Here is a 55,844-nt window from a genome sequence, read left to right on the forward strand (position 1 = left end):
CATGGATGTATGTGTACCAACGTCCGGTCGAAGGGTTAACGCTGATTGAAAGCGGTAACTGGTTAGACAGAGACCAGTGCTGATCAAAAAACACGCCACCTTCGGGTGGCGTTGTTTTATGTGGTGCCAGCCGTCGTCCTGGATTATCAGGACGTACTTATCTTTTTGTTCATTACGCAAAATGCTTATTAAATGAAACACTAATTAGTGTGAATTATTATTCTTCTTAAAATATTATCTTGTATTATTATAAAGTAATATGATCCCGCTAGCGGAAATAATTTTATTTCAGTCGCATTCTCGTTCTACCAAATAATTATCCAGGTAAGGATAGTAATGGATGAGTGATATTGTTTATCTTAAACTCATTGGTGAGCAACAAGGTGATATTTCTGATGGATGTGGCACAACTGATTCAGTCGGTAATCGTTGGCAACGAAACCATGTGAATGAAATATTTGTGTTTTCTTTGAGTTCGGGGGTAACGAATACAGGTAAAGGTGCGAATCTACAGAGCTTAACATTCAGCAAGCAAATAGATAAAAGTTCACCGCTGTTAGCTAATGCGATTAATAACAATGAAAACCTGTTTCTGGCGTTTTGGTTTTACCGCATCAATAGATATGGTCAATGGGAGAAGTATTATTATATTCAGCTCAGAGGCGCTTCAATATCAAGGATTCAGCTTCGCATTATAAAAGACGAGATAGATACAGAAATAATATCTGTTAATTATGATTATATTCTCAGTAAACATCTGATAAGCAATACCGAGTGTAGTTATCTTGCCCTGCCTGCGGAATACAATAAGCTGTTTGTTCCAACGCCGAAAGCCCAGACTCATACCCATACCCTTAACAGCGCTGGCGTAGGGCGACTGCTGGCGGCCGGGGGGATTTATAATGGTAATGTCGGGGGATTCAGGGACACCGCTGAGAAACTGGGTGGCGATGCTGTTGAGGGTTACGATCAGATTCTTAACGAGAAAACAGTCGGTGTTGCCATAACGGCAGCCTCAATTGCCGCAGTGTATGGGTTGGGGAGGGTGGGGTTAGAATCAGAGGTTCGAGCACTTGAGGAATCGAGGCGAATTGAAACCAGGACCGCTGTAAGATTTAATGATTTTAAATTTTCTACAAAGCAGTTACAGAAAAAATTTAAACATGCTATAGACTTTGGCATTTCTGGTACAACTAATAAGCAAAATCTGGTGTCGTTTAAAAATGCGGTGAGGAAACATATGGATATGGTTGATACTATTAAAATAAAGGGGAAGTATCGATGGGATTCTGATGTCTGTCACTATTTTAATCCATCAACTAATCTTAATGTTATGACAGATTTTGATGGAAATTTTATCTCAGGTTGGAAGCTGTCTGAAAGACAACGGCATGATTTACTGGCGTTAGAGAATGTGTTCTAAGGGGGATGTTATGAATTTACTCAGGTTAATAGATAAATTCCTTTCTGGAGACTTATCAGCATTAGCATTTGAGATTGAATATATGGATGCCTGGAGAAGTTACAGGGACTCCAGTGATATCATCAAAGTTGATGAAAAAACGCAATTGTATATCGATCGTGTATTTACAGCTTTAGATACTTATTGCGCTGATCCTGAGTTAAGGGATGATGGCGATCTGGATGAGAATGAACTATTGAGTGAAGTCATTCGTTTGAACAAGCAGTGGCGAGACGTCGATTGACTTATTTTTCTGGTTACAAGTTTAGACATGCAGAAACATTTTCTGGTGCAGAAAATAAAGATATTACATTTTACTGAAAGAAAAACTCGACGTTCCTGCAAACAAGGTTTGTCGATAATCTCTCTTAGGCCGTTTTACCCGGCATAAAAAAGCCCTCGCAAATACGAGGGCTTTTAAAAAATTACGTTGAGCTTAAGCGAAAACGAACTTATTTCTTCGCTGCGCGCTCGAAGGAAGCAACGATCTCAGCTTTAGCCGCTTCAGCGTTGTCCCAGCCGTCAACTTTCACCCATTTGCCTTTTTCGAGGTCTTTGTAGTGCTCGAAGAAGTGCGTGATCTGCGCTTTCAGCAGTTCCGGCAGGTCGTTCACGTCGTTGATGTGATCGTATTCTTTGCTCAGTTTGGTGTGCGGTACGGCAACCAGCTTCGCATCTTCACCGGATTCGTCGGTCATTTTCAGAACGCCAACTGGACGGCAACGGATCACCGCACCCGGTTGCAGCGGATACGGCGTCGGGACCAGAACGTCTACTGGATCGCCATCCAGAGACAGGGTGTTGTTGATGTAGCCGTAGTTGCACGGATAGAACATCGCGGTGGACATGAAGCGGTCAACGAACAGTGCGCCGCTCTCTTTGTCAACTTCGTATTTGATCGGATCTGCGTTAGCCGGGATCTCAATAACAACGTAGATATCTTCCGGCAGATCTTTACCCGCAGGGACGTTGAGTAAGCTCATGTCTGTTTCCTTTAAATATATATGGTAAACAAGTGGCGAGTATTATAGCCAACTCGCGCTGAAAGTCTCCGCTTGTTTTCGTCTTCTTTCCCCTCCGGCTGCGATTTTCAGACGGTTTACGTGACAGGAAAATCCATAACAACAGCTGCTTTTTTCATAGGCGAATGAAAGCGATTACAAAGTTGTGATTAACCTTTTATTTACTTTTTTGAAGTGTGATGTAACGCAATCCGTTACATCACCTATTGTCTATAGTTTTCCTCGCGAATGCTTTTCACCCAACAATAACCTGGGCTACGAGGACATCATTATGTGGAAGCGCTTACTTTTAGTCACAGCAGTTTCGGCAGCCATGTCGTCTATGGCAATGGCCGCCCCCTTAACCGTAGGATTTTCGCAGGTCGGCTCTGAGTCCGGCTGGCGCGCCGCCGAAACCAACGTGGCGAAGAGCGAGGCCGAGAAACGCGGCATCACGCTGAAAATTGCCGACGGTCAGCAAAAACAGGAAAACCAGATTAAAGCCGTACGCTCATTTGTCGCTCAGGGCGTGGACGCCATCTTTATTGCACCAGTGGTCGCGACAGGCTGGGAACCGGTCTTAAAAGAAGCCAAAGATGCGGAAATTCCGGTCTTTCTGCTCGACCGCTCCATTGATGTTAAAGACAAATCGCTCTATATGACCACCGTCACCGCCGACAACGTGCTGGAAGGCAGATTGATCGGCGACTGGCTGGTAAAAGAGGTGGATGGCAAGCCGTGTAACGTTGTTGAGCTGCAAGGCACCGTTGGGGCCAGCGTGGCGATCGACCGTAAGAAAGGGTTTGCCGAAGCCATCGCCAAAGCGCCAAACATCAAAATCATCCGCTCTCAGTCTGGCGACTTTACCCGTAGTAAAGGGAAAGAGGTGATGGAGAGCTTTATCAAAGCGGAAAACAACGGCAAAAACATCTGCATGGTTTACGCCCATAACGACGACATGGTGATCGGCGCGATCCAGGCGATTAAAGAAGCGGGCCTGAAGCCGGGCAAAGATATTCTGACGGGCTCTATCGACGGCGTGCCGGATATCTATAAAGCGATGATTGATGGCGAAGCCAATGCCAGCGTTGAACTGACGCCGAACATGGCCGGGCCCGCTTTCGATGCGCTGGAGAAATACAAAAAAGACGGCACGATGCCTGAGAAGCTGACCATCACCAAATCGACGCTGTACCTGCCTGACACCGCAAAAGAAGAGTTAGAGAAAAAGAAAAACATGGGCTACTGATTTTGCTGTTGGTCTTCTGTAGGCCGGATAAGGCGTTACGCCGCCATCCGGCATTTATTGCCTGATGGCGCTGCGCTTATCGGGCCTACGGAAAGGCCGCGCTTTCGAACCGGAGGAATGCCATGACCATCGACCAAAATCAGGAAATCCTCCGTACCGAGGGACTCAGTAAATTTTTTCCCGGCGTTAAGGCGCTGGATAACGTCGATTTTAGTCTGCGCCGGGGCGAAATCATGGCGCTGCTCGGGGAAAACGGGGCGGGAAAATCAACGCTGATTAAAGCATTAACCGGCGTATACCATGCCGATCGCGGCACAATCTGGCTGGAAGGCCAGGCGATTTCACCGAAGAATACCGCGCATGCCCAGCAACTGGGGATCGGAACCGTCTACCAGGAGGTTAACCTTCTGCCCAATATGTCGGTGGCGGATAACCTGTTTATCGGTCGTGAGCCCCGGCGTTTTGGCCTGCTGCGGCGCAAAGAAATGGAGAAACGCGCCACTGAATTGATGGCCTCTTACGGTTTTTCGCTGGATGTGCGTGAGCCGCTCAACCGCTTTTCCGTTGCAATGCAGCAGATTGTCGCTATCTGCCGGGCCATCGATCTCTCTGCGAAAGTCCTGATTCTCGACGAACCCACCGCCAGCCTCGACACCCAGGAAGTTGAGATGCTGTTTGGCCTGATGCGCCATCTGCGCGATCGCGGCGTCAGCCTGATCTTTGTTACGCACTTTCTCGATCAGGTTTATCAGGTGAGCGATCGGATCACCGTGTTACGCAACGGCAGCTTTGTCGGCTGCCGCGAAACCCGTGAGCTTCCACAGATCGAACTGGTGAAAATGATGCTGGGGCGCGAACTGGAGACCCATGCGCTACAGCGGGCGGGGCGCACCTTGCTGAGCGATAAACCGGTGGCTGCCTTTAAAGATTACGGCAGGAAAGGCACCATCTCGCCGTTCAGCCTGGAAGTCCGCCCCGGCGAGATCGTCGGTCTGGCAGGGCTGTTGGGATCGGGGCGTACCGAAACCGCAGAGGTGATCTTTGGCATTAAACCGGCCGACAGCGGCAGTGCGACGATCAAAGGTAAACCGCAAACCCTGCGATCGCCGCATCAGGCTTCATGCCTTGGGATCGGCTTTTGCCCGGAAGACAGGAAAACGGACGGCATTATTGCCGCCGCATCGGTACGGGAAAATATCATTCTGGCGCTACAGGCGCAGCGAGGCTGGCTGCGGCCGATTTCCCGCAGAGAACAGCAGGAGATTGCCGAGCGTTTTATCCGCCAGTTGGGCATTCGTACCCCCAGTGCGGAACAGCCGATTGAATTTCTCTCCGGCGGCAATCAGCAAAAAGTGTTGCTGTCGCGCTGGTTGCTGACCAAACCGCAGTTCCTGATCCTGGATGAGCCGACACGCGGCATCGACGTTGGGGCGCATGCGGAGATCATCCGCCTGATCGAAACGCTGTGTGCGGACGGGCTGGCGCTGCTGGTCATCTCCTCTGAACTGGAGGAACTGGTGGGCTATGCCGATCGGGTGATCATCATGCGCGATCGTAAACAGGTGGCGGAGATCCCGCTGGCGGAACTGTCCGTTCCGGCGATCATGAACGCCATTGCGGCGTAAGGAGAATAGTGTGATGCCTCAGTCTCTCCCGCAAACCACACCGCCGAAGCGACGTTTTCGCTGGCCGACAGGTATGCCGCAGATCGTGGCATTGCTGCTGGTGCTGTTGGTGGACAGCCTGGTGGCGCCGCATTTCTGGCAGGTGATTTTGCAGGACGGTCGCCTGTTCGGCAGCCCGATTGACATTCTTAACCGAGCGGCTCCCGTTGCGCTGCTGGCGATTGGGATGACGCTGGTGATCGCCACTGGCGGTATCGATCTCTCCGTCGGGGCGGTAATGGCGATTGCCGGAGCGACCACTGCCGCCATGACGGTGGCCGGGCACAGTTTACCGGTGGTGCTGCTCGCGGCGCTGGGAACCGGCGTACTGGCGGGCTTGTGGAATGGCATTCTGGTGGCGATCCTTAAAATTCAGCCGTTTGTCGCCACGCTCATTCTGATGGTGGCCGGACGTGGCGTGGCGCAACTCATCACCTCCGGGCAGATCGTCACCTTTAACTCACCCAACTTATCGTGGTTCGGCAGCGGTTCGCTGTTGCTGTTTCCGACGCCTGTGATTATCGCGCTGCTTACCCTGGTGGTGTTCTGGCTGCTGACCCGTAAAACGGCGCTGGGGATGTTCATTGAAGCGGTGGGAATCAACATTCGGGCGGCGAAAAATGCCGGGGTGAACACCCGCATTATCGTCATGCTCACCTATGTTCTGAGTGGCCTGTGCGCGGCGATTGCGGGCATCATCATCACGGCGGATATTCGCGGCGCGGACGCCAACAACGCCGGACTCTGGCTGGAACTGGACGCCATTCTGGCCGTGGTTATTGGCGGCGGCTCGCTGATGGGGGGGCGCTTTAACCTGCTGCTGTCGGTCGTGGGCGCATTGATTATCCAGGGGATGAATACCGGCATCCTGCTGTCAGGCTTTCCGCCGGAGATGAACCAGGTCGTCAAAGCCATCGTGGTGTTATGCGTGCTGATTGTGCAGTCGCAGCGCTTTATCAGTCTGATAAAAGGAGTGCGTGGTCGTGATAAAACGTAACTTACCGTTGATGATCACCCTCGGGGTTTTTGTGCTGGGCTACCTCTATTGCCTGACGCAGTTCCCCGGTTTCGCCTCAACCCGGGTTATCTGCAACATCCTGACCGATAACGCTTTCCTCGGGATTATCGCGGTTGGCATGACCTTCGTGATCCTCTCCGGCGGCATCGATCTGTCCGTGGGATCGGTGATCGCGTTTACCGGCGTTTTTCTGGCGAAGGCCATTGGCTACTGGGGGATCTCGCCGCTGCTGGCCTTCCCGCTGGTACTGGCGATGGGCTGTGCGTTCGGGGCATTTATGGGGCTGCTGATTGATGCGCTGAAGATTCCGGCGTTTATCATTACGCTGGCGGGGATGTTCTTCCTGCGTGGCGTCAGTTATCTGGTGTCTGAGGAGTCGATCCCGATTAACCACCCGATTTACGATACGCTCTCCAGCCTGGCGTGGAAAATCCCCGGCGGCGGGCGTCTGAGCGCAATGGGGCTGCTGATGCTGGCGGTGGTGGTGATCGGTATTTTCCTCGCCCACCGTACGCGGTTTGGTAATCAGGTTTACGCCATTGGCGGAAATGCGGCGTCGGCGAACCTGATGGGGATTTCGACGCGCAGCACCACCATCCGTATTTATATGCTCTCCACCGGGCTTGCGACGCTGGCGGGTATTGTTTTCTCCATTTATACCCAGGCCGGTTATGCGCTGGCGGGCGTTGGCGTTGAGCTGGATGCCATCGCATCGGTGGTGATTGGCGGTACGTTGCTGAGCGGGGGCGTGGGGACGGTGTTAGGTACGCTGTTCGGCGTGGCGATCCAGGGGCTGATCCAGACCTATATTAACTTCGATGGCACGCTGAGTTCCTGGTGGACGAAGATCGCTATCGGGATTTTGTTGTTTATTTTTATTGCCTTGCAGCGTGGTCTGACGGTGCTGTGGGAGAATCGCCAGAGCTCTCCGGTTACGCGTGTCAACACAGCCGCAACACCGAAGTAACATATTGAATTTCCTGAAACGTATAAACTTTTTCCGGTTGTAGTCGATAGATTCTATATCCCTACAACCGGAAAGATAACGATGCCAAAATCCCTCTCTATTCGTACAAGTTTACTGGTTTTACTGTCTTTACTTACCCTGCTCCTGTTGCTGACGGGCGGTATGGGGCTCTACGCCTCCACCCGTATTATCACTTCCTGGGTCTATTATGGGGTGATGACGGGGGCGACGCTGGCCGCCATCGGCCTGCTGGCGCTGGTATGGCTGATGTTGCGTAATAAGCTCCTGAAACCTCTTGATAATGTTGTTGAGCAACTGGAGCGTCTGGCGACAGGGGATTTATCGCCGACGGTAAGCCATTTTGCCAGTTCTGAATTTAACCGTCTGAATACCGCCCTTGAAGAGATGCGTGCGGCGCTGAGTGAATCCGTGGTACGCGTTCGTGACGCCAGCACGCAAATTGATACCGGCAGCCGTGAACTGACGGCGGGCAACCTGCATCTGGCGCAACGCACGGAGTCTACGGCCACCTCGCTGGAACAGACAGCCGCCAGCATGGAAGAGCTGACTGCGACGGTGAAACTGAACGCTGAAAATGCCGATCAGGCGCACCAACTGGCGAAATCAGTCTCGGACACCGCCGATCGCGGCAGTGAGATGGTGTGCTATGTCATTGAGAAAATGCGTGATATTTCCGGCAGCTCTGACCGTATCGCCGATATTCTCGGCGTAATTGACGGCATCGCTTTCCAGACCAACATTCTGGCGCTGAATGCCTCCGTTGAAGCGGCGCGCGCCGGTGAACAAGGGCGCGGTTTTGCGGTGGTTGCCGGTGAGGTGCGTAATCTCGCCAGCCGCAGCGCCGATGCCGCGAAAGAGATCCGCGCGCTCATCAGCGACTCGCAAACGCATGTCGGAGAGGGCAGCGATCTGGCGATGCAGGCCGGTGAAACGATGGATGAGATTGCGACAGAAGTGATGCGCATGACCAAACTGATGCGTGAGATTGCCAGTGCTTCTCAGGAACAGAGCCGGGGCATTGAGCAGGTGAATATCGCGGTCAGTCAGATGGATGAAACCGCACAGCAGAATGCGGCGCTGGTACAGCAATCTTCCGCAGCTACCCGTTCGCTGGAAGAGCAGTCTCATGCGCTGCTGGAGGCGATGGCCGTATTTAAGCTACAGGCAGCGTAACCGAACGTAGGCCGGATAAGGCGAAGCCGCCATCAGGCAATAAATTGCCGGATGGCAACGCTGCGCGTTTTATCCGGCCTACATCCGTGCGATTAATGATAATTATGCGTCCGGGAACTCGCGGATGAAGCGTTCTACGTCTTCCACCATATGATCGGTGCCGACGAAGAACGGACGGCGCTGGTGCAGACTTTCCGGCGTAATATCCAGAATGCGCTCTTTACCGTCGCTCGCTTTGCCGCCCGCCTGCTCAGCCAGGAAGGCCATCGGATTGCATTCGTACAGCAGACGCAGTTTCCCTTCCGGGTGGCTGGCGGTGCTCGGGTAGAGGTAGATCCCGCCTTTCAGCAGGTTGCGGTGGAAATCCGCCACCAGGGAGCCAATATAGCGCGAGGTGTACGGGCGATTCGTGGACTTGTCCTCTTCCTGGCAGAACTTAATGTACTTCTTCACGCCATTCGGGAATTTGATGTAGTTGCCTTCGTTAATGGAGTAGGTGTTGCCCTTCTCCGGGAAGCGCATACGCTCCTGGCACAGGCAGAAAACGCCCAGCGACGGATCGTAGGTGAAGGCGTGTACGCCGCAGCCGGTGGTGTAAACCAGCATGGTTGAAGAGCCGTAGACCACATAACCCGCAGCTACCTGCTTATTGCCCGGTTGCAGGAAATCTTCTTCCGTCACCGGCGTGCCGACAGGCGTTACGCGGCGGTAGATAGAGAAAATAGTACCGACAGAGACGTTAACATCGATGTTGGACGAGCCATCCAGTGGGTCCATCAGCACCACGTATTTCGCGTGTTCGCAGCCTTCAAAGACGACAATTTCATCTTCTTCTTCAGAGGCGATGCCCGCCACAATATCGCGCGCCTTCAGTGCAGCTTTCAGTTTTTCGTTCGCGAACAGGTCGAGTTTCTGCTGAACCTCGCCCTGCACGTTCTCAGCACCGCTGGCACCCAGGATATCGACCAGACCGGCCTTGTTGATATCACGGTGGATGATCTTGGCGCCCAGCTTTATTGCCGACAACAAAGCAGTGAGCTCACCGGTAGCATGAGAGAACTCGTGCTGCTTTTCGACAATAAATTCACCTAACGTTTTCATAACACTTTCCCTGCAATTGATATGGAGTAAAGCGACCGTAACAATCTTAACAAATATTTCAGCGGCCGCGCTCAGGTGAATCGCGCCAGCAAAGTACGGAATATCCTGAAATGCGTTTCTCACTTGCCTGACATGTGCGTAAAATGGCCCCCAGATTAAAAAAGGGTAGTGACGTATGCGCATTCATATTTTGGGAATTTGTGGCACTTTCATGGGCGGTCTGGCGATGCTGGCGCGCTCGCTCGGTCATGAAGTAACGGGTTCGGACGCCAATGTGTATCCGCCGATGAGCACCCTGCTTGAGAAGCAGGGCATTGATTTAATTCAGGGTTACGACGCCAGCCAGCTCGACCCACAGCCAGACCTGGTGATCATCGGCAACGCTATGACCCGTGGAAATCCGTGTGTTGAAGCGGTGCTGGAAAAGAACATTCCGTATATGTCCGGCCCGCAGTGGCTGCATGACTTTGTTCTGCGCGATCGCTGGGTGCTGGCCGTAGCCGGTACGCACGGTAAAACCACCACGGCAGGCATGGCGACCTGGATTCTGGAAGCCTGCGGTTATCAGCCGGGCTTCGTGATTGGCGGCGTTCCGGGTAATTTCGACGTTTCTGCCCGTCTGGGTGAAAGTCACTTCTTCGTCATTGAGGCGGATGAGTACGACTGCGCGTTCTTCGATAAGCGTTCCAAGTTTGTGCATTACTGCCCGCGCACGCTGATCCTCAACAACCTTGAGTTCGACCATGCGGACATCTTTGACGATCTGAAAGCGATTCAGAAGCAGTTCCACCACCTGGTGCGCATCGTGCCGGGGCAAGGGCGCATTATTTTCCCGGAACACGACATCAACCTGAAGCAGACGATCGCGATGGGCTGCTGGAGCGAGCAGGAGCTGGTGGGCGAGCAGGGGCACTGGCAGGCGAAGAAACTGAACGCGGATGCATCCGTTTGGGAAGTGTGGCTGGACGGTGAAAAAGCCGGTGAAGTGAAGTGGTCGCTGGTCGGTGAACACAATATGAATAACGGGCTGATGGCGATTGCCGCCGCTCGTCATGTTGGCGTGATGCCTGCGGATGCGGCTAACGCGTTGGGATCGTTCATCAACGCCCGTCGTCGTCTGGAGCTGCGCGGTGAAGCCAACGGTGTGACGGTGTATGACGATTTCGCTCACCACCCGACGGCGATCCTGGCGACGCTTGCGGCGTTGCGCAGTAAAGTGGGCGGTACGGCGCGTATTCTTGCGGTGCTGGAACCGCGCTCCAACACCATGAAGATGGGTCTTTGCAAAGACGATCTGGCTCCGTCGTTAGGGCGTGCGGATGAAGTGTTCTTGCTGCAACCGCAGCATATTCCGTGGCAGGTGGCGGAAGTCGCGGATGCCTGTGTTCAGCCTGCGCACTGGAGCGGAGATGTGGACGCGCTGGCCGATATGGTGGTGAAAACCGCGCAGCCTGGCGATCATATTCTGGTGATGAGCAACGGCGGGTTCGGCGGCATCCATCAAAAACTGTTGGATGGCCTGGCGAAAAAGGCGGAGTAATCATATGCCCGGTGGCGCTGCGCTTACCGGGCCTACAATCTGTAGGCCGGATAAGACGCATTGCGTCGCCATCCGGCAATACCAAATGCACCAGGCTGTAGGCCGGATAAGACGCGTTGCGTCGCCATCCGGCAAATACCAAATACACCAGGCTGTAGGCCGGATAAGACGTTTTGCGTCGCCATCCGGCACACTTAACTTACGTACGCATTACTCTTCGTTTTCCGCCAGCTCACGCAGATACTGGAAGATCTGCCGCGCCGACTTCGGCGGCTTATTGCCTTCTTTCTCTTTCTTCGCGTTGCGGATCAGCGAGCGAAGCTGCTGACGGTCGGCATTCGGCCACAGGCTCAGCACTTCTTCCACCGCATCATCACCTTCAACGATCAGGCGATCGCGCAGTTGCTCAAGCTTATGGAACAGCACCACCTGCTGGTTGTGGCGGTTTTTCAGCTTATCCAGCGCCTGACGAATAGGTTCAACGTCGCGTTGACGCAGCATCTTACCGATCAGCTGCAACTGACGGCGGCGGCCTTCCATCTTAATACGCTGGGCCAGCTCAATGGCGGCGCGCAGATCCGCATCAAGCGGGATCTTATCCAGCGCGTTTTTCCCCAGATCCACAATTTCCGCGCCCAGGCGTTTTAACTCCTCGGCATCGCGTTTAATTTCACTTTTGCTGACCCAGATAATTTCATCGTCTTCGTCTTCGATGTCATCACCGGGAACGTCGTCGAGCCAGTCTTCGGGCTGCTTTGTCATGTCAGGCTCCTTAAAAAAAGAGGCTAATGTTACCAGTTAAGATGCGCACTGAAAAACGGTTCTCTGTTAGACTTCAGAGAAACTCTCTCTACAGTATGGCATTTGCGATGAAAGTAATCTCACAAGTTGAAGCGCAGCGTAAGATTCTGGAAGAAGCGGTCTCGACAGCCCTGGAGCTCGCCTCAGGCAAATCAGATGGCGCGGAAGTCTCTGTCAGCAAGACCACCGGCATCAGCGTCAGCACCCGTTATGGTGAAGTGGAGAACGTAGAATTTAATAGTGACGGCGCGCTGGGGATCACCGTTTATCACCAGAACCGTAAAGGCAGCGCGTCATCCACCGATTTAAGCCCGCAGGCGATTGCCCGTACCGTACAGGCGGCGCTGGATATTGCTCGCTATACCTCGCCGGACCCGTGCGCGGGCGTGGCAGATAAAGATCTGCTGGCCTTTGAGGCGCCGGATCTCGACCTGTTCCACCCGGCGGAAGTGACCCCGGATGAGGCCATTGATCTGGCTGCTCGCGCGGAGCAGGCGTCGTTGCAGGCGGATAAACGTATTACCAACACCGAAGGCGGCAGCTTTAACAGCCATTACGGCATCAAAGTGTTCGGCAACAGCCACGGCATGTTGCAGGGGTACTGCTCCACGCGCCATTCGCTCTCAAGCTGTGTCATCGCCGAAGAAAAGGGCGACATGGAGCGTGATTACGCCTACACCATTGGCCGCGCGTTAGGCGATCTGCAAACGCCGGAATGGGTGGGCGCCGAGTGCGCGCGCCGCACGTTATCTCGCCTGGCGCCGCGCAAACTCTCGACCATGAAAGCGCCGGTGATTTTCGCGAATGAAGTGGCGACCGGGTTGTTTGGCCATCTGGTCGGCGCGATTGCGGGCGGCTCGGTATACCGTAAATCGACCTTCCTGCTCGACTCGCTGGGTAAACAAATTCTGCCGGAATGGCTGACCATCGAAGAACACCCGCATCTGCTGAAAGGGCTGGCCTCTTCGCCGTTCGACAGCGAAGGTGTGCGCACAGAGCGTCGCGACATTGTGAAAGGCGGCGTGCTGACCCAGTGGCTGCTGACCAACTATTCCGCGCGCAAACTGGGGCTGAAAAGCACCGGGCACGCGGGCGGCATCCATAACTGGCGCATTGCCGGGCAGGGGCTGAGCTTTGAACAACTGCTCAAAGAGATGGGCACTGGTCTGGTCGTCACCGAACTCATGGGCCAGGGGGTGAGCGGCATTACTGGCGACTACTCCCGTGGCGCGGCCGGTTTCTGGGTTGAGAATGGTGAGATCCAGTATCCGGTCAGCGAGATCACCATCGCCGGGAATTTAAAAGAGATGTGGCGCAATATCGTCACCGTGGGTAACGATATTGAAACGCGTAGCAATATACAGTGTGGTTCCGTGCTGTTACCGGAGATGAAAATCGCCGGGCAGTAGCACTCGTTTGTTTTCTTTTCATAATAAAAATGAGGAAGTGAGCAATGCGTAAAAACCTGTTAGCTGTTCTTGCCATATCATCCCTGGCGTTCAGTTCGGCGGTGTTTTCTGCCGATCTTGAAGACAATATGGACACGCTTAACGACAATCTGAAGGTGGTGGAAAAAACGGATAACGCGACCGAACTGAAAGACGCGTTAAGCAAAATGCGCGCCGCTGCGCTGGATGCGCAAAAAGGCACGCCGCCTAAGCTGGAAGATAAAGCCCCGGATAGCCCGGAGATGAAGGATTTTCGCCACGGTTTAGATACGCTGGTCGGTCAGATTGACGGCGCATTAAAACTGGCGAATGAAGGAAAAATCAAAGAGGCGCAAGCGGCGGCGGAAGCGTTTAAAACCACTCGCAACGCGTACCATAAGAAGTATCGTTAATAACGTGATGTAGGCCGGATAAGACGCATCGCGTCGTCATCCGGCATTTCCCCTGGGCCATAAGTAATCCCTATTCCCGTCACACTTTTTCACATTCGGCGATCGCGCGAATGTGCTTTTTCTCATCGGTTTTTCCGCCTTTCCTTGCGATGTATGTCACAGTTTTTCAGCGATAAATCGCCAAATCCCCCTTTTCTGTGGAACAGATCACTGTCGCCACTCGCCTTTCCACTTCGAAGTGGAAAACAACTCGCTACAAACTTTTAACCCCTGCCGTTAGTTTTAACCCAGAGCCATTAACGGGGTAAGACGAGTGAATAACGGAGCAGTAATGAACGACATGGGGGAGCAGGTGGCGGAGATCGGTGAACTGGCCGATCGCATGCTGGCGCAGGTGTATGCCTTACTCAGCGAACATCACATCATTCCTAACGCCGTACAGGAACAAATGCTGACGTCTCATGTTCGCGCCATGGCGCACCGGTCAGTGACCGGCGAGCCTTTGCCGGAAGTGGATGCCAGTTTATTTGATGAAATTTCAGCCGAATCAATGGCGCTTGCCCGCGACATCGTGGCGGCGTTTGGCAACCTTCCAGAGGAAGAAGCCTGGCTGCTGTCAGTACATTTCGAAGTCGCGAAAGACAACCTTTAAGGAGCAAAAAATGGAACAGATTACAGTCGTAATTGGCGATCGTCTGGGTAAGGGCCAGAAAGTGGCGGCAGGTGTGGAAAAAGCCGGTGGTCGTGCGGTGGTGGTGCCGGGCGTGGCGGCGGATATGAAGCTGGGCGACGTGATGAAAGCGGAAAACGCTACCTTTGGCATCTCTTTTTGCGGTAGCGGCGGCGCGGGTGCCATCACGGCGCAAAACAAGTATGGCTACAAAGCCAAATACGGGATGCGCTCTGTGGATGAAGGCGTCACGGCTATCAACGAAGGCTGCAACGTGCTGGGGTTCGGCTTTATGGATAAAGAAGAACTTGGCGAGCGTCTGGTTCAGGCGTGGCAGAAGAAATACGGCGCTTAAGTATGAAAGAACAATTCACCACTACGGTGAGAGTCACCGGTAAAGGCGAAGCCAAAGCGCGCGCCTTTGCCGATGCCCTGAACCACGTTCAGGGCGCGGTGATGAAAGCATCGCCGCATATTTTATTGCGTATTGAGCCACAGGATGTGCAGGTTGTTCAAGCGCGTGAAACGGTGCGCAAAGAAGCGTTTTTATTTGTCTTTTTGCGCCGGGAAAGACGCACCTACAGCGTGGAGCTGGAAGTGACCGTCAACGTGACTGCCATCAATCTCGACAAGGTGGACTTCGTCGCGCAACGCTGATTCTTTATTAAAAGGCATAAATATGTTCCTGATAATATTAATAAAATCGCTCATCATTGGTGGCCTGGTCGGCGTCGGTGTGGGCGCCGGGGCTGCACGCATGTTTCATGCGCCGACTACACAGGGTATGGGCGCGTTTCGTACATTGGGGGAACTGAACTCCTGTGAAGGGGACCCGGCTTCTCACTTCTCCTTCGGTCTGGGCTTCTTCTTCAACGCCTGGGCTTCATCCGTTGCGGCGGGTTCATTCACGCAGGATGTCGATCACCGCATCATCCCGAACTGGGGCGCGGCAGCGCTGATGATCAAAAACCGCAATGTCGGCGAGACGCTGCACGATCCGAAGAAAATGGCGATTGCCTGCGGCATCATCGGCATGATCGTCGTGACCTTCCTCAACCTTACCGCCTCTTCCGTACCGGAAGCGTTGCAGGTCACCGCCGTTAAGGTATTGGTGCCTGCGGCTAACCTGCTGGTGAATACCGTGATGCCGGTTATCTTCTGGCTGGCGGCGATCGACGCCGGGAAAAAATCAGGCTTCTGGGCCACCGTGTTTGGCGGCGCGGCGCAACTGATCATGGGTAACGCCGTTCCGGGTCTGGTGCTGGGTATTCTGATCGGCAAAGGCGTTGAAGAGAGCGGCTGGAACCACGTCACCAAAGTGATGATGGTCGCCATTGTGGCGCTGTTTGTCCTGAGCGGCTTCTTCCGCGGCTTCGACATGAAGATGATCGAATCCTTCAATATGACCGTGCCGAACTGGCTCGAACTGATCCACGGCTCGCTCAGCGGCAAATAACGGAGGCCATCATAATGGAACAGAATAAAGGTTTTTGGTATGCCGACTGGTCGTTCCCGATCTTTGTAGGCTTGCTCTCATCCGGCGTTTTTGCCGGGACGCATATGTACTACCTGTACGGTATCGGCGCGTTTAACGAAGTGGCCTTTGTGGCAATGCTGAAAGCGGGGATGGACACCGGCGTTTACGGCGCGGTGGCTGCGTTTGGCGCAAGCTTCCTGTTTGCCCGCATTATCGAAGGGTCGCTGGTGGGGATTCTGGACATCGGCGGGGCGATCCAGACCGGCGTCGGTCTTGGGGTTCCGGCGCTGCTGCTGGGCGCAGGGATCGTTTTCCCGGTCGCTAACTTTGTCGCCTCGTTAATCACCGGTCTGGTGATTGGTCTGGCAATTGGCTACGTCATCATTCTGGCGCGTAAGTTCACCATCAATCAGAGCGACTCCACCTACGGGGCGGACGTGATGATGGGGGCGGGTAATGCGTCAGGCCGCTTCCTGGGGCCGCTGATCATCCTCAGCGCGATGACCGCCTCGATTCCAATCGGCGTGGGTTCTTTGCTGGGGGCGTTGCTGTTCTATCTCTGGCAGAAGCCGATCACCGGCGGCGCGATCCTCGGCGCCATGATTTTAGGTTCGATCTTCCCGATTGCCATTAGCTAACTGTTGATTTGTAGGCCGGATAAGGCGGTTACGCCGCCATCCGGCAAAGGAGAGAGCGATGTATGATTTACTCCTGCGCCGTGCGCGTCTGGTTGACGATACGGTGAGCGATATCGCCCTGAAGGACGGCAAAATTGCCGCGCTGGGCAATATCCAGCAACCGGCGGCGAAAACCGTCGATCTGCGCGGCGAGTATTACGTTAGCGCAGGGTGGATTGATTCCCACGTCCACTGCTATCCGAAATCCCCGATTTATCACGATGAGCCGGACAGCGTCGGTATTGCGACAGGCGTCACCACCGTTGTTGATGCGGGCAGTACCGGCGCAGACGACATTGATGATTTCTACACGCTGACCCGTGAAGCGGCCACTGAAGTTTATGCGTTGCTGAATATCTCCCGCGTAGGGCTGATCGCACAAAACGAACTGGCGAATATGGCCAATGTCGATGCGGATGCCGTGAAACAGGCGGTGAAGCGCCATCCGAATTTCATTGTGGGTCTGAAGGCGCGAATGAGCAGCAGCGTGGTGGGTGAAAACGGCATTACGCCGCTGGAATGCGCCAAAGCGATGCAGAAAGAAAACGGCGATCTGCCGTTGATGGTACACATCGGCAACAATCCGCCGGATCTGGATGAGATCGCTGAGCGTCTGACGGCGGGCGATATCATCACTCACTGCTATAACGGCAAACCTAATCGCATTCTGACGCCGGGCGGCGAGCTGCGCGCGTCAATCACCCGGGCGCTACAGCGCGGTGTGCGCCTGGACGTTGGTCACGGCACTGCCAGCCTGAGCTTTGCGGTCGCGCAGCGCGCGATTAGCTTAGGCATTTTGCCGCACACCATCAGCTCAGATATTTACTGTCGTAACCGCATCAATGGCCCGGTTTATTCGCTTGCCAACGTGATGTCGAAATTCCTCGCCATCGGCATGACGCTGCCGCAGGTCATCGACTGTGTGACGGCAAATGCCGCTGATGGCCTGAACCTGAAAAGCAAAGGCCGCCTTGAGCCAGGTCTGGACGCTGACTTGACCCTCTTTACGCTCAGGCGCCAGCCAACCGTGCTGGTGGACGCTGAAAACGACAGCTTACAGGCTGAAAAATTGCTGATGCCGCTTGCCGCCATCCGTGCGGGTAAGGGCTATGTAACCGAACAAGGGAGTGCTGAACGTGACTTCGATTTATGAAAAATACAATCTGAAACAAGTGATTAATACATCAGGGCGCATGACCGCGCTCGGTGTTTCCACCCCGCGCCCGGAAGTGGTGCAGGCGGCAATGGATGGCATGAACCAGTACTTTGAGATGAAAGATCTGGTCAATAAAACCGGGGAGTACATTGCAAAACTGCTGGATGTGGAAGGGGCGACGGTCGTCTCCTGCGCCTCGGCGGGAATTGCCCAGTCGGTAGCGGCGGTACTGGTTCAGGACAGCGACTGGCTGCTGGAAAACCTGCATGTTACTCCGATCGAGAATAACGAAATTGTATTGCCGAAAGGGCACAACGTTAACTTTGGCGCGCCGGTTGGCACGATGGTGGCGCTGGGCGGCGGTAAGCTGGTCGAAGCCGGTTATGCCAACGAATGTTCCGCAGCGCAGCTTGCGGCGGCGATCACTCCGCGCACGGCGGCGATCCTCTATATCAAATCTCACCACTGCGTGCAGAAAAGCATGCTCAGCGTAGAGCAGGCAGCGGTAGTCGCGCGCACGCACAATTTACCGTTGATTGTGGATGCGGCGGCAGAAGAGGATTTGCAGTGTTACTACCGCGTCGGCGCGGATCTGGTGATCTACAGCGGCGCGAAAGCGATTGAAGGGCCGACCAGCGGTCTGGTGATCGGTAAAACTCAGTACGTCGAGTGGGTGAAACGCCAGACGGCGGGCATTGGCCGCGCCATGAAAGTCGGCAAAGAGGGCATCCTCGGGCTGACCTGCGCCATCGAGCTCTACCTGAACGCGCAGAAAGAGAGCGGTGCGGAGATGGTCGAAAAAATGACGCCGTTTATTGATGCGCTGAATGCGCTTAATGGCGTGAGCGCCCGCGTGGTGTGGGACAGCGCTGGACGCGATATCGCGCGAACGGAAATTAAATTCGATGAGGCCGTGACCGGCATTGCCACCGGCGATCTGGTGGAAGCCCTCAAACAGGGTGAGTACGCCATCTATTTCCGTGGCTACAAAGCTAACGAAGGCATTATTGAGGCGGATGTCCGCAGCGTAAATCAGGCGCAACTGGAGATTGTGGCACGCCGTATTCGCGACGTGATTAATCAGGAGAAAAAAGCATGAAACTGACCCCTAACTTTTACCGTGACCGCGTTTGTCTGAACGTTCTGGCGGGTTCCAAAGAGAACGCCCGTGAGATTTATGCGGCGGCGGAAGGCCATGTGCTGGTCGGCGTGCTCTCCAAAAATTACCCGGATGTCGACAGCGCGGTGGCGGATATGCGCGAATACGCGGCGCTTATCGACAATGCCCTCTCCGTTGGCCTGGGGGCTGGCGATCCGAACCAGTCGGCGATGGTGAGCGAAATCTCTCGTCAGGTGCAGCCGCAGCACGTTAATCAGGTCTTTACCGGCGTGGCGACCAGCCGCGCGCTGCTGGGGCAGAGTGAAACGGTCGTTAACGGTCTGGTCTCCCCGACGGGGACGCCGGGCAGGGTGAAAATTTCTACCGGCCCGCTGAGCAGCAAAACGCCGGACGGCATTGTTCCCGTTGAGACGGCGATTGCCCTGCTGAAAGACATGGGCGGCAGCTCGATTAAATACTTCCCGATGGGCGGCCTGAAATGCCGCGATGAGTACAAAGCGGTAGCGGAAGCCTGCGCCCGTCACGACTTCTGGTTGGAGCCGACTGGCGGTATCGATCTGGAAAACTTTGGCGAGATTTTGCAGATTGCGCTTGATGCCGGCGTCAGCAAAATCATTCCTCACATTTATAGTTCGATTATTGATAAGGTGAGTGGCAACACCCGTCCAGACGATGTGCGCCAGCTGTTGGCCATTACCCGGACGTGCGTAGGTTAATAGCAAGAGTGAGGTAAGTGACGTGCGATTCCCCAACCAACGTTTGGCACAGCTGTTTGATATGTTGCAAAACGAGACGCTGCCGCAGGATGAGCTGGCGCAGCGGTTGTCGGTTTCCACGCGCACCGTGCGGGCGGACATTACTGCGTTGAATGCGTTGCTGACGCAGTATGGCGCGCAGTTTGTTCTGAGCCGGGGCAACGGTTATCAGCTCCGAATTGACGATCCGGCCCGCTATCAAACCCTGCGGGAGCAGCAGCCGAGTACGCTGCGCATCCCGCGAACCAGCCAGGAACGGGTGCACTATCTGGTGGTTCGTTTCCTGACGTCCGCTTTCTCGCTCAAACTGGAAGATCTGGCGGATGAGTGGTTCGTTAGCCGCGCGACGCTGCAAAATGATATGGCGGAAGTTCGCGAGTGGCTGCGCCGCTATCATCTGACGCTGGAAACCCGCCCGCGCCACGGCATGAAATTGTTCGGCAGCGAAATGGCGATCCGCGCGTGTCTGACCGATCTCCTGTGGACGCTGGCGCAGCAGGATCCGGCGAACCCGTTGATTGTGGAAGAAGCGCTTAACGCGGGCGTGCCGGAGCAATTGCAGCCGATTTTGCAGGAAATATTTACCCGTTTTCGTATCCGTCTGACAGATGAAGGCGAGCTGTTTTTACGCCTGTATTGCGCCGTCGCGGTACGGCGCATCAGCGAAGGGTATCCGCTGTCGGAATTTACCACGGAAGAGGTGGAGGACAACGTCTGCTTCGCGGCGCGGGATATTGCGGCGGTGCTGCAACACCTGGCGGATAAACCGCTGTCGGCGTCTGAAGAGAACTGGCTGAAGGTACACATTGCCGCACGGCAGGTGCAGGAGATTGCTCCCAGCGCCATCAATGCCGATGACGATGAAGCGCTGGTTAACTATATCCTCCGTTTTATCAACACGCAGTACAACTATAACCTGTTGAATGACAAACAGTTACATGCCGACCTGCTCACCCACATCAAAACGATGATCACGCGGGTGCGCTATCAGATAATGATCCCCAATCCGCTACTGGAAAACATTAAGCAGCACTACCCTATGGCGTGGGATATGACGCTGGCGGCCGTGTCGGGTTGGGGAAAATACACGCCATATACTATCAGCGAAAACGAGATTGGTTTTCTGGTATTGCATATCGGCGTTGGGCTGGAGCGTAGTTACAACATCGGTTACCAACGGCAGCCTAAAATCCTGCTGGTATGTGACGCGGGAAATGCGATGGTACGCATGATCGAAGCGGTGCTGGCGCGGAAATATCCGCAGATTGAGATCGTGAGAACCCTGACTCTGCGTGACTATGAGCAGCGGGACAGCATTGCCGAAGATTTTGTCATCTCTACCGCGCGCGTCAGCGAAAAAGATAAGCCGGTGGTCATGATTGCGCCATTCCCTACCGACTACCAGCTGGAGCAGATCGGCAAGCTGGTGCTGGTGGACAGAACCCGCCCGTGGATGCTGAACAAATACTTCGACGCCGCCCACTTTCGCATTATTGACGGTGCAATGGATCAGCAGACGCTGTTTAAGACATTGTGCGATCAGCTGCAAAGCGAGGGGTTTGTGGATGCGGAGTTTCTCGACTCGGTGGTTGAGCGTGAGGCCATTGTCAGCACGATGTTAGGCGACAGCATCGCCCTGCCGCACGCCCTGGGATTGCTGGCGAAGAAAACGGTGGTCTATACCGTGCTCGCGCCGCAGGGCATCGTCTGGGGAGATGAGACGGCGCACGTCATCTTTTTACTCGCCATCAGTAAAAGCGAGTATGAAGAAGCAATGGCGATCTACGATATTTTTGTCACTTTCCTGCGTGAGCGCGCCATGACGCGACTCTGCGCCAGCCAGAATTTTGCCGAGTTCAAAGCGGTAGCGATGGAGTGCGTGAGCCGTTTTTGAGAGGCGTTTTCCAGAAATGAATGTTAATGCAAATGTAATGCTATAACGCATTACATTTGTTTATCCTGAAGCAGAGAAACGGCGTTAAAGAGTGCGATCAACGTAAATGATGGACGACCTGGTTACTGCTGCCGCGCCAGATCAGCATCGGGTCTTTAAGATCCTGTACGAATTTACCGTCGACCAGCACGTTAATCAGATCCACAACCTGCATTTGCGCGGCGTTGAGTTCATCCAGCTTATAACCCGTCCATACCCAGATGTCTTTGCCGGGGCACTCTTCGCGAATGCGTTGCACCAGTTTCAGAATGTCCGGTACGTTTTGGGGATGCAGCGGATCGCCGCCAGACAGTGAGATCCCCTGGCGTTTAATCCGCGCGTCGTTCAGATCGTTAATGATCTGGTCTTCCATCTCTTTCGTAAACGGTTTACCCGAATTGAGCCGCCAGGTGCTTTTGTTGTAACACCCAGGGCATTCATGCACGCACCCGGAAACAAACAGGGTACAGCGCGTGCCGGGGCCGTTGACGATGTCGACGGGGTAGTACTGGTGAAAGTTCATTGTTTCCTCGTTGCATTTGGCGCTGTAGCGGCGTTGGCCGCTCTCACTTACCCAGGTCACTTACTTATGTAAGCTCCCTGGGATTCGTTCGTTTGCCGCCTTGCTACAACACCAACTGCTTAGAGGAAACTCATGAAATTGGAACTATAGCCAGCGGTTGTAGGCCGGATAAGGTGTTTACACCGCCATCCGGCATTTACGTATTGCAAACGGAGGATTAACCGATCTGCCCATTGCCTAAATGCTTAACGCGGCGCTTCACTTCTTCCTGCTTACCGGCGTTAAACGGACGCGCATCCGGGCTGCCTAAATAACCGCATACGCGGCGGGTGACTGAAACACGCGCGGCGTCGTGGTTACCGCATTTCGGGCAGGTAAACCCTTTGCTGGTGCACTCGAACTCGCCGGTAAAGCCGCACTCGTAACACTCATCGATTGGCGTGTTGGTTCCGTAATACGGCACATGCTGATAGCTGTAATCCCAGACGTCTTCCAGCGCTTTCAGGTTGTGCTGAATGTTCGGGTATTCGCCGTAGCAAATGAAGCCACCGCTCGCCAGCGGCGGATACGGCGCTTCGAAATCGATTTTATCGTACGGGTTCACCTTCTTCTCCACGTCGAGGTGGAAGCTGTTGGTGTAGTAGCCTTTATCGGTTACGCCCGGCACGACGCCAAACTCAGCGGTATCCAGACGGCAGAAACGGTCGCACAGGTTCTCGCTCGGCGTGCTGTACAGGCTGAAGCCATAGCCGGTTTCGTCTTTCCACTGGTCCACTGCCTGACGCAGGCGCTCGACAATGGCGATACCTTTAGCGCGCAGCGCTTCGCTGTCGTACAGATGTTTGTCGCCAAACAGCGCGTTGATGGTTTCGTGAATACCGATATAGCCCAGCGAAATTGACGCGCGGCCATTTTTAAAAATCTCGGAAACGTCATCGTCAGCTTTCAGGCGGACACCACAGGCGCCTTCCATATAAAGGATTGGCGCAACGCGGGCTTTCACGCCTTCCAGACGGGCGATACGGGTCATCAGCGCCTTACGCGCCAGTACCAGGCGATCGTCCAGTAGCTTCCAGAACGTTGCTTCATTGCCACCGGCTTCCAGCGCGATACGCGGCAGGTTGAGGCTGATGACGCCCAGGTTGTTGCGGCCATCGTGAACCTGTTCGCCGTTCTCATTTTCCCAGACGCCGAGGAAGCTGCGACAGCCCATAGGCGTTTTGAACGAACCGGTCACTTTCACCACCTGATCGTAGTTCAGGATGTCTGGATACATGCGTTTGCTTGCGCACTCCAGCGCCAGCTGTTTGATGTCGTAGTTCGGATCGCCAAACTTGTGGTTCAGACCGTCGCGAATCGCAAACACCAGTTTCGGGAACACGGCGGTTTTACGGTTCTTACCCAGACCTGCGATACGGTTACGCAGGATGGATTGCTGAATCAGGCGCGATTCCCAGCTGGTGCCGAGGCCAAAACCAAAGGTGACGAACGGCGTCTGTCCGTTGGCGGTGTGCAGCGTATTCACTTCGTATTCCAGAGACTGGAAAGCGTCGTAGCACTCTTTCTCGGTACGGGCGTGCGCGTAGCCGTCGGCGTCCGGGATCTGCCACTCTTCGGCGGTCTTACGGTGTTTATTGAAGCTGGCGGTAACAAACGGCGCCAGCACTTCATCAATACGGTTGATGGTGGTGCCGCCATAAATATGGCTGGCAACCTGTGCGATGATTTGCGCGGTTACGGCCGTGGCGGTGGAGATGGATTTCGGCGGCTCGATTTCCGCATTCCCCATCTTAAAGCCCTGCGTCAGCATGCCTTTCAGATCGATCAGCATACAGTTGAACATCGGGAAGAACGGAGAATAGTCGAGATCGTGATAGTGAATGTCGCCGCGCTCGTGCGCCTGCACCACATCACGCGGCAGCAGATGCTGACGGGCGTAGTGTTTCGCCACGATACCGGCCAGCAGATCGCGCTGGGTCGGGATCACTTTACTGTCTTTGTTGGCGTTTTCGTTCAGCAGCGCGGAGTTGGTTTGCTCAACCAGACCACGAATTTCCTGGTTCAGACGGCCACGTTTTTCACGTTGAATATCACGGTCATGGCGGTATTCAATGTAAGCGCGAGCGAGTTGTTTGTACGGCCCGGACATCAGCTGGTTCTCAACGGCTGTCTGGATCTCGTTGATATCAACCTGGCTGCGCTCATTCATCTGGTTACTAACGACTTCTGCGACGGTGGCGCAGTAATCTGCGTCATCGACTCCCGCTGCTTTAGCTGCACGCAGAATGGCTTCCTTGATGCGCTCTGATTTAAACGGCACTTTACAGCCATCTCGTTTCATCACATGCGGTGTCATGATCACTCCATATTTATAAGAACAGGTTATCCACAGAGGCTGAGGAAGTCTGCGTGGGTTTATTCATCTCTCTATCCAACGACTTCCCGCAATCCCGACCCACGTTATCCACAACATCACCGTTATGGCGTCGTGTTGTGTTTGTAGCAATTGTAGTCGATTAATACAACATATTGGGTCGGGTTGCATTTTAAGTTCTATATGTAGTGATTTGCATCAAAGATGTTTACGATTTTATTGATTCAGAACAAAGTAAAAATTTAAGAGTACGAATGGCGGGCGCTTGCGCTTAATGTAAATTTTTGGACTTAAAAATTGCGTAAAAATTCAACAAAATTCGGGCGTTAAGCCAGGCGTTCGTCAAACCGGCGCGAAAAGAAACGGCCGGTTTGACGCAGGAGGGGTTATTGCGCTGTTGCGTTCATCCAGTGAATACCCGCATTGATAAATGCAGCAACAGCGACGATCCCCAAAACCAGGGGGACAAGCCGGGTGTTTTTCACCGCAATGGCGGGTTCTGGCGAAACTGAAGGCGCATTTGGCGAGAGCAGCGCAAGCACCTCTTCGGCAGAGGAAGCGTTGATGAGTGATTCACGCACTTTATCGTCCACCAGAGACGAGGTTAGTCGGGTTAATAATTGCATATGCGTACTGCCTGCTTCTTCTGGGGGAATCGCCAGCAGAAATACCAACTGAACCTCCTCGTCACCCTCAAGACCCGGCCACATGACGGGCTGGCGAAACAGGGCGACGCTAAATGCGGCCTGGACAACTGAGCCGCATTTCCCATGTGGGACAGCCAGCGACTCTCCCAACGCCGTGGGCCCTTCGCTTTCACGGCGCAGGACGCTATCAATAAACATCGCCTTGTCGTTGATCAGGCCCTGCCTGAACAGGGCAGCGGACATCTCCCCGATCACCGCTTCAGGAGTGCGGTGCGGCGGATCGATAAAAATCAGTTCAGAATGCGTAAGCGCGGACAACTCCATGTTATGCCTCCGGTTGCGTATCAGTGAGAATCCATACCGTTTGCCAGCCGGAAAGCTCGCAAGCGCCGTTGAATGCTGCGCCCGTCAGCAGATCTGTTCCTGTGACAGGCAGTGAAAGTGATTGTGGTATTCCTGTGACGTTCACGACGCAGTACAGCGTTTCGCCTTCTGTAGGATGCTGGCGAACGACGCCAAAGAGCGCGTCAGGCAATTCAGGAACGCGCTGCGAGGCGAACGGAGAAAATGCGGGATGCTGCTGGCGTATACGCGCTAACTTCGCCAGAGACGCGTAGATTCGGGATTGTCTCGTTTCCGGCGAGAGCAACTGCTCATGGAGCGTGGCAGCGTCCAGTTTTTCCCGGTTAATGCGGCGATTTATGCCCGATTCGAGCAGCCCGGCGTTGTCATTTTCACTGCCGAAGAGGCTGTGATAATAGATCGCAGGCACGCCCCGCAGCATAAAGAGGATGGCGTGCGCGGCGGTGAATCTGGCGAGCTGGTCGTCGGGACTTTCCCCTGGCTCGCTCAATGCGCTCAGAAAGTTGATGTTAAGTTCATACGGCGACTGGCTGCCGTCAGGGTTGGTTTTCCATGAAATACGCCCTTGCTTGCGTTCTACCTCGCTTATCAGAAACTGCCGCTCTTCTGCGCAAAGGAGATTTTCTACGGGACGCAGCCCGATGCCGTCGTGGCTGGCGAGGAAATTAAAAAAGGTCGTCTTGTCGGGAAGCGCATCCTGTTCCAGACGTTGCGCCCACTGGCGTAACCAGCGTGCGTTACCGCGTAAAAAGGCATGGAGCGTCAGCGGCGGCAAGGGGAACTGATATACCATGTGAGCTTCATCGCCGTTGCCGAAGTAGCTGATATTTTCCTGATGCGGGACGTTGGTTTCCGTAATCAACAGGCAGTCAGGCCAGGTCGCATCCAGAATGGCGCGCCAGAGTTTAACGATCAGATGCGTCTGTGGCAGGTGAATACAGGTGCTGTTTCGCTCTTTCCACAAAAAACCGATCGCATCGAGCCTGATTGCGCGCGCGCCGCGCGCTGCGTATTCCAGCAGGATGTCGATACTTTCCAGTAACACGTCAGGTTCACGGAAATTTAGATCGATCTGATCGGCGCTGAATGTCGTCCAGATATGTACGGTTTCCCCCGTTTTGCGCTTGAATGGCGTAAGCAGGGGAAGGGCGCGTGGACGCGTGACAAGATGGTAGTCATCGTCAGGGTCGGCGCTAATAAAGTAGTGCTGATAACGCGGTTCGCCGTGTAAATAGCCCTGGAACCAGCGGCTTTGCTGAGAGATATGGTTAATCACGAAATCAAACATCAGATTAAAATCGCCTGCCAGCGCTGCAATGTCTGACCACTGGCCTAACTCTGGCGCAATGTGGCGATAATCTTTAACGCTGAAGCCATCATCAGATGTCCACGGGAACATGGGCAGCAGGTGAATGTCGCTGATGACGCCCTTAAGCCAGCGTGTCGAAAACTGATGCAGGCAGGCAAGAGCGTTTGCGTCCCCGCTATGGATACTGTCGCCATAAGCAATCATCCACACCCGGCTCTGATCCAAAGGCGCGGTGATTTGCTCTCGTAGCTTCCAGCGTTGACAGAGTTGCTCGATTTTCGCCGCCAGCGCGTACCGATCCGCATGGGGATAAAGCTGAGCTAACGTGTTTTTGATGAAGGTATGATGGGCGTTCTGGCTCATACTTTTTCGTTACGCTCCTGATGAGTAAAAAGAAAATCACACGTACTGCAAGGCAAAATGGTGGTGCAATCTGCGACAGGTTCTTCCAGATAATTGATCTGCGGAATATTTCTTAGCGAAGGCGGGAGCGGCACCGGGTGCTCTCCGGCATTGAAAATACGAATGATTGTTCCGTCTACCGTATGGGCATGGGGTATTGCGGAAAGCATCAGCGGTTCGGGAAGCGTCAGAAGGCTGAATGTTTCCGGCAGCGAGCGCGAAACAAAATTGAGCGTAAAACGCTCCAGGCGGTTGTCCAGCGTGTTCAACGTCTGATTTTGCCAGGTGAATGGCTGGCGCGTCACGCGGGTTTCAAGATGCCTTAACGTCACAGGGTCGGCCCGATCGGCAAGCGCCAACGTCAGGCTGAAATGCAGCGGTTTAAGCAGCTGCGCGTCGGGCGTGTTGACGACGGTATTATTAATGCCGGAAGCGCGTCCGGGTCGCCAGTCAAGATCGTCACGTCCCAGGACTCCCGTTGATTTAAACAACGTTAACGCTATCTGCGCCGTCCCGTTCTGGCATATCTGAAACTCTTTCATGCCCAGGCTATTGATGATGAGCGAGCGGTTGTTTTCCTCGATGGCGATAATGCCCTCGCTGGTTTCAATATCGACCGGCTTTTCCCGATAGTGCTGACGCCAGTCGGCTGGCGCATCGGCAACAGGACGCCGGATGACGGCAAAGGGCTGAGAGGCGATGGATTCCGTGGTGCGAATATCGCTGTTGATGAGTAAGCGCAGGCGGTGATCGCAGACGGTGTTTTCCAGCGAAACGTCGATAAAAAGCTGAGTGTCATGCTGGCGAAGCTCGCAGACAAGGCGTACAGGGTAGGGCTGAACATCCTGCGCCGCTCGCGCCGTCAGCGAAGGGGGCAGCATCAGCGTGGCGCTTAGCGTCATCCGTTCAATGTGCGGGCCTTTCTCGCAGTCAATAAGCGTAAATGTGTGGCAGTGCTGCGGAACATCGCCCTCCAGCGGCGAAAAGTCATAGCTATCGCCCGCATCCGCACAGTCTTCAAAGGTCAGCAGGTCGGATATTACCCGGCCGTTGCGCCTATCATGAAGCGACAGCGAACCGGCATGCAGCGCCAGCCGGTAATCGTTGTTTTCAATGGCGCTTTCAGCGCAGTTGCGCATTGCAGGCGCGGTGCGTGACGATTCCTGCACCTGAATGTGGGTATAACCCAGCGGCGGTAACACTGGCGCGTCAATAGCGACCTGCCAGCGGTAATAAGGCGGAAGTTCGACCTCTTTTTCGCCCTGCACAGTGACCTGAACCGTGCGTCCGCCGGAGACCTGCGTGCGTTCGAGAACGCTGAACGGAAGAGGACGCGCATGATGGCTGAGTTCAATACCGGCCGTACGGCTATATAATGTGGCTTTGATAATGCCCGACCAGGCGGTGGCGCTGGGGTTGATGACGAAAAGATCGCCCTCTTCACAACTGGCGGTCGCCAGTTCTTTTACGACCAGATTCCACAGGCTATGGCTAAGTTGTTCCGTTTGCTCAAGGCGATGGAGAATATCGCGATTGGTGGCATCGCTGTTACACCCGCCGATGGAGTCATGCGCATGATTACGCAGAAGGTTTTTCCATATCTGGTCAACCCACTGCACGTTGACCTCAATGCCCTGATAACGCGCCAGCGCAATGGTGGGTTCGAGCTTGCCTAACAGGAACTGTTCAACATCATAATTCTTCTTTTTGATGTCGTAACGTACTGAACCGATTGTTTTATGAATGCGGGTATAGCGGGGAGATTTTAATTCTCCTTGCCAGCGATCATATCCCGATGCCTGTTGTCGAAGGCGGTCAATGTACGCTTCCAGAGAGGAGATCTGAAAACGATCGCCTTCAGGGGAACATGCGCTGGCGATACGTAGTATCTCCGGCAGATGGGGATCAATATTGACCTGGTCGCCGCCGCAGGGCAGGAGCAGATCGTTCAGGCCGGAGCGTTGGCGGATGTGGTTAACGATTGGGAATATTTTGTCGTGCAGATGCGCGTCGTCTGCACGAATATTTTTTGCCGCGCCATAGCCGAAGGGCATGGCGCAAGCGATAACCTGCGCGCCGGACGGCGCTTGCCAGATGAACTGACTCTTTTCAACCTGCGTATCATGGTTGATGCCCCGCCAGAAAACGATGTTATCAAGGTTACACCCGCGAAGCAGAGTCGGGAGCTGGCTGTTGTGGCCGAACGTATCGGGTAAATAGCCGACCATCATGGCATGGCCCAGTTTACGCGCGGAAAGTATCCCGTATTTCAGGTTGCGAATGATGGATTCGCCATGAACATTATACGTATCCGTCTGGGTGTACCACGGGCCGATAAAAAGCCGTCTGTCGGTGACCAGCTGTTTCAGCCGCTCGCAGTATTGAGGGTTGACGGCCAGGAAATCTTCCACGACAGCGGTTTGGCCGTCGAAGTGGTAACAGGTATACGCAGGGTTCTGTTCCAGGGTTCGGATCACATCCGCAAAATTCCAGGACGCGAGAATATTGCTATCCTGCAAGGTGAAATACCATTCCTGATCCCAGTGCGTATGGGCGATGACGTGAATGTTGCTCATTTCTACTTCCTGAATTATTTGGCGATCTTAGGGCTGGCGAAGAGCACGCCCAGCGCGCATACAAGAGAACCGGCAAACACGCTGATCAGATACCCTGTGACATTTGTCGCCAGCGGCCATCCCCAGATGGCAGGCAACGGCAGCGATTGCTTCACGCCGAGTGCGATAGCAATAAGCGCGCCGGACATCGCGCCGACCATAAAGACCGGAATCAGGCGTGGATTTTTCAGGATGAAAGGAATAGCGCCTTCTGAAATGCCAATGAATCCCAGCAGTAAAGACGTACCGCCGACGGTTTTTTCTTCGCTGCTAAACACGTTGGGCAGGCCAAAACGGTTATTCAGCAACGCCGCCAGGCCGACGCCGATAGATGGAATGACGATCGCCAGCTCTCTGGCGGTTAAATCGAAGGTTTCGCTGACGCCGTTAAGCCCCAGCGCCACCGAACCAGCGGCTTTATTGATGGGGCCGCCGAGGTCGAAGGCCGTTCCTGCGGCGATCATCATGGCGTAAAAACCGCGCCCGGTGTCGCCAGCGGAGGTGAAAAACTCGACCATCGCCTGGTTGATTGCGCCAAAGAAGGGGTTGATCAGGTACTGCATAACGATGACGAGCGTAATGCCGGTACACAGCGGCACGATAAGCATCGTTTTAATGGTGGTAAGTTGGGCGCGAACGTTAATGGTATTGTTGAGCCACTGCACCAGATGACCGACAAAAAAGCCGATGGCGATGGCGCCGAAGAAGCCTGAGGGCATGAAACCGTCGAGATCAAAAAAGCGTTTATAGACCTCGTCGGACATAATGCCGCCGATAAGTCCGGGGATCAGCGCAGGTTTACCGGCAATAGAGAACGCGAGGTACATGGCAAAAACCGGGTACATGAACTTGATCACCATAAAGCCCAGTTTATCCAGCACCTCGAACGGCGTACCGGCAATTGGAATAAACTGCCCGGTTATTTTGGCGACCGCCATCAGTAATCCGCCGAGGACGACGACCGGGAGCATATAGCTGATCGCCGCCATAATATGGCCGATGAAGGTCTGCCAGGCGGAGCGAGCTTCTTCCTGTTCTTCACACGCTGCCGTTACGGTTTTATCCATCGCCAGCGCCTGACGCAGGTAACGATCGGTATTTTTGATCAGTTCCTGAGTGCGTATTTTGAGATGAGGAACGTTATCGAATCGTTCAGCGTCCTGGATGGGAACATCGATTGCCAGAATGACGGCATCTGCGCTGGCAATATCTTGCCGGGAAAGCTTGTTTTTGACGCCATCGCTTCCTTGTGTTTCCACTTTGACGATGACGTTATTTTCTTCTCCCCACGCTGCAATTTTGTTGGCAGCCATAAAGGTATGAGCGATGCCGGTCGGGCATGCCGTTATCGCGACGACTTTTTGCCTTGTCATTGTAAAACCCCTAACAATAGAATTGCAGAAATTATAAAGAGAAATAAAAAAGGCAATAAAAGGTTTGATGGTACTAATTGCGTATCGCCATACCTGTTGAATAGAGTGTGATTCGCATTCCAGTGTTATAAATACGATATTGATAGAATATATTATATTCGTAGGTTAAGGGTGGGTTTTATGAATTCCTTTCAGGGTAGTGAAAGATTAATATTTGAGTATATTCAGTGTCATGCTCATGAAATATCGGGTATTTCAGCTAAGGTGATTGCGAGCGAAACATTCACCACTACAACATCCGTTAATCGGGTGTGTAAAAAAATGGGATACCGGAGCTATACCGAGCTACGGTATCAGTTTTCTCGCGACAGGTTAATAGCCGAACCCGTAAGATATGTTGTTGGTGATGAAAAAGAAGAGACCATTACACAACTGTGCAACATACTGGTTAATTCCAGCCATATCTTCTTATATGCGCGCGGCGCGTCATTGACCAGCCTGAATTATTTGTCGCGTTTTTTGTCGCTGGCGAGCTTGCCGCACCTCATTCTCAATGATGTTCATCAGCTGACGCGTGTCTCTAAAGGTACGCTGGTGTTGATCAGCAAATCGGGTGAAACGGCGTCGTTAGTCGAAATGGCGCGAAACGCGTTACGTAAGGGATTAAAAATCATTGCGATTACAAAACGAGAATCCACGTTAGCGACGATTTCAACATTATGCTGGCCTCTGGATATTGATATTGACGCAATCTCGTTATATCAACGAGAAGGCCAGCTGGAACTGCTGACGGTAGTAGACCGCATCGGATGTTATCTGCTGCAATACGATGCGGCATAGCGCGTTAAAGCTGTTTTACGATACCAAGACGTACGGCGTAATCATTTTCATGATGACCGTCGTCATTGATATAGGTTTTATCAAGAGAGACCAGCTCGACGTACGGCGTCCAGCCATCGTCCAGTTTGTAGTTGAATGCGAGGGTATGTTCCCAGTAAGTATCGTCGCCCGTCCCCTGATCGACGCCATCCTGATAGCGGAAACGGGGGTTATAAGACATGCCAAAGTTACCAATATTGTAGGCAAACCATATATCGAACTGATGAGATTCACGACGTGTATAACCGCTGCCGTCTAACTCTCTGTCGCTGTGCGCATCGTTCACCGTGTTGTAACGATAACGGGCAGAAAGGTTAAGGCCATTATCGAAGGATTTCCAGCCCTGAATAAAAGGGCGATAATGGGTATTACTGGACGTAAATACGGTGACCATCCCCGGTGCGACCGAGTAACCGTCACCTAAATCAAAGCGCCAGCGAGTTTCTATTTCCTGGGCCGCTTCGGTCACGCCTTTATCATCGGAACTGTAGCGATCGGTATCGCCAAAAAACGTATCGTTATGGTTTTGCGCAGCTTCAACGGAGAAATAAAAACCATTGTCGGCCTGGTGCATGACTTTAATTCTGGAATCATTAGCTTCTGAATTGGTATTATGACCAAAACGCAAATCAACAGAGGTATTACCGCACCATCCCTGGCTGCTAATGAGTAAAGCTGAAAGTAAACTTAACTTAATAAGAGGTTTATTCATGATATCCTGCCGGTTATATGATAAGTGTCAGTGGCAGGTCTATTTTTGTTTTATTCTTTAGCGCGTGTAAATTTTATGATGGTACATTCTAAGTATCACTATACGCGGCATTTTTTTACGCTGTCAGAAAGACGGAGAAAATATCTGTGGGCTGAATAATCCGGGATACAGACAGGTCTGTCCGTATCCCGTTGTGATTACTTTTGCAACCACCAGACGGCCTCAAACGGGCGTAACGTCATGGCGGCAGGGCGGGTGGCAACCTCGTCGTAGTTGTGCATCAGTGCCTGCCAGTTTCCTTCGTGATGCTCTGGCAACCAGGCCTGACAGGCGTTGCTCAGGTTGGCGACCACCAGTAGCCGCTGCCCCTGCCATTCGCGGCGATAGCACCATACATGCGGGCTGTCCGGTAGCAGATCCTGATAATTCCCCCAGGTTAAGACCGGCTCTGTTTTGCGCAAGGCAATCAGTCTTTGATAGGTGTAGAACACCGAGTCTTCATCATTTAGCGCCGCCGCCACGTTGATGTCCGCATAGTTATCGCAGAGGTTGATCCACGGCTCGCCTTGCGTAAACCCTGCATTCGCGCTGCTATCCCACTGCATGGGCGTGCGGCTGTTATCGCGGGATTTGCTGGCAAGAATAGCCAGTAAATCATTGGCTTCCCGGCCCTGGGCGCGCAGCCCGGCAAACATGTTGTGGCTTTCCACGTCACGGTAATCGGTGATGTGGGAGAAATGCGGGTTTGTCATGCCAATTTCTTCGCCCTGGTAGATATAGGGCGTACCCTGCATACCGTGCAGCACCATCGCCAGCATCTTCGCCGCCGGAACCCGCAGTTCGCCTTCGTCGCCAAAGCGCGACACGATACGCGGCTGATCGTGGTTACACCAGAACAGGGCATTCCAGGCAACGTTATGCATCCCCTGCTGCCAGTGGCGAAACAACGCTTTTAGCGCCACGTAATCCGGCTTTGCCAGCGTCCATTTCTCGCCGCCGGGATAATCGACTTTCAGATGATGGAAGTTAAAGGTCATCGACAGCTCGCTGCCATCGAGAGCGGCATACCGCTGACAGTTTTCCAGGGTGGTGGATGACATTTCGCCCACCGTCATCAGGTTACGCGGAGTAAAAACGTCACGGTTCATCTCGTGCAAGAACTCATGCGCGCGCGGCCCGTCGGTGTAAAAGCGGCGACCATCGCCGTCCAGATCGTTCGGGAAACGCTGATCTTTGGAGATGAGGTTCACGACATCCAGGCGCAGCCCGTCCACGCCGCGATCGGCCCAGAATTCACACACTTTTTTCAGCTCAGCGCGTACCGCCGGATTTTCCCAGTTCAGGTCGGCCTGCTCCGGGGCGAAAAGGTGCAGGTAATACTGTTCGCTCTGGGCATGCCAGCGCCAGGCGCTGCCGCCAAATTTGGAGCGCCAGTTATTGGGCGGCACATCCGGCGTACCGTCGCGCCAGATATAAAACTCCCGGTGCGGACTCTCTTTATTCAGCGCGTTATGGAACCAGGCATGCTGTGTGGAGGTGTGGTTAAACACCATATCCAGAATAATGCGGATGCCGCGCGCTTTGGCCTGCGCCGCCAGTTCGTCAAAATCATCCAGCGTGCCGTAGGCCGGGTCGATGGCGGTGTAGTTCGCGACGTCGTAGCCGTTATCAATCTGCGGTGAAACATAGAATGGCGTCAGCCAGATAGCATCCACCCCCAGTTTTTGCAGGTAATCAAGACGCTGCGTAACGCCGCGTAAATCGCCGGTTCCGCTGCCGGTCGTGTCCTGAAAACTTTTGGGATAGATCTGGTAAATAACGCCGTTTTGCCACCAGTGGGGAAGGGTATTCATGCTTGTAACCTACATATGCGATGGGGCGCAACTGCGCCCCGAAGAAGAATCAGACAATCTGCAACGTGCCCTGACGGTACTTACGCTGATAGATAACGGAAGTCAGCACGATTGGGATGACGACCGCGATCGCCATTGCCATGCTAAACACCTGCCAGTAGCTCGGCTGAATGGAAAGGATGCCCGGCAAGCCGCCGACGCCGATCCCGTTCGCCATGACGCCGTTCAGGCCGCATAACAACCCGGCGAGGCCAGAGCCGATCATGGCGCACAGCATCGGGAAGCGGTATTTCAGGTTGATGCCGTACATCGCCGGTTCGGTCACGCCGAGGTAGGCGGAGATGGCGGCCGGAACGGAAATTTCGCGTTCGTTGTGCTTACGGCTGGAGATAATAATGCCCACCACAGCGGAAGCCTGGGCGATATTCGACAGCGCAATCAACGGCCATACCGGCGTACCGCCCATGCTCTGAATCATCTGCATATCGATAGCCAGCGTAGTCTGATGTACGCCGGTAATGACCAACGGGGCGTACAGGAAGCCGAACAGCGCCGCGCCGACAGGGGCGAAACTCCCGGTCATCAGATGGCGCACCGCAAAGGCCACGCCATCGCCAATCATGCGACCAAACGGGCCGATAAAGGCGTGTGCGAGAAAGACCGCGAGGATCAACGAGCATACCGGCACCACCACCAGATAGAGGTAATCCGGCACGATACGCTTCATGCGCGTTTCAATAAAGCCGAGCGCCAGACCCGCCAGCAATGCCGGGATGACCTGCGCCTGATAGCCGACTTTCGCAATGCTGAACATGCCGAAGTCCCACACTTCAGGAGCCTGCTGGCCCAGCAGATAGGCGTTCATCAACTGCGGCGACACCAGCGTTACGCCGAGTACGATACCGAGGATCGGCGTGCCGCCCATTTTCTTCACCGCAGACCAGCAGATCCCGACCGGCAGGTAGAAGAAGATCGCTTCGCCGATCAGCCACAGGAAGTCGTAGATCGTTTTCAGCGCGGGATGCATCTGCGCCAGCGTCTGGCCGTTGCTCATCGGCAGATCGCCGATCACGTTGCGAAAACCTAAGATCAGACCGCCGCTGATCAGCGCAGGCAGCAGCGGGAAGAAGATCTCAGCGAAGTGGGAGATCAACTGCTCGTGCCATTTCATATTCTGCCGCGCGGCTTTTTTAGCCTGCTCTTTGTCGGCGTGCGCCTGACCGGTGGTCGCCAGCAGCGCGTTGTAGTAGTCGCCAACGTCAGTGCCAATCACCACCTGGAACTGCCCGGCGTTGGTGAAGCAGCCTTTAACCATCGGTAATTGTTCAATTTCTTTCGGTCTGGCATTTGCTGGCTGGTTCAGCACAAAGCGCAGGCGAGTAATGCAGTGGCTCACCGTGGCGATATTGTCTCGCCCGCCGACCAGTTCAATCAGCTGGTCTATATCAGCTTGTTTTACTTTGCTCATCATAAAGCCCCGTGGCAGATGAAATGTGTCCCTGTAAGCCGGATGATAAGACGCTTTAGCGTCGCCATCCGGCAGCTCTTACGTTGTTGGCGCAAGAGTATATCTTCGGTGAATATTAAAAAATGGGAACGTTCCCGAAACGCAGCGAAGATCACAAATTACCGTTCAGAAAAGAATCAGGAGAGGGTAGACGGAATGACGATCTGGCGGGGATCGCTGCGGCCGTTGATTTGCTCGATCAGCTGTAAGGCCGCTTGTTTCCCGGCTTCAGCGTAACCGGGATCAACCGTGATAATCTCCGGGTGGAGAAATTTCATCAGCGGCGTGTTCCCGACGCTCGCCAGTTGCAGAGAATCGATACGCTGTTCCTGCAAATATTTACTGGCGCCCAGCGCCAGCGTATCGGTCGCGCAGACCAGCGCGCTGGTGTCTGGCGTAATGACATCCGCTGCGTGCTCATAGCCTTGTTTCATTGCCAGGCCAGGCAGAGCGGCGACAGGGTGCAGTTTATTTTTTTTGCAGAAACTCAGATAGGCTTCGTGACGGCGCTTACCGGTCGTGACGTCGCTGTGAGGCACGCCGAGAAAGCTGATCGCCCGATGTCCCTGGTCATACAGACGCTGCATTAAGGTATGGATAGCGCCTTCGTCGTCATAGCACACCGACGCAAAACCGCTGGCATCCCTTGCCAGCAGCACCAGCGAGGCCTGCCAGGGCGCAAGCATCTCCTCGCAAATACCGGTAAAACCGAACAGCACCACGCCGTCAATGTTACGCCGTCTGAGCATCCCCAGGTGCTCTTCTACCAGTTCTGGCGAGAACTGACTCTCCATCATGATGGGATCGTAACCCTGCTCGTAAAACGCGGGCAGCATGGTCTGGACGGCGAGGTTTTCTGACAGGGAATCCAGACGGGTAACAATAATGGCGACCACTTTATCACTTTGCCCGCGCATGGCGCGTGCGGAACGGGAAGGGGAAAAACCATGTTGATTCATTACGGCTTCCACACGTTCACGAGTCCGTTCACTTACCCCGCTTTCGTTGTTGAGCACGCGGGAAACGGTGGATTTCCCTACGCCGCTTAAGCGGGCAATGTCTTTAATGGTCAGCCGATTCTGCATCCTGTTTTCCCGTGGTGCGCATCAAGTTGTGTCAAAAAGAGTAACTTTACTCAAGCCAGGGGCAATGGGTAAAGTCTGGTTTATACGCTTCATCCTTCAAGCTAAATGTTTTTGTGTATACGTTTGGTTTAATTACACGGCGGTATCATACCGCCATAATTGCCACAAACCTTATGGTTTTCTGCGTATAATGCGCGGCGCCAATCATTCACTTACCGGAGGCTGCATGGATCCCGAACCCACCCCTCTCCCGCGATGGAGAAATAGCCCTTTCCGGTAAGCCTGTTTTTCACTGTCTTACCGGATACGTAAGGCAGTGACGTTCCCGACGTCCCTGTTATCGCTTTAAATTATCGTCAGGTAAGGCTTTGCCGCGCCTGAGAGATGTTTCTGCGCCGCTTTTTCGGCGCGGAGGGACTGCTTATGCTGAAAAATATCACCCGCGAGCTGTTTGCCCGCCTTAACCGTCATTTACCTCATCGCCTGGTGCATCGCGACCCCTTGCCCAGTGCGCAGAGCGTTGCGAATACTCCGATTCCCCCGTCATTGAGCGATCGCTGCCTGAAAATGGCGGTGATGGAAGAAGCGGCGCTCTGGCGCGCATTCGATGCGCATCCTGAGGGGCTGAATGTCGCAGAGGTGGAGGATGCGCGCGAGAAATACGGTGAAAATCAGCTACCCACACAGAAGCCGACTCCGTGGTGGAGACACCTGTGGATCTGCTATCGCAACCCTTTCAATATTTTGCTGACTATTCTCGGCGTCATCTCCTATGCCACGGAAGATCTGTTTGCCGCAGGCGTTATTGCGCTGATGGTCGGGATTTCGACGCTGCTGAATTTTGTGCAGGAAGCGCGTTCGACCAAAGCGGCAGATGCGTTGAAGGCGATGGTCAGCAATACCGCTACGGTGCTGCGCGTTATCAATGAAAAAGGCGAGAACCGCTGGGTTGAGCTGCCCATCGACCAACTGGTGCCGGGCGATATTATCAAGCTGGCGGCGGGCGATATGATCCCGGCGGATTTACGCGTTATTCAGGCGCGCGATCTGTTTGTTGCGCAGGCTTCGCTCACGGGCGAATCTCTGCCGGTAGAAAAAGTGGCGACGACCCGCGACCCTAAGCAAAGCAATCCGCTGGAATGCGACACGCTGTGCTTTATGGGCACCAACGTGGTGAGCGGAACGGCGCAGGCGATCGTCATCGCGACGGGCGGCGAGACCTGGTTTGGTCAACTGGCGGGCCGCGTGAGCGAGCAGGAAAGCGAGCAAAACGCGTTTCAGAAAGGCATCAGCCGCGTCAGTATGCTGTTGATTCGCTTTATGCTGGTCATGGCGCCTATCGTGTTGATCATTAACGGCTATACCAAAGGCGACTGGTGGGAAGCGGCGCTGTTTGCGCTCTCGGTCGCGGTAGGGCTGACGCCGGAAATGCTGCCGATGATTGTCACCTCCACGCTGGCGCGCGGGGCGGTGAAACTGTCGAAGCAAAAAGTTATTGTTAAGCACCTGGACGCCATTCAGAACTTCGGCGCGATGGATATTCTCTGCACCGACAAAACCGGCACGCTGACTCAGGATAAAATTGTGCTGGGGAACCATACGGATGTCTCCGGCAAGCCCAGCGAACGCGTGCTGCATTCCGCCTGGCTGAACAGCCACTACCAGACCGGGTTGAAAAATCTGCTGGATACCGCAGTGCTGGAAGGCGTGGATGAAGAGTCTGCGCGTCAGCTCTCCGGGCGCTGGCAGAAAATCGATGAGATCCCGTTTGATTTTGAGCGTCGCCGGATGTCCGTAGTGGTGGCGGAAGAAGCCGATGTGCATCAACTGGTGTGCAAAGGCGCGTTGCAGGAGATCCTCAGCGTCTGCACCCAGGTGCGCCACAATGGCGACATTGTGCCGATGGATGACAATATGCTGCGCCGGGTGAAGCGCGTAACGGATACGCTGAATCGCCAGGGGCTGCGCGTGGTGGCCGTTGCCACGAAGTATCTGCCTGCGCGGGAAGGGGATTATCAACGCATTGATGAGTCTGACCTGATCCTCGAAGGCTACATTGCGTTTCTCGATCCGCCGAAAGAGACGACCGCTCCGGCGCTGAAGGCGCTGAAAGAGAGCGGCATCACCGTGAAGATCCTCACTGGCGACAGCGAACTGGTGGCGGCGAAAGTATGCCATGAAGTCGGGCTTGATGCGGGCGATGTGGTGACTGGCAGTGATATCGAAGGGCTGAGCGATGATGAACTGGCGGAACTTGCCGCGCGCACCACGCTGTTTGCCCGCCTGACGCCGATGCACAAAGAGCGCATCGTCACGCTGCTGAAACGCGAAGGGCATGTGGTTGGCTTTATGGGCGATGGCATCAATGATGCTCCGGCATTGCGTGCGGCGGATATCGGCATTTCCGTTGATGGCGCCGTGGATATTGCCCGCGAAGCTGCGGATATCATCCTGTTGGAAAAGAGCCTGATGGTGCTGGAAGAGGGCGTTATCGAAGGGCGTCGCACGTTCTCCAACATGCTGAAATACATCAAAATGACCGCGAGTTCTAACTTTGGTAACGTCTTTAGTGTGCTGGTGGCGAGCGCATTCTTGCCCTTCCTGCCAATGCTGCCGCTGCACTTACTGATTCAGAACCTGCTGTACGATGTATCCCAGGTGGCGATCCCGTTTGATAACGTGGATGACGAGCAGATCCAGAAGCCGCAACGCTGGAATCCCGCCGATCTGGGGCGTTTTATGATCTTCTTCGGGCCAATCAGTTCGATTTTCGACATCCTGACCTTCTGCCTGATGTGGTGGGTATTCCATGCGAATGTGCCGGAAGCGCAAACCCTGTTCCAGTCGGGTTGGTTTGTCGTCGGGCTGTTATCGCAAACATTGATTGTGCATATGATTCGCACGCGCCGCGTACCGTTTATTCAGAGCCGCGCCGCATGGCCGCTGATGCTGATGACGCTGGTGGTGATGGTGGTGGGTATCGCGCTGCCGTTCTCGCCGTTGGCGGGCTATCTGCAATTACAGGCGCTGCCGCTGAGCTACTTCCCGTGGCTGATCGCTATTCTCGCGGGTTATATGACATTGACACAATTAGTGAAAGGTTTTTATAGCCGTCGTTACGGCTGGCAATAATCCAGAATAATGGCTGCTGCGGCAGCCATTACGCTTTTCTATACTCCGTAAATATATCCTCACGAAAGTTCCTGTTTTATTTTTTTTGAAATACTAAAGAGTGTGACGGATCACAATTTTACTCCTCTTTCAGACATCTTTTTATCAGGAAAAAGACCTTCATTGCAAAAATGAAACAGCGTGCTAAAAATATTTCCATTCAGTCATATTTTATGAACATAATTATCGTAATACTTTCTTACATGCGTTGGCCTGCGCAGGCTACGCTGTAAAAGGTCATATATAACTGTAAGTTAAGCCCGGCACTCTTTTATCCTGTCAGTTAGCGCTATTCATGGCATTTTTTAAACTGCCAGCGAACCCTATAAAGATCGCCAGGATTTGATTAAACGGATTCAGGATATGAAGTAATACCTCTGGCGGGGTAAGGACTTTATCCGCCTGAACCTAAAGATTAATTCAAGGGGACGACCATGGGTGAATTTTATTCGTCGGTAATGGATTTGTTTTACCGAATCTCAATGTGGGTTGCCGGATTGGCGCTGTTGATTATGGTGGCCGTTATTCCCGTCGGGATATTTGCGCGCTATGTGATGAACAGCGCGCTGTCATGGCCGGAACCGGTCGCCATTCTTTGCATGGTGACATTCACCTTTGTTGGCGCCGCGGTGAGCTATCGCGCGGGTTCCCATATTGCCGTCAGCATGGTGACCGACCGCCTGAGCGAGGGCGCGCAGCGAATCTGTTTCATTGTGGCGGATCTGATGCTGATGGCCGTCAGCCTGTTTATCCTCTGGTACGGCTCCCTGCTGTGCTACGACCTGTGGGAACAGCCGGTGGCGGAATTTCCTCTGTTATCAGCGGGTGAGAACTACCTGCCGTTGCCTGTCGGTTCTGCCATCACGCTGCTTTTCATTATCGAGAAAATTTTCCGTGGTTCGCAGTATCAACGTCCTGTCGTCATGCTGGGCTCAACCCATTAATGCGCGACCCCATTTCATAAAGGAAAGCAGATGGATGCATTTATTCTCGTCTTTACGCTCGGCATTATGCTGGCGATTGGGGTGCCGGTAGCATACGCGGTGGGCATTAGCGCGATCATTGGCGCCTGGTATATCGACATTCCCCTGGAAGCGGTCATGATCCAGCTCACCAGCGGCGTGAACAAATTTTCGCTGCTGGCGATCCCATTTTTTATTCTGGCGGGGGCGATTATGGCGGAGGGCGGTATTGCGCGTCGCCTGGTGAACTTCGCCTACATCTTTGTCGGCTTTATACGCGGCGGGCTGTCGCTGGTGAACATTGTGGCGTCTACCTTTTTTGGCGCGATTTCCGGCTCGTCCGTCGCGGATACGGCGTCTATCGGCTCGGTGATGATCCCGGAGATGGATAAAAAAGGCTATCCGCGTGACTTCGCGGCGGCGGTCACCGCCAGCGGCTCCGTACAGGCGATCCTGACGCCGCCCAGCCACAACTCGGTGATTTATTCGCTGGCGACGGGCGGTACGGTGTCGATTGCCGCGCTGTTTATCGCCGGCATTCTGCCGGGGCTGCTGTTAAGTTTTACCCTGATGGTGATGTGCGTCGGTTTTGCCCATAAGCGCGGCTATCCGAAAGGCGAGCGGGTGCCGTTTCGCCAGGCGTTGAAGATTTTTGTCGATACGCTGTGGGGGCTGATGACGGTTGTCATCATCATGGGCGGGATTCTCTCTGGCATCTTCACCGCGACGGAATCGGCGGCGATCGCCTGTCTGTGGGCCTTCTTCGTCACTATGTTTATCTACCGCGACTACAAATGGTCTGAACTGCCGAAGCTGATGTACCGCACGGTAAAAACGGTCACCATTGTGATGATCCTGATCGGGTTCGCCGCCGCATTCGGCGCCATCATGACCTACATGCAGCTGCCGATGCGCATTACCGAGGCGTTCACCAGTATTTCAGATAACAAATACGTCATCCTGATGTGCATTAACATTATGCTGCTGCTGATCGGGACACTGATGGACATGGCGCCGCTGATCCTGATCCTGACGCCTGTTCTGCTGCCGGTCACTACGGCATTGGGTATTGATCCGGTGCATTTCGGCATGATCATGCTGGTGAATCTTGGGATCGGCCTGATTACGCCGCCGGTGGGATCGGTGCTGTTTGTTGCCAGTGCGGTGAGTAAGCAGAAAATAGAGCAGGTGGTGAAGGCGATGCTGCCGTTCTACGCGGTACTCTTCCTGGTGTTGATGTTAGTGACCTATATTCCGGCGATCTCGCTGTTCCTGCCGAAACTGTTTGGGGTGATGTGATAAATGCCCGGTGGCGCTGGCGCTTACCGGGCCTACAAACGGCACTTTCCGTAGGCCGGATAAGGCGAAGCCACCATCCGGCGCAATGCCCGGTGGCGCTGGCGCTTACCGGGCCTACAAACGACACTGCCGTAGGCCGGATAAGGCGGAGCCGCCATCCGGCGCAGACATATTTTTAAGGAGACTTAGCGGCGAACAGCGATCGCTTCGATCTCGATTTTTACGTCTTTCGGCAGACGCGCAACTTCAACGCATGAACGTGCCGGGAAGGTCGCATTATGCTCGGTGAAGAATGCTTCATAGGTCGCATTCACGGTCGCGAAGTCGTTCAGGTCTTTAACGAACACGGTTGTTTTCACGATGTCGCCCACTTTCAGGCCTGCGGCTTCGACGATAGCTTTTACGTTTTCCAGCGACTGGCGCGCCTGAGCGGACACGTCATCCGGTACGCTGCCGGTTTTTGGATCAACCGGGATCTGACCGGAAGTGATGATCATGCTGCCCAGGTCAACGCCCTGAACGTATGGGCCGATAGCTGCGGGTGCATTTTCCGTCGCGATAGTTTTGCTCATGATTTCTCCTGAATTACAGCGGTAAATTAGGTACAGGCCATTATAGGGAGCCGGATACCCATTACCAACCTCAATTAGTTGGCCAGCACCACATAATGCGAAAACTCTTTTTCGCAGTATTTACATTTGAGCGCAATGTCATCTGTGCGTTTTTTCACTGCAAAACTGGATGAAACCGGCTCAGCATGACTGATGCAGTTACTGTTCGGGCAGACCAGCACGTTGTCGATGCGATCCGGCAGGCTCGGGCGCGATTTGCCCACCACATCATAGTTGTCGATGCGGTTTACCGTTGCCTGCGGCGCGTACAGGGAGAGCTGGTTAACCTGTTCTTCGGTCAGGAAGGTGTTCTCGATTTTAATCAGGTCCTTACGCCCCATCTCGCCGGACGGCAGGTTAAGGCCGATGGTGATGCGCTGATCGGTCTCGGTCAGTTTGAACAGCGTCAGTAACTTAAAGCCAACCTGCGCGGGAATGTGGTCGATTACGGTGCCACGTTTGATCGCTTCAACCTGTAGTTTATTGTCGTGTGTCATCTCTTTTCCCCTTACAGTGCCAGATCGCTATTCAGAACCAGTGCCAGTAACGCCTGGCGAGCGAAAATACCGTTTCCTGCCTGCTGGAAGTACCAGGCGTGCGGCGTTTTATCTACGTCGGTGGTGATCTCATCAATACGCGGCAGCGGATGCAGAACCTTCATGTTTTCACGCGCGCCGTTCAGGTCGCTGGCGCGCAGGACAAACTGCGCTTTGACGTTGGCGTATTCGGACGGGTCCAGACGCTCTTTCTGCACGCGGGTCATATACAGAATATCCACTTCCGCCATCACCTCTTCGATGGCGCTGTGCAGACTCCAGGCAATGCCTTTCTCATCCAGCATATCCAGAATGTATTGCGGCATCGCCAGCGCGTCCGGCGCGATAAAGTAGAAGCGGTTGCCGTCAAACTTCGCCAGCGCCTGCGTCAGTGAGTGTACGGTTCGGCCATATTTCAGGTCGCCGACCATGGCGATGTTCAGATTGTCCAGGCGGCCCTGGGTTTCCTGAATGGTAAACAGATCCAGCAGCGTCTGGGTCGGATGCTGGTTTGCGCCGTCTCCGGCGTTCAGTACCGGCACGTTGCCGGAGAACTCGGTCGCCAGACGCGCTGCGCCTTCCTGTGGGTGACGCATCACAATCGCGTCAACATAAGTGCTGATAACGGAGATGGTATCCGCCAGCGTCTCGCCTTTTTTGCCCAGCGACGTGTTAGCGCTGTCGGAGAAGCCCACCACGCTGGCGCCGAGGCGGTGCATCGAGGTTTCAAACGACAGGCGGGTGCGTGTGGATGCCTCGAAGAAGCAGCTGGCGATCACTTTATGCTTCAGTAGCTCCGGCTGTGGATGGGCTTTTAATTTCGCCGCCGTCGCCAGGACCAGATTGAGGTCATCGCGGCTGAGGTCGTTTATGGAAATGATGTGTTTTTGGTATAGCGGGTTAGCCATGTTTATCTCCTGACGCCTGGGCAAAAAAAAAGCCCCTCAATGAGGGGCCTGGAATAGGTGAGCAACGGGAAGAAAAACGGCAGTCCAGCGTCTGTTTTCAGACGCGGTAAGACAGAATGTCGTACACACTGAACCATACTTCCTCCCGGCAAATTGTCCGCGATTATACTCAGCTATGTTATGGGATCAAGCGATTAATGCACATTTTATTCATCGCAAACGGTTCTCATGAATAAGAATTCATTTTTAATAAATAATTAATTTGCTTGTGAACAAGCCCGGTGCGCTGTACGACCCGTGGCGCGACCCAGACGATACTGCTGCCCGCGATCACACCTAAAATTTCCGGCAGGGCGTGATAATCCAGGATTCTGGCAACGGCGCGGCCATAACCGGCCACCGTGTGGATAAGGATAAATTCGCTATTGTGTTCCACGCTGACCACCATCTCGGATATCGATCGCGCAGCGTCAGGAGCGGGGCGCAATTGCGGATTTACGGAATAAATTTTTTGTCCCTTTGTATTTCTTATTTTTATGACGCCGAGCAGTTTCAACAGACGTGAAACGGTCGACTGGCTGATGCCTTCGAAGCCGTGGTTTTGCAGATCGCGACGTATTTCCTCCTGGGATAAGTAACTTTTTTCTGTAATCAGGCGCTGACATACCGCCAGTTGCTGCTGTTCTTTGGCGGAGCAATCATTGTATTCCTTCATATATGCACCTTGCTTTGTCATTGATATCAATGGACTAGCGAAATTCATCCTGTTTGTCACATTGATAACGAATCAACCGGTCGGTTTTGCAGGAAAGTGAGAAGCCAGTCAAAAAAGAAAGCGTATTGGCTGCGTTCGTTTGCCGGATGGCGGCGCTAAAGCGCCTTATCCGGCCTACAAAATACGTAACCTGTAGGCCGGATAAGCGAAGCGCCATCCGGCGGGAGTTACAGCATTGCGCCAACGCTCAAAACAGCCATATTCAGTAGCGTCAGGATCAGCAGCAGCGGCGCGACCCACTTCAGATACCGCACATACGGTACGCGCGCAATCGCCAGCCCTCCCATTACGACCGCCGACGTCGGCGTAATCAGGTTCACAATCCCGGACGCCGATTGATACGCCGTCACCACCAGATCCCGTTGCACATGGGCGAAGTCCGCTAACGGCGCCATGATCGGCATGGTCAACACCGCCAGACCAGAGGAAGAGGGCACCAGGAATGAGAGCAATACTTCCAGCCAGTAAGTGACATTGATAAAAATGGTGGTGGACAAGCCAGATACCAGATTTTCCGCGCTGTGCAAAATGGTATGCGTAATCATGCCATTATCCATCACCACCACAATGCCGCGTGCAATACCGATAATCAGCGCTACGCCAAGCAGATCCCGCGCGCCGTCGATAAACGTACTGGTGAACGCCTCTTCGCTCATCCGGGCGATAACGCCGACGATAATCGCGGACGCCAGGAAAACACCGGAAATTTCCGCCATCCACCAGCCGAGAACCGCGACGCCGTAAATCATCACGGCAAAGGCGGCGGCGAAAATCAGCAAGATCCATTTGCGGGTTGCGGTGAACTCCAGCAGCGTGCTGGAACGGTTGCCAAGAAAGTGAGCGCGGTTCTCCTCCATCTTATCCGCCACGATAGATAACTCCGGGTTGCTGCGCACTTTGCGGGCATAGCGCATCACCCAGACCACGCAAATAACATAGCCAACGACCAGCAGAATGATGCGTAACAGCATACCCTGAGTGAACGGGATTCCGGCAGCGTTGGCGGCAATCACCGTGGCAAAAGGGTTGATGGTCGAACCGAGTGTGCCAATACCTGCGCCGAGCAGCACGGTGGCGGCCGCGACCAGCGGATCGAATCGAGCGGCCATCATCACCGGAACCAGCAGCGTGTAGAAGGGGAGTGACTCTTCCGCCATCCCGTAAATCGTCCCGCCTGCGGCAAAGAGTCCCATAAGTATGGGGATCATCCACTCCTCTTTGCCGTTGAGCCGTACCGTGACGCGTTCAATACCCGCATCAATTGCACCGGTTTTGTTCACTACGCCGAGAAAGCCGCCGATGATTAGTACAAACAGCGCCACATCGATTGCGCCTGCGGTATAGGTTTCGTGGTTGTAGAGGCCGTCAATGGGGGCCAACAGTACGGCGGTAATCCCTTGCGGATGCGACTCGGCAGGAGCATAGGTGCCCGCGACCGGAACCTCTTTACCCAACGTGGGGTTCATCGCCATCTGGTATTTGCCCGCCGGGACAATCCAGGTCATCACAGCGACCAGTGCGATAAGAATAAACAGGATGGTATACGCGCTGGGAAATTTAAATTTGCCCATGGTGTTCTCTCCAGATAACACGGGCATGCGTCGTCAGGCGGCACATGCCCGGAGGGGTTAGTCGCCGAGCGTCGCCACCATGACCGCTTTAATGGTGTGCATACGGTTTTCCGCTTCGTCAAACACGATGGAGTGGGCTGACTCGAACACCTCTTCCGTCACCTCCAGTCCTTTCAGGCCATAGGCGGCCTCGATTTCGCGGCCCACTTTGGTGTGCTCGTTGTGGAAGGCGGGCAGGCAGTGCATAAACTTCACGTTGGGGTTGCCGGTGGCGTTGATGACCTGCTGGTTGATCTGGTATGGCTTCATCAGGCTGACGCGCTCCGCCCACGCCTCTTTTGGTTCGCCCATCGACACCCAGACATCGGTATAGAGGAAATCCACGTCATAAACGCCTTCCTCCACGTCCTCGGTTAGCGTAATGCGCGCGCCGGTGACGCTGGCGATGTCACGGCACTGCGTCACCAGTGCGTCGTCCGGCCAGAAGGATTTCGGCGCGACCAGGCGGATGTCCATCCCCATTTTTGCCGCGCCGACCATCAGCGAATTGCCCATGTTATTGCGGGCGTCGCCGAGGTAAGCGAAGCTGAGTTCAGGCAGCGTTTTGCCCGGCGCATGTTCCAGCATGGTCATCAGGTCAGCGAGGATCTGCGTAGGGTGAAATTCATCGGTCAGGCCGTTCCACACCGGTACGCCCGCGTACTGCCCCAGTTCTTCAACGATCTGCTGACCAAAACCGCGATACTCAATGCCGTCATACATCCGGCCCAGCACGCGGGCGGTATCTTTCATGGATTCTTTATGCCCAATCTGCGAGCCGCTTGGCCCGAGATAGGTCACCTGTGCGCCCTGATCGAATGCGCCGACCTCAAACGCGCAGCGGGTGCGGGTGGAGGTTTTTTCGAAAATTAGCGCGATGTTTTTACCGACCAGCGTTTGCTTCTCGCGCCCGGCTTTTTTTGCCGCTTTCAGCTCGATGGCCAGATCGATCAGGTACTGGATCTCCGTCGGAGTGAAGTCGAGTAGTTTAAGAAAGTTGCGATTTTTCAGTGAAGTAGCCATTACAGTGTCCTTGTTAAAATGAATTACCTGATGGCGCTGCGCTTATCAGGCCTACGGTTATGCGCGTGCTGTAGGCCGGATAAGGCACCGCCGCCATCCGGCAGAAATCGCCTTATGCGTCGTAATCGACGGTTTCGGGTCGAATCAGGGTGCCTTTGTCACCGCTGAGAATGGCCGGGCCGTCGGCCAGTGAACCGATGCCGGCAATCCCCTGGCAGTGGCTGACAAACTCGGCGCAGGCGGTGACTTTCGGCCCCATCGAACCGGCATCGAACTGCATTTCGCTGAGCAGTTCCGGCGTTACCTGAGCCAGCGGGCGTTGGGTTGGCTTGCCCCAGTCGAGGTACACCGCGTCGGCATCGGTCAGGATCAGCAGCGCGTCCGCGTGGATTTGACTGGCGAGCAGAGCGGCAGAGAGGTCTTTGTCGATCACCGCTTCAATGCCATGAAAACCATCGGCTTTTCCCACTACCGGCACGCCGCCGCCGCCGTTGCAGATCACGAGATGGTCGCGGGCGATCAGGGCGCGGATCGCGTCGCTCTCAACGATGCGTTTGGGCTGTGGCGAAGGCACTACTCGGCGAAACGCTTTTCCGTCGGCTTTGAAAATCCAGCCTTTTTCCGCCTGTAGCGCGTTGGCCTGGGCGCTGTCATAAACCGGGCCGATATATTTGGTTGGGTTGCGGAATGCCGGATCGTCGGCGTCCACCTCCACCTGAGTAAGCAGGACGCTGATTTCACGCTGCGGAAGCTGGTTTTTCAGCGACTGTTGCAGCATGTAGCCGATCATCCCCTGGCTTTCCGCGCCGAGAATATCGAGCGGGTAGGGGGTGACGCGGTCATAGGCGCTGTTCTGTAACGCCAGCAGGCCAACCTGCGGGCCGTTGCCGTGTACCAGCACCACGCGCCACTGTTGCGTCAGTTGGGCGATGGTTTTTGCCGCCAGATCGATGTTTTTGCGCTGGATATCCGCTTCCAGCGGTTCGCCGCGTTTGAGCAGCGCATTGCCGCCCAGTGCGACAACCAGAGTGGGTTTGTTGTCCATAATAGCTTCCTTAAATGCCGTCGCGTTCCAGCGGGCAGCTCATGCAGCGCGCGCCGCCGCGTCCGCGTCCCAGTTCATCGCCAGGAATGGGCAGAACGGTGATGCCCGCTTTGTCGTATTTTTCGTTGGTCCAGATGTTGCGCTCGTAGCCGACCACCACACCGGGGCGCAGGGTGAGAACGTTGTTGGCGTCATTCCACTGCTCACGTTCGGCTTCGAAGGCATCGCCGCCAGTGGTGATCAAACGCACCTGATCAATGCCGAGGGCTTTTTCGATGGCGTGTACCAGCGTGCTTTCCTGGGTGCGCTTCAGCCCGCCGCGCCCGTCCGGTGTTAAGGTCCAGCACTGGACGTCCGGGCGAACCACTTCCGGGTAGACGGAGAAGGTGTCGATGTCGATATGGGTCATGACGGTATCGAGGTGCATGCAGGAACGGTGTTTTGGCAACTCAACGGCGATGACGCGCTCGGCCTGGCGATGTTTAAACAGTGACTGGGCGAGGAACTCGATCCCCTGCGGGGTGGTACGTTCAGACATGCCAATTAGCACGGCGCCGCGACCAATAACCAGCACGTCCCCGCCTTCTAACGTGGCATGGTCGTAATTAATGTTTTCGTCGCCGAAATATTTAATAAATTCGCCATCTGCAAATTGTGGATGCCAGCGATAAATCGCCCGCAGATTATTGGTTTCACGCTGGCGCGCTGTTTTTGCCATTGGGTTGATCGACACGCCGTTATATATCCAGCATGAGGTATCGCGGGTAAATAAGTGATTGGGTAATGGCTTCATAATAAAGTCATTAATATCGTGTGTATCAACTACCATATTTTTAATCGAGGTGGGGATTTCGCCATATGTCAGCCCACCGCTTAAATGGCGCGCTAATTCCCGATGCGGCATATCCGCCAGCCAGGCGCGAATATCCGCCGCGAACGTCGGGCCCAGGCGATAGTCGGAGATTTGTGTTTCCAGCAGCCAGGTCTTGGCTTCGATAACATCCAGTGTTTGCGTCAGCAGGTCGGTTAGCAGCAACACCTCTATGCCTTGTTGGCGTAACGTATTTGCGAAAATATCGTGCTCTTCGCCTGCGCGTTCCACCGACAGAACGTCATCAAAAAGCAGCTCCTGGCAATTTGACGGCGTCAGTCTTTTCAGACTGAGATTAGGGCGGTGCAACATCACACTACGTAATTGACCGATTTCAGAACCGACATAATGTTTTTCCATCACGATACCTTTTACTCAATTTTCAGGAATAAAGAAGTGGTGGCTGCAAATAATTAAATTGTTTGCAGTCATTACTGTTCAGCTAATTTTCGGAAATCATCATAGATTCTAATTCGGTCTGATAATGTGATGTGTTTCACATCGGAAGGGATATTTAATTTTTCTTATTTAATATATGAGCGAGGTCAGAGAAATTGAAAAATAAATAGAGTAATAACTGAATTACTACGCAATAAAATGTCTTGTTATTCTTTCTTGTTAATTATTTGTAGATAATATAAATTTATTATTTAATTCTATCTTGTTGATTTTGTGATGTTTTATTTTTGTCTGTGCATAGGTATGCGGGAGGATTATTTTATTATTTTTACCTTAACGTAAATCATAAAATAACTATGGTGATAAATGCAGGTTATGCAGGGAAAAGGAAGTGTGATCAACAAGGTGTTTTTCTGATAAACCCTTTTATAACAGCATATTACGATTTTTACTGTAAAGTGGAGGGGGAAAGTTATGCAAAGGATATGCATAATCTTCGATGACGATTAACAGTCGGACAACATCTTCAGCGATAAACATGCGCTGACGCAAAACATCGTGAAATAGAAGTGGTATGGCAGCGGTTTTTTTCGTATAACCATAAAAATGAAACGTTGTTTTATTTAAGGAGTCTGTGATGATCGTTGGCAATATCCACAATCTGCAACCCTGGCTGCCGGACGTGCTGCGTCAGGCCATTGAACATATTAAAGCGCATGTGACGGATGAAACGGCAAAGGGCAAGCATGATATCGACGGCAATCGCCTGTTTTATCTGGTTTCGGAAGACATGACCGAGCCGTTTGAAAAGCGTCGTGCGGAGTATCACGCGCGCTATCTTGATATTCAGATCGTATTAAAGGGGCTGGAAGGAATGACCTTCAGCACCCAGCCTGCGGGCGCGCCAGAAACTGACTGGCTGGCGGATAAAGACATCGCGTTTTTGCCTGAAGGGGCAGAGGAGAAAACGGTGATCCTTAATGAAGGCGATTTTGTGGTCTTTTACCCGGGGGAAGTCCATAAGCCGCTGTGCGCCGTAGGGGCGCCAGCTCAGGTACGCAAAGCGGTCGTTAAGCTGCTGGTCGAGTAAGTTGCATTGCCGGGTGGCGACGCAAAACGTCTTACCCGGCCTACGGGAACACGATCTGTAGGCCGGGTAAGACGTAATCGTTATTTCGCCAGCGTTGCCACCATCACCGCTTTGATGGTGTGCATCCGGTTTTCCGCCTGGTCAAACACGATGCTGGCCGGAGATTCAAACACCGCATCGGTCACTTCCATCCCGCCGTGCAAACCGAACTCTTCGGCCATTTTCTTGCCAAGCGTGGTCTGATCATCGTGGAATGCGGGCAGGCAGTGCAGAAACTTCACCTGAGGATTACCGGTCTGCGCCATCATTGCGCTGTTTACCTGATACTGACGCAGCAGTGCGATACGCTCCGCCCATTTCTCTTTTGCTTCACCCATCGACACCCATACGTCGGTATAGATAAAGTCCGCGCCTTTCACGCCCGCTGCGATATCTTCAGTCAGCGTAATATCGCCGCCGTTCTTTTGCGCCAGCGCTTTGCACTCTGCGACCAGGCTTGCTTCCGGCCAGCAGGCCTGCGGAGCCACCAGACGTAAATCCAGCCCTGTCAGCGCGGCGGCTTCCAGCATGGAATTTCCCATGTTGTTACGCGCATCGCCAGCGTAAACCAGGGTCATCTCATTGAAGGCTTTGCCCGGCAGATGTTCCTGCATGGTCAGCAAATCCGCCAGCAGCTGCGTGGGGTGAAACTCGTTGGTCAACCCGTTCCACACGGGAACGCCTGCATATTCCGCCAGCGTTTCTACCACTTCCTGGCCGTGGCCGCGGTACTGAATACCGTCATACATGCGTCCCAGCACGCGGGCGGTGTCTTTAATTGACTCTTTATGCCCAATCTGGCTGCCGCTTGGCCCAAGGTACGTTACGCGAGCGCCCTGATCGTATGCGGCAACTTCGAAAGAGCATCGGGTGCGGGTCGAGTCTTTTTCGAAGATGAGCGCGATGTTTTTGCCGGTCAGTCTGGCGACTTCTACGCCGTTTTTCTTGTCGGCTTTCAGTTTGGCGGCGAGTTGCAGCAGAGCGGTGAGTTCAGCGGAGGTGAAATCGAGTAATTTCAAAAAATGTTTCTGATAAAACGTAGACATGGTTCCCTCACATGGCAAAGGCCATTTGTTGAATTAAAATTCAATTTATATGGATGATTATGCATTTGCAACCCCATTTAACAAATCTTTCCTGGAAAGGTGGAGGCAATGACAGCGGTGTGTGACAATAAGAGTATCGGCAGGACATTTATGAGGAACGAACCATGGCAAACCCGGAACTACTGGAAGAGCAGCGTGAAGAGACGCGTCTGATTATTGAAGAATTACTTGAAGATGGCAGCGATCCAGATGCGCTGTACACTATCGAGCATCACTTTTCCGCTGACGACTTCGAAACGCTGGAAAAAGCAGCCGTAGAAGCGTTCAAACTCGGTTATGAAGTGACCGAGCCAGAAGAGCTGGAAGTGGAAGAAGGCGATACGGTGATTTGCTGCGATATCCTCAGCGAATGTGCGCTGAATGCCGATCTGATTGATGCTCAGGTTGAACAACTGATGAACCTGGCTGAGAAATTTGACGTGGAATATGACGGCTGGGGTACGTACTTCGAAGATCCGAACGGCGAAGAGGGTGAAGACGGCGACGATGAAGATTACGTCGACGAAGACGATGACGGCGTACGCCACTAACTCAGAAGCAGAATGTTTGCATAAATTGCCGGATATGGCGTCGCCTTATCCGGCCTGTGGGTGACTTACAGCGTTTTCAGCATGCGGACTTCGCAGTCAACATGCCCGGTGCAGCCCAGCGGTTCGCTGATATGCTCAAATCCCAGATGTTCATACAGGCCAATCGCTTCGCGTAAGGATGCGGTGGTTTCCAGGTAGCAGCGTTTAAACCCCTGCTCACGCGCGTGCTCCAGCGCCATCAGCGCCAGTTTCTTCGCCAGCCCCTGGCCGCGCACCGTCGGCAAAAAGTACATTTTTTGCAGTTCGCAGATATCCGGTTCGCTACAGCCTAACGGCGCCACGCCGCCGCCGCCCACCACCTGACCGCTCTGCTCGACGACCCAATAGGCCGCGCCTGGCTGACTGTAAACCTGGAACAATTCATCCAGATTAGGATCGGCAACCGTATAACCTTTATCAGCGGTCAGGCCGTATTCAGCGGAAACCTGGCGGATGACGCGGGCGATAGCGGCGTTATCGTCAGCGGTAATACGGCGTAGCGTAAGGGGAAATAGCGTAGAACTCATTTTATTACTCAATCAAATGATAAATTATCATAGTTATATTTGATACCACCCTCTTTTCGAACATGCAAGACTGTTATTCTCTCTGAGAAAAATTTTTATCATTAACCTGCTGTTTTCGTTGCATTGCTCAAGTTTTATTATTTGAGTTTATCTTAATTTTTCTCCCGGAGTAAAACGCGATTATATTATTTATCTGGATGATGAATTATGAGTAATGATATGTATTTATTAATGTCTCTGCCCCGTGAGATATTTGCTACATCCCATCGTTTTGAAGATTATCATATTGATGATATGCAGTATGGCGATTTGGACGACTGGGATTTTGACACTCTGGGGTTGAAGGATATCTCTGCTCGGGTTGACCCGTTCAGGTGTTTGCAATTTGATATGATGACTACTTTTAATTCGCAGGCTTTGGATTTCGGCCATCAACAACCACAAGGCAGGCCGATTAGTCGCCAGCATTGTGCAGATATTCTGTTTGATGAGATGAAAGAACTGTCAGCACAATTCGCTAAAGGGTTATATTCTCCTATTATTGGGGAACTGATTGATCATTTCCATTACGGTAACGGGCAGCCATGGTTTGGAGAACTTCTAAATCGCGCGTATGCAGATGTCATTAGGGGAGCTGGAACAAATGATGTGTTGATGAAAGTCCAAAAGGCGATAAATGGTCGTTTATATTCGAAACGACAGGTGATCCTGGACTATAATTTTTTTATGGAACTCAAAACAGCGATAAAAAGAGACTCGAGGCTGCCAAAGTTCAACCGCTTTATCGACAGATTTAATGGTTTGGGGGTAAGCGTACATGATATTTATGCACAACAAATCAAACTGGTGCGTTTCCAGCGCTATGCCATGTCATGGGAGGGATTACTTTCTTTTAAAGGACAGGACCATTTTGGTCTGGGCAAAGAGGATATTACCAATATGTTATATAAAAACTTTCGCTTCTTCCGCATCTGGTTTTTTCTACAGCGTCATCGTGACTATGCGTACAGGCCGTTTCTGACAAACTTTAGTGCCCATGTTTGTATTGAGGGTAACGCATGAAGTCAAAACGCGAAGTCGTCATTGTTAGCCTGGTACTGCTGATATGTGGTTATCTGCTTTGGACTCAGCGACCGGTGACTATATTTCGGGCTGAAGTCGGACTCGAAGATGACCCTATGTATTTACATGGACTTTATACCAGCAGTAAACGAGGGTTTATTGACAAGGAGTGGTATGATATTGCGGTTGACCACCTGGCATTAACCGAATGGGGGCGGATTCACTGGTATTTGGACCACAAAGCTGAACTTAAGAGAAAATACCGTATACCAACGAGTACCTCATACAGTATTGCTTTTTTGGGTATTGGTAGCGGATTTATCGATATTGATAAGTCAGGCGATAGCGATCTGTATTGTTTCTCCCCAAAAAAAGATACAAAAGAAAATTGTATCGAAAAAAATATGCTCCTGGAGGTGGATTTCGATGCAGGAAGTTATGAGCGATTTTCTTTCGGTGACAGTGAGTATTACTGGATAACCATGCCGGACGGGAAGCTTGTTAGAATAAAAAGCGCATAAAATAAAACGCCGGAGAGTAACTCCGGCGCAGTGTAGAAGGGAATAGTGTGGAACTCATTTTGTTACTCAATCAAAGAAATTCATCATAGTTATATTTGATACCACCCTCTTTTCAATCATGCAAGACAGAGATAACGGCAGGGGAGAATTTTCATCATTAATTTTATTTTTATGTCGGATTGCTCAAATTTTATTTTTTGAAATTATCTTATTTTTTCTCTTGTAGTTAAACTTTATTATATTATTTGTCAGGATGATGAATTATGAGTAATGATATGTATTTATTAATGTCTCTGCTCCGTGAGATATTTGCTACATCCCATCGTTTTGAAGATTATCATATTGATGATATGCAGTATGGCGATTTGGACGCCTGGGATTTTGACACTCTGGGGTTGAAGGATATCTCTGCTCGGGTTGACCCGTTCAGGTGTTTGCAATTTGATATGATGA

At 53.4% G+C, this 55,844-nt stretch carries 54 protein-coding genes and 1 pseudogene; 31 read left to right on the forward strand and 24 right to left on the reverse strand.

Annotated elements, in window-relative coordinates; genetic code table 11:
- From OGV67_RS15820 to OGV67_RS15830, 3 genes and pseudogenes are all read left to right on the forward strand, one after another.
- A pseudogene (locus OGV67_RS15820) lies at positions 1-83 on the forward strand (gamma-glutamylcyclotransferase family protein); the annotation flags it as partial.
- Between the two features lie 257 nt (positions 84-340).
- Positions 341-1,423 carry a type VI secretion system tube protein TssD gene (gene tssD / locus OGV67_RS15825; protein ID WP_248623370.1) on the forward strand — a complete coding sequence of 361 codons (1,083 nt, stop codon included), beginning with the start codon at positions 341-343 and terminating at the stop codon, positions 1,421-1,423.
- Positions 1,424-1,433: 10 nt separating this feature from the next.
- Positions 1,434-1,706 carry a colicin immunity domain-containing protein gene (locus tag OGV67_RS15830; protein ID WP_181899698.1) on the forward strand — a complete coding sequence of 91 codons (273 nt, stop codon included), beginning with the start codon at positions 1,434-1,436 and terminating at the stop codon, positions 1,704-1,706.
- Positions 1,707-1,914: 208 nt separating this feature from the next.
- On the opposite strand, the gene ppa is transcribed toward OGV67_RS15830, so the two are convergent.
- Positions 1,915-2,445, reverse strand: a complete 531-nt coding sequence (gene ppa / locus OGV67_RS15835; protein ID WP_012134382.1) for an inorganic diphosphatase — start codon at positions 2,443-2,445, stop codon at positions 1,915-1,917.
- 310 nt (positions 2,446-2,755) lie between these two features.
- Between ppa and ytfQ the strand changes: the two genes are divergently transcribed.
- From ytfQ to OGV67_RS15860, 5 genes are all read left to right on the forward strand, one after another.
- Positions 2,756-3,712: a galactofuranose ABC transporter substrate-binding protein YtfQ gene (ytfQ, locus tag OGV67_RS15840; RefSeq protein ID WP_012134381.1), complete on the forward strand. Its 957-nt coding sequence runs from the start codon at positions 2,756-2,758 to the stop codon at positions 3,710-3,712.
- 122 nt (positions 3,713-3,834) lie between these two features.
- Positions 3,835-5,337: a galactofuranose ABC transporter, ATP-binding protein YtfR gene (gene ytfR / locus OGV67_RS15845; protein ID WP_115182061.1), complete on the forward strand. Its 1,503-nt coding sequence runs from the start codon at positions 3,835-3,837 to the stop codon at positions 5,335-5,337.
- A gap of 13 nt (positions 5,338-5,350) precedes the next feature.
- Positions 5,351-6,373 carry a galactofuranose ABC transporter, ATP-binding protein YtfT gene (gene ytfT, locus OGV67_RS15850; protein ID WP_024130780.1) on the forward strand — a complete coding sequence of 341 codons (1,023 nt, stop codon included), beginning with the start codon at positions 5,351-5,353 and terminating at the stop codon, positions 6,371-6,373.
- Positions 6,360-7,361 (forward strand): galactofuranose ABC transporter, permease protein YjfF, encoded by a 1,002-nt coding sequence (yjfF, locus tag OGV67_RS15855; protein ID WP_024130779.1) that lies wholly within the window; start codon positions 6,360-6,362, stop codon positions 7,359-7,361. The genes ytfT and yjfF overlap by 14 nt, the downstream gene beginning before the upstream one ends.
- Before the next feature lie 81 nt (positions 7,362-7,442).
- Positions 7,443-8,555, forward strand: coding sequence for a methyl-accepting chemotaxis protein (locus OGV67_RS15860; protein ID WP_012134377.1), 1,113 nt, complete (start codon positions 7,443-7,445; stop codon positions 8,553-8,555).
- A 102-nt stretch (positions 8,556-8,657) separates the two neighbouring features.
- Here OGV67_RS15860 and fbp read toward each other — a convergent pair whose 3' ends face one another.
- Complete coding sequence (fbp, locus tag OGV67_RS15865; protein ID WP_024130778.1) at positions 8,658-9,656, reverse strand: class 1 fructose-bisphosphatase; 999 nt, start codon at positions 9,654-9,656, stop codon at positions 8,658-8,660.
- Between the two features lie 175 nt (positions 9,657-9,831).
- On the opposite strand from fbp, the gene mpl reads away from it, so the two are divergent.
- The gene (mpl, locus tag OGV67_RS15870) at positions 9,832-11,196 is read left to right on the forward strand and encodes a UDP-N-acetylmuramate:L-alanyl-gamma-D-glutamyl-meso-diaminopimelate ligase (protein WP_200003704.1); all 1,365 of its coding nucleotides are present in this window, start codon (positions 9,832-9,834) and stop codon (positions 11,194-11,196) included.
- Positions 11,197-11,406: 210 nt separating this feature from the next.
- On the opposite strand, the gene yjgA is transcribed toward mpl, so the two are convergent.
- Positions 11,407-11,958: a ribosome biogenesis factor YjgA gene (gene yjgA, locus OGV67_RS15875; RefSeq protein WP_012134373.1), complete on the reverse strand. Its 552-nt coding sequence runs from the start codon at positions 11,956-11,958 to the stop codon at positions 11,407-11,409.
- A gap of 95 nt (positions 11,959-12,053) precedes the next feature.
- Here yjgA and pmbA point away from each other — a divergent pair, with 95 nt between their 5' ends.
- The 11 genes from pmbA to OGV67_RS15930 all read left to right on the forward strand — a co-directional run bounded on the left by pmbA (position 12,054) and on the right by OGV67_RS15930 (position 21,586).
- Positions 12,054-13,406 carry a metalloprotease PmbA gene (gene pmbA, locus OGV67_RS15880; RefSeq protein WP_286465735.1) on the forward strand — a complete coding sequence of 451 codons (1,353 nt, stop codon included), beginning with the start codon at positions 12,054-12,056 and terminating at the stop codon, positions 13,404-13,406.
- Positions 13,407-13,450: 44 nt separating this feature from the next.
- Positions 13,451-13,837 carry a cytochrome b562 gene (gene cybC / locus OGV67_RS15885; RefSeq protein WP_115615198.1) on the forward strand — a complete coding sequence of 129 codons (387 nt, stop codon included), beginning with the start codon at positions 13,451-13,453 and terminating at the stop codon, positions 13,835-13,837.
- 313 nt (positions 13,838-14,150) lie between these two features.
- Positions 14,151-14,489 (forward strand): glycine dehydrogenase, encoded by a 339-nt coding sequence (locus OGV67_RS15890; RefSeq protein WP_172962698.1) that lies wholly within the window; start codon positions 14,151-14,153, stop codon positions 14,487-14,489.
- A gap of 10 nt (positions 14,490-14,499) precedes the next feature.
- Positions 14,500-14,862, forward strand: coding sequence for an SFCGS family glycine-rich protein (locus OGV67_RS15895; RefSeq protein ID WP_012134368.1), 363 nt, complete (start codon positions 14,500-14,502; stop codon positions 14,860-14,862).
- A gap of 2 nt (positions 14,863-14,864) precedes the next feature.
- The gene (locus OGV67_RS15900; protein ID WP_012134367.1) at positions 14,865-15,164 is read left to right on the forward strand and encodes a DUF4312 family protein; all 300 of its coding nucleotides are present in this window, start codon (positions 14,865-14,867) and stop codon (positions 15,162-15,164) included.
- Between the two features lie 22 nt (positions 15,165-15,186).
- Positions 15,187-15,963, forward strand: a complete 777-nt coding sequence (locus OGV67_RS15905) for a DUF4311 domain-containing protein (protein ID WP_012134366.1) — start codon at positions 15,187-15,189, stop codon at positions 15,961-15,963.
- A gap of 14 nt (positions 15,964-15,977) precedes the next feature.
- The gene (locus OGV67_RS15910; protein WP_012134365.1) at positions 15,978-16,622 is read left to right on the forward strand and encodes a DUF4310 family protein; all 645 of its coding nucleotides are present in this window, start codon (positions 15,978-15,980) and stop codon (positions 16,620-16,622) included.
- Between the two features lie 58 nt (positions 16,623-16,680).
- The gene (locus tag OGV67_RS15915; protein WP_115615196.1) at positions 16,681-17,814 is read left to right on the forward strand and encodes an amidohydrolase/deacetylase family metallohydrolase; all 1,134 of its coding nucleotides are present in this window, start codon (positions 16,681-16,683) and stop codon (positions 17,812-17,814) included.
- A complete protein-coding gene (locus OGV67_RS15920; protein ID WP_047463804.1) occupies positions 17,798-18,916 on the forward strand; it encodes a DgaE family pyridoxal phosphate-dependent ammonia lyase in 1,119 nt (372 codons plus the stop codon). The genes OGV67_RS15915 and OGV67_RS15920 overlap by 17 nt, the downstream gene beginning before the upstream one ends.
- A complete protein-coding gene (gene dagF / locus OGV67_RS15925; RefSeq protein ID WP_047459393.1) occupies positions 18,913-19,653 on the forward strand; it encodes a 2-dehydro-3-deoxy-phosphogluconate aldolase in 741 nt (246 codons plus the stop codon). Before OGV67_RS15920 ends, dagF begins: the two co-directional genes overlap by 4 nt.
- Positions 19,654-19,675: 22 nt before the next feature.
- Positions 19,676-21,586 carry a BglG family transcription antiterminator gene (locus OGV67_RS15930; RefSeq protein ID WP_049009908.1) on the forward strand — a complete coding sequence of 637 codons (1,911 nt, stop codon included), beginning with the start codon at positions 19,676-19,678 and terminating at the stop codon, positions 21,584-21,586.
- A gap of 97 nt (positions 21,587-21,683) precedes the next feature.
- Here OGV67_RS15930 and nrdG read toward each other — a convergent pair whose 3' ends face one another.
- The 6 genes from nrdG to OGV67_RS15960 form a co-directional block, all read right to left on the reverse strand.
- Positions 21,684-22,148, reverse strand: a complete 465-nt coding sequence (gene nrdG / locus OGV67_RS15935) for an anaerobic ribonucleoside-triphosphate reductase-activating protein (protein WP_071257371.1) — start codon at positions 22,146-22,148, stop codon at positions 21,684-21,686.
- Positions 22,149-22,365: 217 nt separating this feature from the next.
- The gene (gene nrdD, locus OGV67_RS15940) at positions 22,366-24,504 is read right to left on the reverse strand and encodes an anaerobic ribonucleoside-triphosphate reductase (RefSeq protein WP_047459384.1); all 2,139 of its coding nucleotides are present in this window, start codon (positions 24,502-24,504) and stop codon (positions 22,366-22,368) included.
- Positions 24,505-24,908: 404 nt separating this feature from the next.
- Positions 24,909-25,493, reverse strand: coding sequence for a fructose PTS transporter subunit IIA (locus tag OGV67_RS15945; protein ID WP_110494753.1), 585 nt, complete (start codon positions 25,491-25,493; stop codon positions 24,909-24,911).
- Position 25,494: 1 nt separating this feature from the next.
- A complete protein-coding gene (locus OGV67_RS15950) occupies positions 25,495-27,204 on the reverse strand; it encodes a sugar phosphorylase (RefSeq protein WP_115615195.1) in 1,710 nt (569 codons plus the stop codon).
- A complete protein-coding gene (locus OGV67_RS15955; RefSeq protein WP_200003696.1) occupies positions 27,201-29,819 on the reverse strand; it encodes a glycoside hydrolase family 38 N-terminal domain-containing protein in 2,619 nt (872 codons plus the stop codon). The genes OGV67_RS15950 and OGV67_RS15955 overlap by 4 nt, the downstream gene beginning before the upstream one ends.
- A gap of 14 nt (positions 29,820-29,833) precedes the next feature.
- Positions 29,834-31,231, reverse strand: a complete 1,398-nt coding sequence (locus OGV67_RS15960; protein ID WP_012134354.1) for a PTS fructose transporter subunit IIC — start codon at positions 31,229-31,231, stop codon at positions 29,834-29,836.
- A gap of 180 nt (positions 31,232-31,411) precedes the next feature.
- Between OGV67_RS15960 and OGV67_RS15965 the strand changes: the two genes are divergently transcribed.
- Positions 31,412-32,071 (forward strand): MurR/RpiR family transcriptional regulator, encoded by a 660-nt coding sequence (locus OGV67_RS15965; RefSeq protein WP_012134352.1) that lies wholly within the window; start codon positions 31,412-31,414, stop codon positions 32,069-32,071.
- 4 nt (positions 32,072-32,075) lie between these two features.
- Here OGV67_RS15965 and OGV67_RS15970 read toward each other — a convergent pair whose 3' ends face one another.
- From OGV67_RS15970 to treR, 4 genes are all read right to left on the reverse strand, one after another.
- Positions 32,076-32,822, reverse strand: a complete 747-nt coding sequence (locus OGV67_RS15970) for an oligogalacturonate-specific porin KdgM family protein (protein WP_047459367.1) — start codon at positions 32,820-32,822, stop codon at positions 32,076-32,078.
- Positions 32,823-33,019: 197 nt separating this feature from the next.
- Entirely contained in the window at positions 33,020-34,675 is a 1,656-nt protein-coding gene (gene treC / locus OGV67_RS15975; RefSeq protein WP_115615194.1) for an alpha,alpha-phosphotrehalase, read from the reverse strand.
- Positions 34,676-34,724: 49 nt separating this feature from the next.
- Positions 34,725-36,143 carry a PTS trehalose transporter subunit IIBC gene (treB, locus tag OGV67_RS15980; protein WP_024130770.1) on the reverse strand — a complete coding sequence of 473 codons (1,419 nt, stop codon included), beginning with the start codon at positions 36,141-36,143 and terminating at the stop codon, positions 34,725-34,727.
- Positions 36,144-36,319: 176 nt separating this feature from the next.
- Complete coding sequence (gene treR, locus OGV67_RS15985) at positions 36,320-37,267, reverse strand: trehalose operon repressor TreR (RefSeq protein WP_012134348.1); 948 nt, start codon at positions 37,265-37,267, stop codon at positions 36,320-36,322.
- Positions 37,268-37,493: 226 nt separating this feature from the next.
- Here treR and mgtL point away from each other — a divergent pair, with 226 nt between their 5' ends.
- The 4 genes from mgtL (at position 37,494) to OGV67_RS16000 (ending at position 42,699) form a co-directional block, all read left to right on the forward strand.
- A complete protein-coding gene (gene mgtL, locus OGV67_RS22115; RefSeq protein WP_223849130.1) occupies positions 37,494-37,547 on the forward strand; it encodes a mgtA regulatory leader peptide MgtL in 54 nt (17 codons plus the stop codon).
- Positions 37,548-37,690: 143 nt separating this feature from the next.
- Positions 37,691-40,399: a magnesium-translocating P-type ATPase gene (gene mgtA / locus OGV67_RS15990; RefSeq protein ID WP_115615363.1), complete on the forward strand. Its 2,709-nt coding sequence runs from the start codon at positions 37,691-37,693 to the stop codon at positions 40,397-40,399.
- 473 nt (positions 40,400-40,872) lie between these two features.
- On the forward strand, positions 40,873-41,382 hold the full coding sequence (locus OGV67_RS15995; protein WP_012134344.1) for a TRAP transporter small permease: 510 nt from the start codon (positions 40,873-40,875) through the stop codon (positions 41,380-41,382).
- A gap of 30 nt (positions 41,383-41,412) precedes the next feature.
- Positions 41,413-42,699 (forward strand): TRAP transporter large permease, encoded by a 1,287-nt coding sequence (locus OGV67_RS16000; protein WP_047459361.1) that lies wholly within the window; start codon positions 41,413-41,415, stop codon positions 42,697-42,699.
- 185 nt (positions 42,700-42,884) lie between these two features.
- Here OGV67_RS16000 and ridA read toward each other — a convergent pair whose 3' ends face one another.
- The 4 genes from ridA to pyrL form a co-directional block, all read right to left on the reverse strand.
- Positions 42,885-43,271 carry a 2-iminobutanoate/2-iminopropanoate deaminase gene (gene ridA, locus OGV67_RS16005; protein ID WP_012134342.1) on the reverse strand — a complete coding sequence of 129 codons (387 nt, stop codon included), beginning with the start codon at positions 43,269-43,271 and terminating at the stop codon, positions 42,885-42,887.
- 74 nt (positions 43,272-43,345) lie between these two features.
- The gene (gene pyrI, locus OGV67_RS16010; RefSeq protein WP_012134341.1) at positions 43,346-43,807 is read right to left on the reverse strand and encodes an aspartate carbamoyltransferase regulatory subunit; all 462 of its coding nucleotides are present in this window, start codon (positions 43,805-43,807) and stop codon (positions 43,346-43,348) included.
- A gap of 11 nt (positions 43,808-43,818) precedes the next feature.
- The gene (gene pyrB / locus OGV67_RS16015; protein WP_110494747.1) at positions 43,819-44,754 is read right to left on the reverse strand and encodes an aspartate carbamoyltransferase; all 936 of its coding nucleotides are present in this window, start codon (positions 44,752-44,754) and stop codon (positions 43,819-43,821) included.
- A 2-nt stretch (positions 44,755-44,756) separates the two neighbouring features.
- On the reverse strand, positions 44,757-44,891 hold the full coding sequence (gene pyrL / locus OGV67_RS16020; protein ID WP_024130768.1) for a pyr operon leader peptide: 135 nt from the start codon (positions 44,889-44,891) through the stop codon (positions 44,757-44,759).
- Here pyrL and OGV67_RS16025 point away from each other — a divergent pair.
- The gene (locus OGV67_RS16025) at positions 44,871-44,990 is read left to right on the forward strand and encodes a hypothetical protein (protein WP_077956855.1); all 120 of its coding nucleotides are present in this window, start codon (positions 44,871-44,873) and stop codon (positions 44,988-44,990) included. The genes pyrL and OGV67_RS16025 overlap by 21 nt on opposite strands.
- Here the strand turns inward: OGV67_RS16025 and OGV67_RS16030 are convergent.
- From OGV67_RS16030 to arcA, 5 genes are all read right to left on the reverse strand, one after another.
- On the reverse strand, positions 44,981-45,469 hold the full coding sequence (locus tag OGV67_RS16030) for an arginine repressor (RefSeq protein WP_024130767.1): 489 nt from the start codon (positions 45,467-45,469) through the stop codon (positions 44,981-44,983). The two genes, OGV67_RS16025 and OGV67_RS16030, sit on opposite strands and share 10 nt — an antisense overlap.
- A 227-nt stretch (positions 45,470-45,696) precedes the next feature.
- Complete coding sequence (locus OGV67_RS16035) at positions 45,697-47,100, reverse strand: YfcC family protein (RefSeq protein WP_024130766.1); 1,404 nt, start codon at positions 47,098-47,100, stop codon at positions 45,697-45,699.
- A gap of 57 nt (positions 47,101-47,157) precedes the next feature.
- On the reverse strand, positions 47,158-48,162 hold the full coding sequence (argF, locus tag OGV67_RS16040; protein ID WP_110494746.1) for an ornithine carbamoyltransferase: 1,005 nt from the start codon (positions 48,160-48,162) through the stop codon (positions 47,158-47,160).
- A gap of 112 nt (positions 48,163-48,274) precedes the next feature.
- Positions 48,275-49,207: a carbamate kinase gene (gene arcC, locus OGV67_RS16045; RefSeq protein WP_115615193.1), complete on the reverse strand. Its 933-nt coding sequence runs from the start codon at positions 49,205-49,207 to the stop codon at positions 48,275-48,277.
- A 10-nt stretch (positions 49,208-49,217) separates the two neighbouring features.
- Complete coding sequence (arcA, locus tag OGV67_RS16050; RefSeq protein ID WP_115615192.1) at positions 49,218-50,438, reverse strand: arginine deiminase; 1,221 nt, start codon at positions 50,436-50,438, stop codon at positions 49,218-49,220.
- A 676-nt stretch (positions 50,439-51,114) separates the two neighbouring features.
- Between arcA and OGV67_RS16055 the strand changes: the two genes are divergently transcribed.
- On the forward strand, positions 51,115-51,567 hold the full coding sequence (locus tag OGV67_RS16055; RefSeq protein WP_115615191.1) for a YhcH/YjgK/YiaL family protein: 453 nt from the start codon (positions 51,115-51,117) through the stop codon (positions 51,565-51,567).
- A gap of 80 nt (positions 51,568-51,647) precedes the next feature.
- Here the strand turns inward: OGV67_RS16055 and argF (OGV67_RS16060) are convergent, their stop codons facing one another.
- Positions 51,648-52,652: an ornithine carbamoyltransferase gene (gene argF, locus OGV67_RS16060; protein WP_012134329.1), complete on the reverse strand. Its 1,005-nt coding sequence runs from the start codon at positions 52,650-52,652 to the stop codon at positions 51,648-51,650.
- Positions 52,653-52,816: 164 nt separating this feature from the next.
- Between argF (OGV67_RS16060) and rraB the strand changes: the two genes are divergently transcribed.
- Positions 52,817-53,242 carry a ribonuclease E inhibitor RraB gene (gene rraB / locus OGV67_RS16065; protein WP_047459344.1) on the forward strand — a complete coding sequence of 142 codons (426 nt, stop codon included), beginning with the start codon at positions 52,817-52,819 and terminating at the stop codon, positions 53,240-53,242.
- 65 nt (positions 53,243-53,307) lie between these two features.
- Here the strand turns inward: rraB and OGV67_RS16070 are convergent, their stop codons facing one another.
- On the reverse strand, positions 53,308-53,808 hold the full coding sequence (locus OGV67_RS16070; protein WP_115615190.1) for a GNAT family N-acetyltransferase: 501 nt from the start codon (positions 53,806-53,808) through the stop codon (positions 53,308-53,310).
- Positions 53,809-54,015: 207 nt separating this feature from the next.
- On the opposite strand from OGV67_RS16070, the gene OGV67_RS16075 reads away from it, so the two are divergent.
- The 3 genes from OGV67_RS16075 to OGV67_RS16085 form a co-directional block, all read left to right on the forward strand.
- Positions 54,016-54,870: a DUF3289 family protein gene (locus tag OGV67_RS16075; protein ID WP_115615189.1), complete on the forward strand. Its 855-nt coding sequence runs from the start codon at positions 54,016-54,018 to the stop codon at positions 54,868-54,870.
- Entirely contained in the window at positions 54,867-55,391 is a 525-nt protein-coding gene (locus OGV67_RS16080; protein WP_115615188.1) for a DUF943 family protein, read from the forward strand. Before OGV67_RS16075 ends, OGV67_RS16080 begins: the two co-directional genes overlap by 4 nt.
- Positions 55,392-55,654: 263 nt before the next feature.
- Positions 55,655-55,844 (forward strand): DUF3289 family protein (locus tag OGV67_RS16085; protein ID WP_286465748.1); only part of this gene is annotated, 190 nt, incomplete at its 3' end.

The organism is Citrobacter sp. CK188 (assembly GCF_030333525.1).
Lineage (GTDB): Bacteria > Pseudomonadota > Gammaproteobacteria > Enterobacterales > Enterobacteriaceae > Citrobacter_B > Citrobacter_B koseri.

Bases quoted from the DNA above. Each gene is read 5' to 3' on its own strand.
- tssD (WP_248623370.1), top strand. From the start codon at position 341: ATGAGTGATATTGTTTATCTTAAACTCATTGGTGAGCAACAAGGTGAT.
- OGV67_RS15830 (WP_181899698.1), top strand. From the start codon at position 1,434: ATGAATTTACTCAGGTTAATAGATAAATTCCTTTCTGGAGACTTATCA.
- ppa (WP_012134382.1), bottom strand. From the start codon at position 2,445: ATGAGCTTACTCAACGTCCCTGCGGGTAAAGATCTGCCGGAAGATATC.
- ytfQ (WP_012134381.1), top strand. From the start codon at position 2,756: ATGTGGAAGCGCTTACTTTTAGTCACAGCAGTTTCGGCAGCCATGTCG.
- ytfR (WP_115182061.1), top strand. From the start codon at position 3,835: ATGACCATCGACCAAAATCAGGAAATCCTCCGTACCGAGGGACTCAGT.
- ytfT (WP_024130780.1), top strand. From the start codon at position 5,351: ATGCCTCAGTCTCTCCCGCAAACCACACCGCCGAAGCGACGTTTTCGC.
- OGV67_RS15860 (WP_012134377.1), top strand. From the start codon at position 7,443: ATGCCAAAATCCCTCTCTATTCGTACAAGTTTACTGGTTTTACTGTCT.
- fbp (WP_024130778.1), bottom strand. From the start codon at position 9,656: ATGAAAACGTTAGGTGAATTTATTGTCGAAAAGCAGCACGAGTTCTCT.
- mpl (WP_200003704.1), top strand. From the start codon at position 9,832: ATGCGCATTCATATTTTGGGAATTTGTGGCACTTTCATGGGCGGTCTG.
- yjgA (WP_012134373.1), bottom strand. From the start codon at position 11,958: ATGACAAAGCAGCCCGAAGACTGGCTCGACGACGTTCCCGGTGATGAC.
- pmbA (WP_286465735.1), top strand. From the start codon at position 12,054: ATGGCATTTGCGATGAAAGTAATCTCACAAGTTGAAGCGCAGCGTAAG.
- cybC (WP_115615198.1), top strand. From the start codon at position 13,451: ATGCGTAAAAACCTGTTAGCTGTTCTTGCCATATCATCCCTGGCGTTC.
- OGV67_RS15895 (WP_012134368.1), top strand. From the start codon at position 14,500: ATGGAACAGATTACAGTCGTAATTGGCGATCGTCTGGGTAAGGGCCAG.
- OGV67_RS15900 (WP_012134367.1), top strand. From the start codon at position 14,865: ATGAAAGAACAATTCACCACTACGGTGAGAGTCACCGGTAAAGGCGAA.
- OGV67_RS15905 (WP_012134366.1), top strand. From the start codon at position 15,187: ATGTTCCTGATAATATTAATAAAATCGCTCATCATTGGTGGCCTGGTC.
- OGV67_RS15910 (WP_012134365.1), top strand. From the start codon at position 15,978: ATGGAACAGAATAAAGGTTTTTGGTATGCCGACTGGTCGTTCCCGATC.
- OGV67_RS15915 (WP_115615196.1), top strand. From the start codon at position 16,681: ATGTATGATTTACTCCTGCGCCGTGCGCGTCTGGTTGACGATACGGTG.
- dagF (WP_047459393.1), top strand. From the start codon at position 18,913: ATGAAACTGACCCCTAACTTTTACCGTGACCGCGTTTGTCTGAACGTT.
- nrdG (WP_071257371.1), bottom strand. From the start codon at position 22,148: ATGAACTTTCACCAGTACTACCCCGTCGACATCGTCAACGGCCCCGGC.
- nrdD (WP_047459384.1), bottom strand. From the start codon at position 24,504: ATGACACCGCATGTGATGAAACGAGATGGCTGTAAAGTGCCGTTTAAA.
- OGV67_RS15945 (WP_110494753.1), bottom strand. From the start codon at position 25,493: ATGGAGTTGTCCGCGCTTACGCATTCTGAACTGATTTTTATCGATCCG.
- OGV67_RS15950 (WP_115615195.1), bottom strand. From the start codon at position 27,204: ATGAGCCAGAACGCCCATCATACCTTCATCAAAAACACGTTAGCTCAG.
- OGV67_RS15955 (WP_200003696.1), bottom strand. From the start codon at position 29,819: ATGAGCAACATTCACGTCATCGCCCATACGCACTGGGATCAGGAATGG.
- OGV67_RS15960 (WP_012134354.1), bottom strand. From the start codon at position 31,231: ATGACAAGGCAAAAAGTCGTCGCGATAACGGCATGCCCGACCGGCATC.
- OGV67_RS15965 (WP_012134352.1), top strand. From the start codon at position 31,412: ATGAATTCCTTTCAGGGTAGTGAAAGATTAATATTTGAGTATATTCAG.
- OGV67_RS15970 (WP_047459367.1), bottom strand. From the start codon at position 32,822: ATGAATAAACCTCTTATTAAGTTAAGTTTACTTTCAGCTTTACTCATT.
- treC (WP_115615194.1), bottom strand. From the start codon at position 34,675: ATGAATACCCTTCCCCACTGGTGGCAAAACGGCGTTATTTACCAGATC.
- treB (WP_024130770.1), bottom strand. From the start codon at position 36,143: ATGAGCAAAGTAAAACAAGCTGATATAGACCAGCTGATTGAACTGGTC.
- treR (WP_012134348.1), bottom strand. From the start codon at position 37,267: ATGCAGAATCGGCTGACCATTAAAGACATTGCCCGCTTAAGCGGCGTA.
- mgtA (WP_115615363.1), top strand. From the start codon at position 37,691: ATGCTGAAAAATATCACCCGCGAGCTGTTTGCCCGCCTTAACCGTCAT.
- OGV67_RS15995 (WP_012134344.1), top strand. From the start codon at position 40,873: ATGGGTGAATTTTATTCGTCGGTAATGGATTTGTTTTACCGAATCTCA.
- OGV67_RS16000 (WP_047459361.1), top strand. From the start codon at position 41,413: ATGGATGCATTTATTCTCGTCTTTACGCTCGGCATTATGCTGGCGATT.
- ridA (WP_012134342.1), bottom strand. From the start codon at position 43,271: ATGAGCAAAACTATCGCGACGGAAAATGCACCCGCAGCTATCGGCCCA.
- pyrI (WP_012134341.1), bottom strand. From the start codon at position 43,807: ATGACACACGACAATAAACTACAGGTTGAAGCGATCAAACGTGGCACC.
- pyrB (WP_110494747.1), bottom strand. From the start codon at position 44,754: ATGGCTAACCCGCTATACCAAAAACACATCATTTCCATAAACGACCTC.
- OGV67_RS16025 (WP_077956855.1), top strand. From the start codon at position 44,871: ATGTCGTACACACTGAACCATACTTCCTCCCGGCAAATTGTCCGCGAT.
- pyrL (WP_024130768.1), bottom strand. From the start codon at position 44,891: ATGGTTCAGTGTGTACGACATTCTGTCTTACCGCGTCTGAAAACAGAC.
- OGV67_RS16030 (WP_024130767.1), bottom strand. From the start codon at position 45,469: ATGAAGGAATACAATGATTGCTCCGCCAAAGAACAGCAGCAACTGGCG.
- OGV67_RS16035 (WP_024130766.1), bottom strand. From the start codon at position 47,100: ATGGGCAAATTTAAATTTCCCAGCGCGTATACCATCCTGTTTATTCTT.
- argF (WP_110494746.1), bottom strand. From the start codon at position 48,162: ATGGCTACTTCACTGAAAAATCGCAACTTTCTTAAACTACTCGACTTC.
- arcC (WP_115615193.1), bottom strand. From the start codon at position 49,207: ATGGACAACAAACCCACTCTGGTTGTCGCACTGGGCGGCAATGCGCTG.
- arcA (WP_115615192.1), bottom strand. From the start codon at position 50,438: ATGGAAAAACATTATGTCGGTTCTGAAATCGGTCAATTACGTAGTGTG.
- OGV67_RS16055 (WP_115615191.1), top strand. From the start codon at position 51,115: ATGATCGTTGGCAATATCCACAATCTGCAACCCTGGCTGCCGGACGTG.
- argF (WP_012134329.1), bottom strand. From the start codon at position 52,652: ATGTCTACGTTTTATCAGAAACATTTTTTGAAATTACTCGATTTCACC.
- rraB (WP_047459344.1), top strand. From the start codon at position 52,817: ATGGCAAACCCGGAACTACTGGAAGAGCAGCGTGAAGAGACGCGTCTG.
- OGV67_RS16070 (WP_115615190.1), bottom strand. From the start codon at position 53,808: ATGAGTTCTACGCTATTTCCCCTTACGCTACGCCGTATTACCGCTGAC.
- OGV67_RS16075 (WP_115615189.1), top strand. From the start codon at position 54,016: ATGAGTAATGATATGTATTTATTAATGTCTCTGCCCCGTGAGATATTT.
- OGV67_RS16080 (WP_115615188.1), top strand. From the start codon at position 54,867: ATGAAGTCAAAACGCGAAGTCGTCATTGTTAGCCTGGTACTGCTGATA.